This is a genomic window from Flavonifractor sp. An52 (genome assembly GCF_002159385.1).
Classification (GTDB): Bacteria; Bacillota; Clostridia; order Oscillospirales; family Oscillospiraceae; genus Flavonifractor; species Flavonifractor avicola.
Genome location: NZ_NFIB01000020.1, coordinates 1 through 56,589, shown reverse-complemented (window position 1 = coordinate 56,589; position 56,589 = coordinate 1). Strand labels below are relative to the sequence as shown.

General features: G+C 60.9%; 53 protein-coding genes and 1 other RNA gene (1 of these 54 only partly in view). 10 read left to right on the top strand and 44 right to left on the bottom strand.

Annotated elements, in window-relative coordinates:
- The 4 genes from B5G06_RS09185 to B5G06_RS09170 all read left to right on the top strand — a co-directional run.
- Positions 1–211, top strand: partial view of a replication initiator protein A gene (locus tag B5G06_RS09185; RefSeq protein ID WP_158094686.1) — the final stretch only. It extends 272 nt beyond the left edge of the window; only the last 211 of its 483 coding nucleotides appear in the window; its start codon lies beyond the left edge, outside the window; it ends in the stop codon at positions 209–211.
- Positions 211–882: an ATP-binding protein gene (locus B5G06_RS09180; protein WP_087188782.1), complete on the top strand. Its 672-nt coding sequence runs from the start codon at positions 211–213 to the stop codon at positions 880–882. Before B5G06_RS09185 ends, B5G06_RS09180 begins: the two co-directional genes overlap by 1 nt.
- 264 nt (positions 883–1,146) lie before the next feature.
- Positions 1,147–2,178: a tyrosine recombinase XerC gene (locus B5G06_RS09175; protein WP_087188781.1), complete on the top strand. Its 1,032-nt coding sequence runs from the start codon at positions 1,147–1,149 to the stop codon at positions 2,176–2,178.
- A 10-nt stretch (positions 2,179–2,188) separates the two neighbouring features.
- A complete protein-coding gene (locus B5G06_RS09170) occupies positions 2,189–2,839 on the top strand; it encodes a restriction endonuclease (protein ID WP_158094685.1) in 651 nt (216 codons plus the stop codon).
- A gap of 52 nt (positions 2,840–2,891) precedes the next feature.
- Here B5G06_RS09170 and B5G06_RS09165 read toward each other — a convergent pair whose 3' ends face one another.
- The 5 genes from B5G06_RS09165 to B5G06_RS09145 form a co-directional block, all read right to left on the bottom strand.
- Positions 2,892–3,629, bottom strand: coding sequence for a hypothetical protein (locus B5G06_RS09165; protein ID WP_087188779.1), 738 nt, complete (start codon positions 3,627–3,629; stop codon positions 2,892–2,894).
- A 12-nt stretch (positions 3,630–3,641) separates the two neighbouring features.
- Positions 3,642–4,970, bottom strand: a complete 1,329-nt coding sequence (locus tag B5G06_RS09160; RefSeq protein WP_087188778.1) for a Mur ligase family protein — start codon at positions 4,968–4,970, stop codon at positions 3,642–3,644.
- Positions 4,971–5,143: 173 nt separating this feature from the next.
- Positions 5,144–6,334: a pyridoxal phosphate-dependent aminotransferase gene (locus B5G06_RS09155; protein ID WP_087188777.1), complete on the bottom strand. Its 1,191-nt coding sequence runs from the start codon at positions 6,332–6,334 to the stop codon at positions 5,144–5,146.
- A gap of 191 nt (positions 6,335–6,525) precedes the next feature.
- Positions 6,526–7,110 carry an ECF transporter S component gene (locus B5G06_RS09150; protein WP_087188776.1) on the bottom strand — a complete coding sequence of 195 codons (585 nt, stop codon included), beginning with the start codon at positions 7,108–7,110 and terminating at the stop codon, positions 6,526–6,528.
- Positions 7,111–7,193: 83 nt separating this feature from the next.
- Positions 7,194–7,982: a type III pantothenate kinase gene (locus tag B5G06_RS09145; protein ID WP_087188775.1), complete on the bottom strand. Its 789-nt coding sequence runs from the start codon at positions 7,980–7,982 to the stop codon at positions 7,194–7,196.
- 265 nt (positions 7,983–8,247) lie between these two features.
- Here B5G06_RS09145 and B5G06_RS09140 point away from each other — a divergent pair, with 265 nt between their 5' ends.
- Positions 8,248–9,147, top strand: coding sequence for a zinc ribbon domain-containing protein (locus tag B5G06_RS09140; RefSeq protein ID WP_087188774.1), 900 nt, complete (start codon positions 8,248–8,250; stop codon positions 9,145–9,147).
- A 71-nt stretch (positions 9,148–9,218) separates the two neighbouring features.
- Here B5G06_RS09140 and ligA read toward each other — a convergent pair whose 3' ends face one another.
- The 8 genes from ligA to murD form a co-directional block, all read right to left on the bottom strand.
- A complete protein-coding gene (gene ligA, locus B5G06_RS09135; protein WP_087188773.1) occupies positions 9,219–11,201 on the bottom strand; it encodes an NAD-dependent DNA ligase LigA in 1,983 nt (660 codons plus the stop codon).
- Positions 11,143–11,835 carry a VanZ family protein gene (locus B5G06_RS09130; protein WP_087188772.1) on the bottom strand — a complete coding sequence of 231 codons (693 nt, stop codon included), beginning with the start codon at positions 11,833–11,835 and terminating at the stop codon, positions 11,143–11,145. Before B5G06_RS09130 ends, ligA begins: the two co-directional genes overlap by 59 nt.
- Before the next feature lie 66 nt (positions 11,836–11,901).
- Positions 11,902–12,579 carry a sporulation protein YunB gene (yunB, locus tag B5G06_RS09125; RefSeq protein WP_087188771.1) on the bottom strand — a complete coding sequence of 226 codons (678 nt, stop codon included), beginning with the start codon at positions 12,577–12,579 and terminating at the stop codon, positions 11,902–11,904.
- 50 nt (positions 12,580–12,629) lie between these two features.
- Complete coding sequence (locus B5G06_RS09120; RefSeq protein ID WP_087188770.1) at positions 12,630–13,877, bottom strand: aminotransferase class I/II-fold pyridoxal phosphate-dependent enzyme; 1,248 nt, start codon at positions 13,875–13,877, stop codon at positions 12,630–12,632.
- A gap of 79 nt (positions 13,878–13,956) precedes the next feature.
- Positions 13,957–14,955: a M42 family metallopeptidase gene (locus B5G06_RS09115; protein WP_087188769.1), complete on the bottom strand. Its 999-nt coding sequence runs from the start codon at positions 14,953–14,955 to the stop codon at positions 13,957–13,959.
- A gap of 4 nt (positions 14,956–14,959) precedes the next feature.
- On the bottom strand, positions 14,960–15,985 hold the full coding sequence (locus B5G06_RS09110) for a M42 family metallopeptidase (protein ID WP_087188768.1): 1,026 nt from the start codon (positions 15,983–15,985) through the stop codon (positions 14,960–14,962).
- Positions 15,982–16,995 carry a M42 family peptidase gene (locus tag B5G06_RS09105; protein WP_087188785.1) on the bottom strand — a complete coding sequence of 338 codons (1,014 nt, stop codon included), beginning with the start codon at positions 16,993–16,995 and terminating at the stop codon, positions 15,982–15,984. Before B5G06_RS09105 ends, B5G06_RS09110 begins: the two co-directional genes overlap by 4 nt.
- A 31-nt stretch (positions 16,996–17,026) precedes the next feature.
- The gene (murD, locus tag B5G06_RS09100; RefSeq protein ID WP_087188767.1) at positions 17,027–18,418 is read right to left on the bottom strand and encodes a UDP-N-acetylmuramoyl-L-alanine--D-glutamate ligase; all 1,392 of its coding nucleotides are present in this window, start codon (positions 18,416–18,418) and stop codon (positions 17,027–17,029) included.
- 117 nt (positions 18,419–18,535) lie between these two features.
- On the opposite strand from murD, the gene rnpB reads away from it, so the two are divergent.
- An RNA gene (rnpB, locus tag B5G06_RS09095) (RNase P RNA component class A) lies at positions 18,536–18,986 on the top strand.
- Between the two features lie 107 nt (positions 18,987–19,093).
- A complete protein-coding gene (locus tag B5G06_RS09090) occupies positions 19,094–19,732 on the top strand; it encodes a MerR family transcriptional regulator (RefSeq protein ID WP_087188766.1) in 639 nt (212 codons plus the stop codon).
- Between the two features lie 45 nt (positions 19,733–19,777).
- On the opposite strand, the gene B5G06_RS09085 is transcribed toward B5G06_RS09090, so the two are convergent.
- From B5G06_RS09085 to B5G06_RS09060, 6 genes are all read right to left on the bottom strand, one after another.
- Positions 19,778–20,506: a YebC/PmpR family DNA-binding transcriptional regulator gene (locus B5G06_RS09085; protein ID WP_087188765.1), complete on the bottom strand. Its 729-nt coding sequence runs from the start codon at positions 20,504–20,506 to the stop codon at positions 19,778–19,780.
- Between the two features lie 71 nt (positions 20,507–20,577).
- A complete protein-coding gene (locus B5G06_RS09080) occupies positions 20,578–21,375 on the bottom strand; it encodes a Nif3-like dinuclear metal center hexameric protein (RefSeq protein WP_087188764.1) in 798 nt (265 codons plus the stop codon).
- The gene (locus B5G06_RS09075) at positions 21,363–22,076 is read right to left on the bottom strand and encodes a tRNA (adenine(22)-N(1))-methyltransferase (protein WP_087188763.1); all 714 of its coding nucleotides are present in this window, start codon (positions 22,074–22,076) and stop codon (positions 21,363–21,365) included. The genes B5G06_RS09080 and B5G06_RS09075 overlap by 13 nt, the downstream gene beginning before the upstream one ends.
- Positions 22,077–22,344: 268 nt before the next feature.
- Positions 22,345–22,551, bottom strand: coding sequence for a DUF1858 domain-containing protein (locus B5G06_RS09070; protein WP_087188762.1), 207 nt, complete (start codon positions 22,549–22,551; stop codon positions 22,345–22,347).
- 177 nt (positions 22,552–22,728) lie between these two features.
- A complete protein-coding gene (gene radA, locus B5G06_RS09065; RefSeq protein ID WP_087188761.1) occupies positions 22,729–24,093 on the bottom strand; it encodes a DNA repair protein RadA in 1,365 nt (454 codons plus the stop codon).
- A 52-nt stretch (positions 24,094–24,145) separates the two neighbouring features.
- On the bottom strand, positions 24,146–24,853 hold the full coding sequence (locus tag B5G06_RS09060) for an N-acetylmuramoyl-L-alanine amidase (RefSeq protein ID WP_087188760.1): 708 nt from the start codon (positions 24,851–24,853) through the stop codon (positions 24,146–24,148).
- Positions 24,854–25,175: 322 nt separating this feature from the next.
- Here B5G06_RS09060 and B5G06_RS09055 point away from each other — a divergent pair, with 322 nt between their 5' ends.
- Both B5G06_RS09055 and B5G06_RS09050 read left to right on the top strand, forming a co-directional pair.
- Entirely contained in the window at positions 25,176–25,628 is a 453-nt protein-coding gene (locus B5G06_RS09055) for a YhcH/YjgK/YiaL family protein (RefSeq protein WP_242955426.1), read from the top strand.
- A 188-nt stretch (positions 25,629–25,816) separates the two neighbouring features.
- Positions 25,817–28,291: a C69 family dipeptidase gene (locus B5G06_RS09050; protein WP_158094684.1), complete on the top strand. Its 2,475-nt coding sequence runs from the start codon at positions 25,817–25,819 to the stop codon at positions 28,289–28,291.
- 49 nt (positions 28,292–28,340) lie between these two features.
- On the opposite strand, the gene B5G06_RS09045 is transcribed toward B5G06_RS09050, so the two are convergent.
- The 20 genes from B5G06_RS09045 to trxA all read right to left on the bottom strand — a co-directional run bounded on the left by B5G06_RS09045 (position 28,341) and on the right by trxA (position 43,822).
- The gene (locus tag B5G06_RS09045) at positions 28,341–28,946 is read right to left on the bottom strand and encodes a manganese catalase family protein (RefSeq protein WP_087188757.1); all 606 of its coding nucleotides are present in this window, start codon (positions 28,944–28,946) and stop codon (positions 28,341–28,343) included.
- On the bottom strand, positions 28,946–29,416 hold the full coding sequence (locus tag B5G06_RS09040; RefSeq protein ID WP_087188756.1) for a spore coat protein CotJB: 471 nt from the start codon (positions 29,414–29,416) through the stop codon (positions 28,946–28,948). The genes B5G06_RS09045 and B5G06_RS09040 overlap by 1 nt, the downstream gene beginning before the upstream one ends.
- 137 nt (positions 29,417–29,553) lie before the next feature.
- Positions 29,554–29,835, bottom strand: coding sequence for a zinc-ribbon domain containing protein (locus B5G06_RS09035; RefSeq protein WP_087188755.1), 282 nt, complete (start codon positions 29,833–29,835; stop codon positions 29,554–29,556).
- Positions 29,836–29,906: 71 nt separating this feature from the next.
- Entirely contained in the window at positions 29,907–30,542 is a 636-nt protein-coding gene (locus tag B5G06_RS09030; protein ID WP_087188754.1) for a sigma-70 family RNA polymerase sigma factor, read from the bottom strand.
- Positions 30,543–30,613: 71 nt separating this feature from the next.
- Positions 30,614–31,969, bottom strand: coding sequence for a phosphoglucosamine mutase (gene glmM / locus B5G06_RS09025; RefSeq protein ID WP_087188753.1), 1,356 nt, complete (start codon positions 31,967–31,969; stop codon positions 30,614–30,616).
- Between the two features lie 154 nt (positions 31,970–32,123).
- Positions 32,124–33,179, bottom strand: coding sequence for a Holliday junction branch migration DNA helicase RuvB (gene ruvB, locus B5G06_RS09020; RefSeq protein ID WP_087188752.1), 1,056 nt, complete (start codon positions 33,177–33,179; stop codon positions 32,124–32,126).
- A gap of 12 nt (positions 33,180–33,191) precedes the next feature.
- Positions 33,192–33,530, bottom strand: a complete 339-nt coding sequence (locus tag B5G06_RS09015; protein ID WP_087188751.1) for a DUF6054 family protein — start codon at positions 33,528–33,530, stop codon at positions 33,192–33,194.
- Positions 33,531–33,552: 22 nt separating this feature from the next.
- A complete protein-coding gene (ruvA, locus tag B5G06_RS09010; RefSeq protein WP_087188750.1) occupies positions 33,553–34,158 on the bottom strand; it encodes a Holliday junction branch migration protein RuvA in 606 nt (201 codons plus the stop codon).
- A gap of 12 nt (positions 34,159–34,170) precedes the next feature.
- Positions 34,171–34,701, bottom strand: a complete 531-nt coding sequence (gene ruvC, locus B5G06_RS09005; protein WP_087188749.1) for a crossover junction endodeoxyribonuclease RuvC — start codon at positions 34,699–34,701, stop codon at positions 34,171–34,173.
- 286 nt (positions 34,702–34,987) lie between these two features.
- Entirely contained in the window at positions 34,988–35,866 is an 879-nt protein-coding gene (xerD, locus tag B5G06_RS09000) for a site-specific tyrosine recombinase XerD (RefSeq protein WP_087188748.1), read from the bottom strand.
- A gap of 25 nt (positions 35,867–35,891) precedes the next feature.
- Positions 35,892–36,533, bottom strand: a complete 642-nt coding sequence (locus B5G06_RS08995) for a stage II sporulation protein M (RefSeq protein WP_242955425.1) — start codon at positions 36,531–36,533, stop codon at positions 35,892–35,894.
- A gap of 445 nt (positions 36,534–36,978) precedes the next feature.
- Positions 36,979–38,358: a thioether cross-link-forming SCIFF peptide maturase gene (gene scfB, locus B5G06_RS08990; RefSeq protein ID WP_087188746.1), complete on the bottom strand. Its 1,380-nt coding sequence runs from the start codon at positions 38,356–38,358 to the stop codon at positions 36,979–36,981.
- A 69-nt stretch (positions 38,359–38,427) separates the two neighbouring features.
- Positions 38,428–38,568, bottom strand: coding sequence for a six-cysteine ranthipeptide SCIFF (gene scfA, locus B5G06_RS08985; RefSeq protein ID WP_087188745.1), 141 nt, complete (start codon positions 38,566–38,568; stop codon positions 38,428–38,430).
- Positions 38,569–38,626: 58 nt separating this feature from the next.
- Positions 38,627–39,052 (bottom strand): TIGR04086 family membrane protein, encoded by a 426-nt coding sequence (locus tag B5G06_RS08980; protein ID WP_242955424.1) that lies wholly within the window; start codon positions 39,050–39,052, stop codon positions 38,627–38,629.
- A gap of 60 nt (positions 39,053–39,112) precedes the next feature.
- Positions 39,113–39,484 (bottom strand): preprotein translocase subunit YajC, encoded by a 372-nt coding sequence (gene yajC / locus B5G06_RS08975; protein ID WP_242955423.1) that lies wholly within the window; start codon positions 39,482–39,484, stop codon positions 39,113–39,115.
- Between the two features lie 107 nt (positions 39,485–39,591).
- Entirely contained in the window at positions 39,592–40,722 is a 1,131-nt protein-coding gene (tgt, locus tag B5G06_RS08970) for a tRNA guanosine(34) transglycosylase Tgt (RefSeq protein ID WP_087188743.1), read from the bottom strand.
- Positions 40,723–40,828: 106 nt separating this feature from the next.
- Positions 40,829–42,127: a cytochrome c biogenesis protein CcdA gene (locus tag B5G06_RS08965; protein ID WP_087188742.1), complete on the bottom strand. Its 1,299-nt coding sequence runs from the start codon at positions 42,125–42,127 to the stop codon at positions 40,829–40,831.
- Entirely contained in the window at positions 42,124–42,558 is a 435-nt protein-coding gene (locus B5G06_RS08960) for an RrF2 family transcriptional regulator (RefSeq protein ID WP_087188741.1), read from the bottom strand. The genes B5G06_RS08965 and B5G06_RS08960 overlap by 4 nt, the downstream gene beginning before the upstream one ends.
- 16 nt (positions 42,559–42,574) lie before the next feature.
- On the bottom strand, positions 42,575–43,492 hold the full coding sequence (gene trxB, locus B5G06_RS08955; RefSeq protein ID WP_087188740.1) for a thioredoxin-disulfide reductase: 918 nt from the start codon (positions 43,490–43,492) through the stop codon (positions 42,575–42,577).
- 15 nt (positions 43,493–43,507) lie between these two features.
- Entirely contained in the window at positions 43,508–43,822 is a 315-nt protein-coding gene (gene trxA, locus B5G06_RS08950) for a thioredoxin (RefSeq protein WP_087188739.1), read from the bottom strand.
- A gap of 262 nt (positions 43,823–44,084) precedes the next feature.
- Here trxA and B5G06_RS14180 point away from each other — a divergent pair, with 262 nt between their 5' ends.
- On the top strand, positions 44,085–44,309 hold the full coding sequence (locus tag B5G06_RS14180) for a hypothetical protein (RefSeq protein WP_204220785.1): 225 nt from the start codon (positions 44,085–44,087) through the stop codon (positions 44,307–44,309).
- A 15-nt stretch (positions 44,310–44,324) separates the two neighbouring features.
- Here the strand turns inward: B5G06_RS14180 and B5G06_RS08940 are convergent, their stop codons facing one another.
- The 5 genes from B5G06_RS08940 to B5G06_RS08915 form a co-directional block, all read right to left on the bottom strand.
- A complete protein-coding gene (locus B5G06_RS08940) occupies positions 44,325–46,007 on the bottom strand; it encodes a recombinase family protein (RefSeq protein ID WP_087188737.1) in 1,683 nt (560 codons plus the stop codon).
- A 106-nt stretch (positions 46,008–46,113) separates the two neighbouring features.
- The gene (locus B5G06_RS08935; protein WP_087188736.1) at positions 46,114–46,377 is read right to left on the bottom strand and encodes a DUF6870 family protein; all 264 of its coding nucleotides are present in this window, start codon (positions 46,375–46,377) and stop codon (positions 46,114–46,116) included.
- Positions 46,378–46,498: 121 nt separating this feature from the next.
- Entirely contained in the window at positions 46,499–46,699 is a 201-nt protein-coding gene (locus B5G06_RS08930; RefSeq protein WP_087188735.1) for a hypothetical protein, read from the bottom strand.
- 198 nt (positions 46,700–46,897) lie between these two features.
- The gene (locus B5G06_RS08925; RefSeq protein ID WP_087188734.1) at positions 46,898–47,308 is read right to left on the bottom strand and encodes a sigma factor-like helix-turn-helix DNA-binding protein; all 411 of its coding nucleotides are present in this window, start codon (positions 47,306–47,308) and stop codon (positions 46,898–46,900) included.
- 980 nt (positions 47,309–48,288) lie between these two features.
- Positions 48,289–56,466 carry an S-layer homology domain-containing protein gene (locus B5G06_RS08915; RefSeq protein WP_087188732.1) on the bottom strand — a complete coding sequence of 2,726 codons (8,178 nt, stop codon included), beginning with the start codon at positions 56,464–56,466 and terminating at the stop codon, positions 48,289–48,291.
- Positions 56,467–56,589: the final 123 nt, after the last annotated feature.

Here is a 56,589-nt window from a genome sequence, read left to right as displayed (position 1 = left end):
GCGGGTGACGCCAAGGAGGGGGGAGGCCAGCCAAATTTTTTTGTCCCTGCCCGAGGACACTTTTTTGACCGGGAGCGGGCCGAAAAACCGACCGGGTCCCGGTCGGAAACCGGACCATGACCAGGGCGGAAAAGCGTCCCCTAACAACCTGAGGGAACAACAGAACTTAAATAACCATTCTTATCAATATAGAGAGGGGGAGAGTTTATAATGGATCGGGAAGAACGGCTGCGGGAGGCTATGGAACGGGAAAAGGCCAACCGCATCCAGCAAAAGCGCAAGCGGGTGTTCGGTTCGGCCCAGGGGCTGATGGACTGTACCTTCGACAGGGACAACGGGGCGGTGCCTCAGCTGGCCTGGGCCAGGCAGTATGTGGAGCACTGGCCGGAGATGCGGCGGGAGAACATGGGCCTGCTGTTCTGGGGCCCGGCGGGCACGGGCAAAACCTTTGCCGCCGCCTGCATCGCCAACGCTTTAGTGGATCTGGAGGTGGGCGTGCGGATGATCACCCTGGGGGAGGCTCTGCTCAATCTGTTCGGCATGAGCGGTGAGGAGCGCATCCAGTATCTGGAGGTGCTGACCACCTGCGGACTGCTCATCCTGGACGACTTCGGCGTGGAGCGCCGGACGCCCTACGCCCGGGAACAGGTGTACGAGATCGTCAACCGCCGGTATCTGTCCGGGCGGCCCATGGTGGTGACCACCAATCTGACTCTGAAGGAGCTGAAAAACGCCGACCGGGACGACAGCCGCATCCATGACCGGGTGCTGGAGCGGTGCGTGCCGGTTTGCTTTGACGGAACCAGTCTGCGGCAGGAAAAAACGGCGGAGCGGATCAAACGGATGCAGACGCTGCTGACCGGCGGCAGTCCGGCGGATTGACAAAGGTCCGCCGGGATGGTATCGTTGACTATATCGGCCGCAGGCGGCCCAAAGCCGGACGCCAGCCGAACCACCGCCGATACACCACTCAAAAGAAACAACACAAATACATACAACAGCATTTTTTATTTTGTTGCAGCAGCCGCCGGCGGAGCCGGGCCGTTTGGGGCCTGCCGGAGCCGGCTGGAGGGACCCCTCTGGACCTCAACTACGAACTCAACAAAATAAAAATTTTGTTGAGTTGAGAGGAGGGGGAAAGCCCCCATGGACCATAATGACTACAAATTGACCGCTCCTGAGCTGCTCCGCAACTTCCTGGTCTACCACGAGACCATTCAGGGCCACTCCAAAAAAACCGTGGACGAATACTATCTGGATCTGCGCAACTTCTTCCGCTACATCAAAATTGAAAAAGGCCGGGTGCCCCGTGACACGCCGCTGGATCAGATCGACATCGGCGACCTGGATCTGGATCTGGCCCGTTCGGTGAATCTCAGCGACGTTTACAGCTACATGAGCTACCTCAGCCGTGACCGGGTCAAGCACGCCAACAGCCCCACCTCCGGCTACGGCCTGGAACCCTCCGCCCGGGCCCGTAAGATCGCCGCCATCCGCTCCTTTTATAAGTATCTCTCCAGCAAGGCCAAGCTCATCGGCGAAAACCCCATGCAGGACCTGGATTCCCCCCGGCTGAAGAAATCCCTGCCCCGGTATTTGTCCCTGGACGAGTCCATCATGCTTCTGGAGGCCGTGGACGAGCCCAACCGGGCCAGAGATTACTGCATTTTGATCCTGTTTCTCAACTGCGGACTGCGCATTTCAGAGTTAGTCGGCCTTAACTTGACCGATGTCCGGCAGGAACAGCTCCGTGTGCTGGGCAAAGGCAACAAAGAACGGATGATTTTCCTCAACGAGGCCTGCCGGGAGGCGCTGGACGACTGGCTGGAGGAGCGGAACAACCAGGCGGCGGCGGACAAAAACGCCCTCTTCCTCACCCGCTCCCACACCCGCATGACCACGGCTGCCGTCCATTATATGGTAAAACAGCGGCTTTTGAAAGCGGGTCTGGACCCGTCTCTCTACTCCAGCCACAAGCTGCGCCACACCGCCGCCACCCTGATGCTGCAAAACGGCGTGGACGTGCGGACCTTGCAGGAGGTGCTGGGCCACGAGAACCTGAACACCACCCAGATCTATACCCACGTGGACAATGAGAACCTCCGTGCCGCCGCCAAGGCCAATCCCCTTGGAAAGGCGCGAAAAAAGAGCAAAAACGAGGATAGCAGTAAGGAATAAGGGATTTGTTATGTGGAATGACGCTGGAAATGACAACGAGTTAGAACGCAAGCGAAAGCTATGGCTGAATGGAGGTCAAAAGCGGTTAGATGAATGGCGGAATAGTCACCTCCGTAAACAACCGATTGCACTCGCAAATAAAGAGCATCATAAGGAACTAGAACGTAAGAAAAAATTGTGGGAAAATGGTGGTCATCAACGATTGATTGAATGGCGGCATGGGCGTGATCACACTGCCAATAGTATTTCTATAACGGAAGAAGCGGTCGTATTTACGAAGGCTCCGTATATACAGATTGGCGATATGAACGGTGCTGAATTTGAAATCTTTTGTGCGGAGTTGTTGCAAAAAAACGGTTTTAAGGAAGTAATTATTACAAAAACAACTGGTGATCAAGGCGTAGACATATTAGCAACTAAAGATGATGTCCGATTTGCAATTCAATGTAAACATTACGCATCAAATGTTGGAAATGATGCGGTCCAACAGGCCTACGCTGGAAGGAAGTATTATGGTTGTCATGTCGGCGTAGTAATGACAAATTCATCCTTTACTGAAAGTGCTGTTGAGTTGGCTGGTACTACTGGCATTCTATTGTGGGGGGGACAAAAGATCGAAAAAATGATGGAACAAGCAGCTAAACAGGACTTGCAAGATTAGGCATCATTACCCACAAAAAATGGCCGCCATTTGGCGGCCATTTTTCCTATCTTCACTTGTTCGCCAAGGCGGACAGCTCCTCCAGTGTCACCTGGTAGGCCTTTTCAGCGTGGATCAGCCAGTCCGGCTTGTCCAACCGTACCGGCAGGGCCTCCCCCCTGTTCTCCAGGATGCGCTCGGCGATCCAGGCCAGGAAGGCCGGATTCTTCACCAGCACCGGCCCGGTGATGTGAGTGCCCACCACGTTGCCGTGGCGGAAGCCCTCGGGGCCTCCCTCCTTCTCATTGCCCATGCCCATGGTCATGGCTTGGAAGAGCGGTTCCTCCACCCCGCTGGTGTGGGAGCACTTGTTCATAAAGCCCACCACCGGCTCCGGGAACAGGCCGGTCTTGGCGATGGCGTCGTGGGGCACCCGCTTGTCGGTCTCCACGGTGGCAAAGCCCCCAAAGTCCAGGCCCTCATACACCGTCCCCTTCTGGTCGGTGATGGAAGCCCCCAGCAGCTCCATGGCGTTGCCGGTGAAGAGCACCAGGGAACCCTCCGCCGCCTCTTTCAGGGCGTCTTTATAGGGCGTCAGCCAGCCCAGCGCAGCCTTCTGGGTGCGCTCGGTGCCCGCCCCCATGTAGATGAGGTCGGCCCCAGCAAAGTTGGGGGCGTCGTCGCAGCCCACGGTCTGGATCTCCACCTGGGCTCCCCGCCAGGTGAGATAGCGCCGCAGCAGGGTGAGATTGGCGTACTCCCCGTACAGGCTCATGGCCTCGGGGTAGAGATGCAGCAGTTTGATGTTCATATCCACCCCTCCTTACTCCGTCCGCTGGACCCGGCTGAGCAGTTTGTCCCGGTCGGAGAAGCAGGTGACCACATACAGGTCCTCTTCCCCGTCCTGCTCCAGCAGCTCCGCCGCCTGGGCCACGGTGTCCAGGCAGGTGATCTTGTCCTGAGGTACCGCCGAGCAGTCAAACCGCAGGGCCAAGTCGTTGACATACTTGCCGCACAGCACCACACGCTTCACGTGGGGAGCAGCCAGCTGATCGAAGTCGATGTCCCACAGCCAGCTGGTCTCGCCGGTGAAGTATTTGCGGCTGATGGCGTACACGATGACCAGCACGGAGCAGTCCTTGCCGGTGTCCTTGATGTAGCGCAGGTTGGTGTCGTAGGCCACCGAGTTCTCGTGCTTGCTGGTGAGCAGGGTGCCGTGGTGCCCCCCCAGAGTGAAGGTGACCATCCGGCCGTTCTTCAGGATGTAGCTGCCCAGCACACTGGCGATGGTGGCCTTGTCCACCCCGCACAGCCGGCACAGGGACCAGGCCGCCAGGATGTTGTACACGTTGTAGATGCTGCGGAAGCTGAGGGCAATCTCGGTGTCCCCGTCCAGCACCAGCTTGCCCTCCTTCAGGTCCAGGCCGGTGGCGGCAAAGTCGGGATCGTGGCGGTGGTAGCCGCAGGCGGTGCAGCGGTAGTGGCCAATATGGTTATAATGGTAAAGGGTGTACTCCATTTTTCCTTTACATACCGGGCACCGTTCCCCATCGTGATAGACGCCGTGGTGCTCTGCGGTAGCGCCCTCCCAGGCCTCCAGGCCGAACCATTTTACCTTGTCGTGGCCCTGGGCGAAGCAGGACACCAGGGGGTCGTCGGCGTTGAGCACCAGGGTGGTGTCGTCGTGGATGGCGGGCAGGATGGCGTCGTACACCCACTCGGGATGGCCGTTGCGGGTGAGCTGATCCCGGTACAGGTTGGTGATGACGAAATGGGTGGGATGGAACCACTTGAAGCTGTAGCGGGCGTAGCGCTCGTCGCTCTCCAGCAGCAGCACGTCCCCCTTCATCTTCCCGCCCAGGGTGCAGTGGGTGAGGATGAGGGTGGTGACCCCCTCGATCTGGTTGGAGCCCTCGGCGTTGTACACCACGTCCTTCCCCGCCGCTCTCAGCACGGCGGCGATCATCTCCACGGTGGAGGTTTTGCCGTTGGAGCCGGTGACGGCGATGACGTAGGAGGGCAGCTTCACCCGCCGCAGCACGTCAGGGCACAGTTTTAAGGCAAATTGGCCGGGCAGGCTGCTGCCCTTCCCTACCAGCTTGCCCACGAAGCGCAGGATCTTGCACAAAATGATGGCCAACGCCATTCTCATGGACAGTTCACTCCTTGTTAAATGCGTATTTTATATTATATCCACCCCTATGGCAGGAAGTCAACGGCCTGAGACGGATTGGCGGGGATTTTGTCATCCGGGATGCCCGCCGTCCATTGCCGGATCAGCAAAAAAGAGACCGCCACCGGCGGTCTCTTTTCCTATAGCGGGGCTTACTCCGTCAGGAACTTCTTCAGACGGGCCAGGCCCTCCCTGATGTTGTCCATGGAGGTGGCGTAGGACCAGCGGACGAAGTTGGGGGCGCCGAAACCGGAGCCGGGCACCACGGCCACCAGGCCGTACTTCAGGAAGGCGTCGGCAAACACATCGTCGTTGGTGATCTCCACGCCGTGGATGGTCTTGCCGATGAGCTCGTTCAGGTTCATCATCACATAGAAAGCGCCCTCGGGCATGATGCAGCTGACGCCGGGGATGGCGTTCATCTCCTTGACGATGAAGTTGCGGCGCTCCTCAAAGGCCTTCTTCATGGTGAGCACCTCATCCTGGGGACCGCTGAGGGCGGCGGCAGAGGCCTTCTGGGAGATGGCCACCGGGGAGCCGGTGGAGTGGCTGACGTAGTTGGCCATGATCTTGGCGATCTTGGCGTTGGCGCAGGCGTAGCCGATGCGCCAGCCGGTCATGGCGTAGGCCTTGGACACGCCGTTGATGAGGATGGTGCGCTCCTTGGCGTCCTCGCTGAGGGAGGCGAAGCTGGTAAACTCCCGGCCGTCGTACACCAGGCAGGCGTAGATCTCGTCGGAGATGACGTACAGGTCGGCCTTGGCGCACACCGCCTCCAGAGCCTCCAGCTCCTCCCTGCTGTACATCATGCCGGTGGGGTTGGAGGGGTTGTTGAGGATGATGGCCTTGGTCTTGTCGGTGATGGCCCCCTCCAGCTTGTCGGCGGTGAGCTTGAAGTGCTCGGCCTCGGTGGCGGTGACCACCACGGGCACGCCGCCCACCATCTTGATGAGTTCAATGTAGCTGACCCAGTAGGGCGCGGGCAGGATGACCTCGTCGCCGGGGTTGACGATGGCCCGCAGAGCCAGGTACACCAGGTGCTTGGCGCCGCTGCTCACCACCACCTGGGCGGGCTTGTAGTCCAGGCCGTAGTCGGCCTTCATGCGGTCGCACACCGCCTGACGCAGCTCCACGGTACCGGCTGCGGGGGTGTAGCGGGTCACATTGTTCCGGATGGCGGCAATGCCCGCCTCCTTGATGGCGTCGGGGGTATCAAAGTCGGGCTCACCGGCGCCGAACCCGATGACGTCGATGCCGTCGGCCTTCATCTGCTTGAACATGGCGTCAATGGCCATGGTGGTGGACGCCTGGACGGCCTCCGCGATCCTGGACAGCTCTTTCAATGGAATCTCTCCCTTGTATACGTTTTCTTGACATATTATATGCGTCGACTTGCAGAATTGCAAGTCCTTATTTGAAAAACTTCCGGGTTTTTGAATGAGCACAAACCTCAAAATGCAAAATGGACTGCCGGTCAGCAAAAAAGCGGGCGGCCCGAAGGCCGCCCGCTGGCGTACAGTCTTGATTTTGGCGGTCAGGACCGCTTTCTGGTCCCCACCACCCGGACGATCACCGTGCTGAGGACCAGGTTGATGGCCAGCTCCAGCAGGAAGTTGACGCCGGTCATGATAAAGATGATGTAGTAGATCAAGTCAGTACCACCGGCCCAGGCCACCAGGATGTCGTAGAAGAACAGGGTCAGGCCCACGATGAAAATGCCGGTGTTGACCACCGGGCAGACGATACCGGCGGTGATGGCGGCTCCCATGGAGGAGCGGCGGGACAGGCCCCGGAACACCAGGCCGGACACAAAGCCGGCGGCAGCGCCCTTGACAATACACAGGGCGGCGGTGAGCAGCGGGTTGGCGGTAAAGAGGACGTTTCCGCCGTAGTCCCAGCCTGCAATACAGGCGATGAGCACCACCACACCGAACACAGCGCCCAGCCAGGCGCCTGCGCCCGCGCCGTACAGGGCCGCGCCGATGATGATGGGGGCCAGGGCCAGAGTGATGGAGAAGGGGCCGAACTTGACAAAGCTGGCGACTACCTGCAGGACCACGATGATGGCCGTCATTAAGGCCAGTCCGGTCAGGCGTCTGGTTTTTTCGTTTGCTCTCATGGTACTTACCTCCTGCTGCCGCTCCTCTTTGAGGATGCAGCGCACTTATATTTACCCACGGCAGTGTGCCGTTGAGTACCAGGTCAAGCCCTCCTGGGCTTCCGGCTGTTTTTCTGGTGAAGCAGGTAGAGCCCCCGCATCACCAGGTCGGCGTCGTAATGGACAGGGCGCTTGCAGTAGCGCAGGATGCGGGGCGCGCTGCCGCCGGTGGCCACCACGGTAACGGGGCTGCCCGCCGCCGCCTCCATCCGGTCGATGACGCCGTCCAGCATGGCGGCGTGGCCGTAGAGAGCGCCGGAGCGCATGGCCTCCTCGGTGGTGCGGCCCAGCAGCTCCACCGGGGCGGTGGTCTCCAGAGAAATGGGAGGCAGGGCGTCCGCCCGGTCCCACATGGCCTCCAGCGCCAGGGTGAGGCCCGGCATGATGACGCATCCCTCGTACACGCTGCCCACGATCAGGGAGGCCGAGGTGGCGGTACCCAGGTCCACCATGACAATGGGGCTGGGATAGGCGGCAATGGCCGCCACCGCCGAGGCCACGATGTCGCTGCCCAGCTGATTGTGGATCTCGGCTTTGATGTTAAGCCCGGTCTTGATGCCGGGCCACACCACCATGGGCGTCTTGCCGGTGAGCCGGGTGAGGGCATCGGTAAAGACGGCGGTGAGCGGAGGCACCACGCTGGACAGGATGGTCCCATCCACCGCCTTCACGTCGGCGCCGTAGAGTCCGAACACGCCCAGCAGGTCAATGGCACACTGGTCCCGGGTCTTGTTCCGGGAGGTCTCCAGGGTGGCCCGGAAGAGCAGCTTGCCCTCCCCGTTAAACAGACCTACCGTGGTGGTGGAATTACCTACGTCTACCGCCAGCACCATGCCGCCCGCTCCCTTCTATTCCTTGGTGATCAGGATCCAAAATATTGTAGCAGTTTTGGGCCGGAGCGTCAAGGGCAGCGGTTGGCGAATAAAACCGCCGCCGGAGCACCCACGGGTCAATATGCGTAGCGAAACAGGAAGGAATTCAGCAATATACTTGATTCATTCGCACTTTAAGAGTATCCTATATAAGGGTAATTGTGTAAGTTTGTGGATATTAAAAGGTGCCCATTCAATCGATATGAGAGATGGAGGAAATAAAGAGATGCGAGAACAAACAGGGGGGTTTTGCCCACAGTGCGGTGCTCCCGCCGGATTAGATGCAGTATTTTGCGGAAAATGTGGGAAGCAGTTACCAGCCAAAGGGAGAAATTCGTGGGCGCTCCCTATCACACTACTGCTGTTTTTTGCAGTCAGTAATATCACGGGAGCACTCGTCTCCTGGGCATTTGCTGGTCTGGGATTGGCTGTGGTTTTCGTTTTATGGATCACAAAGTGCATCAAGCCAGAGAGAATAGAGCTTAGTGCATTATGTATTCCCATAGCAGTTTTGCTATTGGAAGGGCTGAGAAATCTGGGATTTGGGGTTGTTTTCATTTTCGCAGAACGATTTATGGGACAATATGGTGCCATATCGTCTTTCTATGCTTCGTCTGCCTTTCCTTTTATCGAAAACACCTATGGAGCAAACGCATTGTGGCTTTGGGGACTGTTGATATGGTTTCTGCTTCTTCGCAGCAATACGGTAAGACAAAAAGGAATCCATTACTTGATTGTTGGGATTGGACTTGTCATTTGGTCTTTGGTGCTTGCGCACATGGTGCCGGGGCATATGCTTGCTATGGAACAAGGAATGCCCCCAGAAATCCTCCATTATTTCAACACTGCATATGAACAATACTTTACCTGGATGTTTTTGCGTCGGTTTCTCGTTTATTGCCTGTTCTGTTATGCCGGAACCAGACGTCTGGGACCTGTTGGCACGCTTATCTTCCCGGCAGTTGTTATTGTTGGAAGCATGATTCTTATGGTTTTTTGTTTTTACCAATTGAGTCTCGGAATGGTATCGATCGGTGCGTTGTCCTTCGGATACTTGTTTGGTGTCATAATTCTGCTGGCTGCGCTGATCAGAGAAAAGAAGAAGCAGAACCGAACAAGCTCCTAAACTGGCGTTACGAGGCCTGAAAAAAGGTTCCGCCTGTACTAAATTTAGCACAGGCGGAACCCTTTTCTGTCTTATTCCTGTCCCAGCAGAGCCAGCAGCTCCTCCTCGGTGAGCACCGGGATGCCCAGGTCGTTGGCCTTTTGCAGCTTGGACCCGGCGGCCTCCCCCGCCACCACATAGCTGGTCTTTTTGGACACCGAGCCGCTCACCTTGCCCCCCTGGGCTTCGATGAGGGCGGCGGCCTCCTTCCGGTCCATGGTGGGCAGGGTGCCGGTGAGTACGAAGGTCTTGCCCGCCAGCTTGTCCCCCACCGGGGCCTCGGTGCTGTCGAAGGACACCCCCGCCTGCCGCAGGGCCTCGATGAGGTGGCGGCTCTGGTCGTTGGCAAACCAGTCCAGCAGGCTTTGGGCCGTGATACCGCCGATATCGGGCACGGCGGTGAGCTCCTCTTCACCGGCGTTCATGAGGGCGTCCAGAGTGCCAAACCGGGCGGCCAGCACCTTGCCCGCCTTCTGCCCCACCTGCCGGATGCCGAAGGCAAAGAGCAGCCGTCCCAGCCCGGCGGACTTGGACTTCTCAATGGCCGCCATCAGGTTTTCCGCGCTCTTCTTGCCCATCCGCTCCAGAGGCTCCACCTGGTCGGCGGTGAGGCTGTACAGGTCGCCGGGACCCTTCACCAGTCCCGCACCCACCAGGCTCTCCACCACGGCGGGGCCCAGGCCCTCGATGTCCATGGCGTCCCGGCTGGCGAAGTGGACGATGTGCCGCAGCCGCTGGGCGGGGCACTCGGCGCCGGTGCAGCGGATGTGGGCCCCGTCCTCATCCCGGGCCACGGGAGCCCCGCACACCGGGCAGTGGTCGGGCAGATGATAGGGCACCGTGCCCTCAGGGCGCTTGTCCTTGATGACCGACACGATCTCGGGGATGATCTCCCCCGCCTTCTGAACCAGCACCGTGTCCCCAATGCGGATATCCTTCTCGGTGATGAAGTCCTGGTTGTGGAGGGTGGCGTTGGTGACGGTTGTACCTGCAAGGCGCACCGCCTTTACAACCGCCTTGGGCGTAAGGACGCCGGTCCGTCCCACCTGCACCACAATGTCCTCCACCACGCTCTCCTTCTGCTCGGGGGGATACTTGTAGGCGGCGGCCCACCGGGGGAATTTGGCGGTGGAACCCAGGGTGGTTCGGTCTGCAAGGTTATTGACCTTTACAACAGCGCCGTCGATGTCAAAGGGGAACTCCTCCCGGCCGTCCCCCAGGGCGGCAATGCGCTCCGCCGCCTCCTGGATGGAATGACAGGTGTAATGGGGAATTACTTTAAAGCGCTGTTCCTGCAAGTATTCCAGGGTTTCGGTGTGGGTAGTGAAGGTCTTGCCTTCGGCCCACTGGACGTTGAACACCCGGATGTCCAGCTTGCGGGAGGCGGCAATCTTGGGGTCCAGCTGCCGCAGAGAACCGGCGGCGGCGTTGCGGGGGTTGGCAAAGAGGACCTCGCCCTTCAGCTCCCGGTCGGCATTGAGCTGCTCAAAGCTCTTCTTGGGCATAAACACCTCGCCCCGGACGATGAGGGAGGGCAGGGCCTCGGGCAGGCGCAGGGGGATGGAGGGGATGGTCTTGAGGTTTTCGGTCACGTCCTCCCCCACCTGGCCGTCACCCCGGGTGGCGCCCCGGACAAAGAGGCCGTTCTCGTACTCCAGCGCCACCGACAGCCCGTCCACCTTGGGCTCCACGTCGTACTCCACCCCGCCTGTCAGGGCGTCCTGGACCCGCTGGCCGAAGTCGGCCAGCTCCTCAAAGGAGAACACGTCCTGGAGGCTCTCCAGGGGGACCCGGTGGTGGACCTCGGCGAAGCCGTCGGCTACCTTGCCCCCCACCCGCTGGGTGGGCGAATCAGGGGTGATCAGCTCGGGGTACTTGGCCTCCAGCTCCTCCAGGCGGCGCAGCTTGTGATCGAAGTCGTAGTCGCTCATGCTGGGGTTGTCCAGCACGTAATATTCATAGTTGGCCTGCTCCAGCTCCCGGCGCAGGCTTTGGATCTCCTGTTTCTCGTCCATGGCGGACCTCCACTTGAAATGTTCGGGTGAGTTTGGGGGCCAGCTTGCCCAGCAGCAGGGCGATGAGCCCGCCCAGGAAAGCCCCCGTGGTGTTGAGGATCAGGTCGTCCACATCGGTGGAGCGGTTGACGAACAGCTGTAAAAACTCGATGGTAAGGGACACGCAGAAGCCCACCGCCAGCCCCTTCCACCACCGGGGTTTCCGCCACAGCAGGTTGGCAAAGAAGCCTATGGGCACAAAGATCAGGGCGTTGGCCGCCGCCATATAGAAGGTCCAGCTGCCAATGGTCTGGAAACTATCCAGAAAATAGGGTGTCCATCCAATATACTGCACCGATTCGCTCAGGGGCGTGATGGGAAAAAAGGGCCGCAGCCCCTGAAAGGCCTCCTGCCAGTGGGATACCGTCCAGAAGTTGGACGGAAACACCGTCAGGGCCGCCAGTCCGGCGCAGAAGAGCACGAACACCAAGAGACCGATCTCCCGCACCACGCCGCTTTGCAGCCCCCGGCGGTACAATCCCCGCCTTCTGTGGTGCAGCAGGGCCAGAAAACAGCCCGCGGCTATGGCTATACAGGGCAGCATCTGCTTCAAATAGTCCAGGGTGATCTCAAAATACCACAGCAGGTCGTCCATACAATCGCCTCCTTTTTTCTGAAAATATGATATCACAGAAAAAAGAGGACGTGTCTTACGCTTTTCTTACGAACCAGTGGCGGACAGCCCCAGATAGGTGTCGGGCACCTCCCCCACCAGCAGGGTCTCGGCCACGCACACCTGAGCGGTGACGCTGGTCTCTGCCCGCCCGCCGGGGATGAGAAGGGTGACATCCACCGTGATGTCCAGCATGATCTGGTGCAGGGTCTGGTTGATGCCCTGAGCGGTAAACTGGTTGGAGAATTCCGCTTTAGGCACCGCCGCCGTCAGTACCCCCACCGGCAGCATGGGCCCCCAGTCGGAGGCGGTGGAGAAGCCGGTGAGGCTGCCCAGCGGCACCCCAAGCTCCTGAGCGTCCAATCCCTCCACCTGTTCCAGAACCTCTTGCAGGATCTGCATACGCAAGGTATTCAGCTTGACAGAGTCCACCGCCAGCAGGGACACCTTGCCGCTCTCGTCCCGCTCCACCGTCACCAGGTCGGCATAGGCCACCCCCTGGTCGGCCAGGGTTGCAGTCACCGCGTCGTTGACAATACCGGTGATCTTGTTCTGGGCCTGAACGGTGGCCAGGGTGGTGACAGCGGGCCGCAGGGCGGCATCCAGCAGCCAGATCACCAGCAGCGCCAGACCGATCCCCACCGCAGCCGCCAGCAGCAGGCCTCTTCCCCGCCGCCGGACATGGATTCTGCGGCGGGGGGACCACATCCGCAAGGACCGCCTCATGGCCTCACCCCCTCAGGGCAGGCTATGCGGGGGCCGGTTCGTCCTATGCCTTAATCCTTGAGCAGTTCCTCTACCGCCAGCATAACGCCGGCCTTGCCGCTCTCATAGGTGAGGCCGCCCTGGAAGTAGGCGGTGTAGGGCTCCCGCATGGGGGCGTCGCAGGACAGCTCGATGGAAGCGCCCTGGATGAAGGCGCCGGCAGCCATGATGACCGGGCAGTCGTAGCCCGGCATATCCCAGGGCTCGGGGGTGACGTAGGAGTCCACGGGAGCGCCGAACTGGATGCCCTTGCAGAACTTCTTCAGGGGCTCGGGAGAGCCGAAATGGACCATCTGGATGATGTCGTGGCGCACCGCGTCAGAGGCGGGCTCCACCTGGTAGCCCAGCAGCTCCATGATCCGGGCGGCAAAGACGGCGGTCCTGACGGCCTGGGCGGTGGTGTGGGGGGCAAGGAAAAGTCCTTGATAGAGGCTGCGGTTGGCCCCAAAGGTGGAACCGCACTCCTTGCCGATGCCGGGGGTGGTGAGCCGCATGGCGGCACCCTCAATGAGGTCATGGCGTCCGGCGATGTAGCCGCCGGTGGGGGCCAGACCGCCGCCCGGGTTTTTGATGAGGGAGCCCACCACCAGATCGGCACCCACCTGGGTGGGCTCGATGGTCTCCACGAACTCGCCGTAGCAATTGTCTACCAGCACGGCAGCGTTGGGGTTGTTGTCCTTGACCACCTTGGCCAGCGCGCCGATCTCGGCCACCGACAGAGAGGCACGGGTGGCGTAGCCACGGGAGCGCTGGATAAGCACCGCCTTCACCCGGGGGTCGCGTACGGCCTCCGCCAGCCCCACCGGGTCGGGGGCGTTGTCAACCAGATCTACTTGCCTGTATTCGATGCCGTAGCTTTTCAGGGAACCGGGGCCCTTGTCCACCACGCCGATGACACCCAGCATGGTATCGTAGGGGGCGCCCACGGCGGACACCAGAATATCGCCGGGCTTGAGGGCGCCAAAGAGGGCGCAGGAGATGGCGTGGGTGCCGTTGACAAACTGCACCCGCACCAGAGCGTCCTCGGTGTGGAAGAGGTCGGCGAAGATCAGGTCCAGGGTATCCCGGCCCAGATCGTCGTAGCCGTAGCCGGTGGTACCGGCGAAGTGGGCCTCAGCTACCCGGTGCTTCTGGAAGGCGGCCAGCACCTTCTGGGTGTTCTCCTCGGCGATGGCGTCGATGCGGGCAAACTGCTCCGCCAGGTCGGCCTGGGCCTGCGCCGCCAGGGCTTTTACTTTGTCGCTGATCTGTAAAGACATTTTCCTTGATCCATCCTGTTCTATCTATGGTTTGTGGGTTTGGCGGGACGTCGGAGACGTCCCGCCATTTTCAGAGAAATTACGCCTCCAGCTTGGCCTGAGCGAAGGCGGCGGTCAGGGCCACGCAGGCCTCGATGTCGTCCAGGTCGGCCACCTCCATGGGGGTGTGGACGTACCGGGTGGCCACCGAGATACCGCCGGTGTACACGCCGGAGCGGCTCTGATGGATGGCGCCGGCGTCGGTACCGCCGAAGCGGAGGATGTCCCGCTGGTAAGGAATATTCCTTGCCTGTGCCAGATCCTCCAGGGTTTTCACTACCGCCGGATGGCAGATCACAGAGCTGTCCATCACTTTGATGGCGGCGCCCTTCCCCGCCGCGCTGGAGCACTCGTGGGGAGCGTCGGGGATGTCGTCGGAGTCGGTCACGTCCACGGCGATGCCGTAGTCAGGGGCGATGCCGTAGGCGGCGGTGCGGGCGCCCCGCAGGCCCACCTCCTCCTGAACGGTAAAGACAAAGTACAGGTCGTTGCCGGCGTGCTTGATGCGCTCCATGGCAGAGAGCAGAATGGCGCAGGCGATGCGATCGTCCAGGTAGGGGGAGAAAATCTTGCGGCCGCTGACAAAGGGAGTGGTGTCAAATACGGCGGTATCCCCCACCTGCACCATGGTCTTGGCCTCGGCCTGATCCTTGGCACCGATATCAATGTAAAGGTGATCCAGTTTCCAGTCCTTGGGCTCCACCTTTCCCTGGACCGCCACCACACCCCGGGTGCCGTTGCGGAAGCGGACAGGGGTGCCGGGCAGGTCGTGGGCGGACAGGCCGCCCACCTGGCCGAAGCGCAGGTAGCCATGCTCGTCGATGTGGGTGATGATGAAGCCGATGGAGTCCATGTGGGCGGCAAACATCACCCGGGGGCCGGTGCCCTGCTTGTGGCAGATCAGGTTGCCCAAAGCGTCGGTGGTGATCTCGTCCACATAGGGGGCGGCCAGGGTCCGGATGGCAGCAGCCACCTGGCCCTCGTTGCCGGAGGGGCCGTGGCAGGCGTTGAGGGCCTGCATGATCTCTAAAATATCCATATGGTCAGTCCTCCTTGGACAGATGGTTGATGAATGCCCGGGTCAGCTGGAGCATGGCCTCGATATCCTCGGCGCTGGCCAGGGTGGCAGGGGTGTGGGGGTAGCGCACGGGGGCGGCAATCACCGCTGTACGCACGCCGGAAGCGGCCCGCTGGACCGCCATGGCGTCGCCGGAGCCGGTGGTGGCCTCCCGGAGCTGCCAGGGAATGTTCTGTTCCTCCGCCAGCTTCCGCAGGGTCTCAAAGAGCTTCCGGTCCACGATAACGCCCTTGTCCATAATGGGGAGCACCGCGCCCTTGCCCAGGGCGCAGGCCTTTTTGTGGGCGGGCACCCCGGCCAGATCGGCGGCGGGAGCCCCCTCCAGCACCAGAGCGATCTCCGGCTGCACCGAGAAGGCGGCGCCGAAGGCACCTCTTGCCCCCACCTCCTGCTGGGCGGTGAACACGAAGGTGCAGTCCATGGGCAGCTCCTCCCGCATAAGCCACAGCAGCACGGCGCAGCCGATGCGGCTGTCCAGAGCCCGGCCCTTCAGCAGCCCGCTCCCAAAGATCTCAGGGGTGCTGTCAAAGGCGGCCACGTCCCCCAGACGGACCAGCTTTTCCGCCTCTTCCTTACTCTTGGCTCCAATGTCCAGGTAGAATTCGTCCAGCTTGGGGACGTTCTTCTCCTCGTCCCGGCTCACCAGATGGTAGGCCTTCAGACCCACCACGGCGGGCAGCAGCCTGGGCCCAACCAGCACCCGCTTGCCCAGCAGCACCCGGCGGTCAATGCGGCCCACCGTGTCGAATTTCAGGTAGCCCTCGTCGGTGATGGCGCGCACCATCAGGCCCACCTCGTCCATGTGGGCGGTGAGCAGCAGCTTGTTGCCGGTGGCCTTGGCGCCCTCCTTGAAGGCGATCACGTTGCCCATAGCGTCCACACGCAGCTCGGTGGCGTACTGACCGGCCACCTCCATCACGCAGTCCCGCACCTGGTCCTCCCAGCTGGACACGCCGGGCAGGGTACACAGTTTTCTCAGCAGTTCCTTCACAGCTGCCCCTCCTTTCCCAGATCCTCCACAAAGGCGGCCAGCAGAGCCGCGGTGTGCTCCAGATCGGTGAGAGACAGCACCTCAATGGGGCTGTGCATATATTTCAGAGGCAGAGACAGCACCGCCGTGGCAACGCCCTCCCGGCTGATCTGCATCTCCCAGCCGTTGGTGCCGGTGTGTCCGCTCATGACCTCCTGCTGGAAAGGAATTTCCCTTTCCTGTGCCTTATCCAGCAGCCTTTGAGTCATCCAGCGGGTCATGTTGGGGCCCACACCGATGGCGGGTCCCCCTCCCAGCACGAAGGTCTTGTCAGCGGGGCCATCGGGGGTGCGGCCGTGGGTCACGTCTACGGCGATGCAGCAGTCGGGCTGTACCGCCCAGGTACCCACGGTGGCGCCCACCCCGGAGACCTCCTCCCGGGTGGAGCCCATGACGTACACATCCATGTCCAGTTCCTTGTCCTTCAGCAGCTCCATGCAGCGCAGCAGAATGGCGAAGCAGGATCGGTCGTCCATGGCCTTGCCGCACATCTGGTCCTCCCCCAGAGGGAAGCAGGAGCCCCGGTACACCATGGGGGTGCCCACCAGCTGTTCCGCCTGCTCCTGGGTCAGACCGGCGTCTATCACCAGTTCAGCGATGGGCACGGATTTGCTCTCGTCATCCTGCTCGGGGCCGGGGCTGGCCACCATGCCTACCATGGGGGGCTGAGTCAGAATGGTCACCTCCCGGCCGGGCAGCATCCGGGGGTCCACCCCGCCGATGGTGCGGAACCGGAGGCAACCCTCCTCCGCCCCGGTGACGATGAGGCCGATCTCATCCAGATGGGCGTCCAGCAGAACCTTCCCGGCGTCCGGTTTGCCGCAGCGGCGCACACCGATCAGGTTGCCCATGCGGTCGATGCTGGTTTCGTCCACCAGGGGGGCCAGCAGGGCCTGGGCGGCCTGCGCCGCCGGGGTCTCAAAGCCGGAGGGCGCCGTGCAGCCGCACAGGGTCTCCAGCACAATTTTCATATCCAAATGTAACTCCTCCTTATGAGGCTATTTATGACAATCCATAAATGATCTTCTTAAAGGCGGCGCCACGCTCCATAAAGTTCTTGAACTTGTCAAAGGAGGCGCAGGCGGGAGACAGGATCACCACGTCACCCGGCTTGGCGGCCTTGTGGGCGGCCAGTACCGCCTCCTCAAAGCCGTCGATGACGGTGATGGGCAGGGCGGCGGGGAGATAATCCGGGCAGTTCTCCACGGCGGCCTTGATCTTCTCCGCGGTATCGCCTGTGAGGAACAATTCCTTTACATGGCCGATGATCTCAGGGCCAAGCACGTCGAAGGGGATGTGCTTGTCGTAGCCGCCGGCGATGAGGATCACCTTCTGGTGGAAGGAGCGCAGGCCGGCAATGGTACGGGAGGGGCTGGAGGCGATGGAGTCGTTGTAGTACTTCACACCGTTCAGGGTGCGCACCAGCTCAATGCGGTGCTCCACTCCGGCAAACTTCTGGGCGAAGTCCCGCACCACCGGATCGGGCACCAGGCCGTCCAGGGCGGTAATAGCCGCCATATAGTTCTCCACGTTGTGGGTGCCGGGCAGCAGGATGTCGGCTACCGGCAGCACCGGGCGCTCGTGCATCTCGTTGCGGACCCAGATCACCCCATCCCGCAGGAAGGCGCCCCGGGCGGGCTCAGACAGGCGGCTGAACATGGCCACCCGGCCCTGAGCCTCCCCGGCAAAGCCGTGGGTAATCTCGTTGTCGGCGTTGACCACCAGCAGATCCTGTTCGCTCTGATGGAGGAAGATGTTCTCCTTGGCCTCAATGTACTCCTCCATGGACTTGTGGACGTCCAGGTGGTTGGGGGCCAGGTTGGTGACCACGGCGATGTTGGGGCTCCGGTCCATGGTCATCAGCTGGAAGGAGGACAGCTCCAGCACGGCGATATCCCCCGGCTCCATGCCGTCCACGTCGGGCAGCAGGGGCTTGCCGATGTTGCCGCCCACATAGACGGTCTCCCCCGCCGCCTTGAGCAGCTCGGCGATGATGGTGGTGGTGGTGGTTTTTCCGTCGCTGCCGGTGACGGCGATGGTGCGGCAGGGGCAGACCTGGAAAAAGACCTCCATCTCAGAGGTGAGGATGGCCCCCTTCTGCTGGGCGGCCACCAGCTGGGGCAGGTCGGGCCGCATACCGGGTGTGCGGAAGATGACCTCAAAGTCCATGTCCTCCAGGTAGTCCTCCCCCAACTTCAGGGTGGCGCCCAGGCTCTCCAGCTCCTCGGCCAGACCGGCGAAGGCACTCATGGGCTTTTTGTCGCAGGCGGTGACCTTCACGCCCGCCCGCAGCAGCATTTTGATCAGGGGAGTGTTGGACACGCCGATGCCGATGACGGCCACCCGCTTGCCCTTCAGACCCGCCAGATATTCCTGTATGGTGGAACGCTTCATGACAGTTCCTCCCTTTTCATAGTTTAACCAATTTATTATATCCCACCTGAAGAGAAAATGCAAACGCTGAGCGCTTTTGATTTGACAATCCGGGCAAGATAGCGTAAAATAGTCGGGCAAGCAAGCTGGACAGCCGCGCCTGCGGGGCGAAAGGCCCGTGGGTGAGGAAAGTCCGGGCTCCATAGGGCAAGGATAACGGGTAACACCCGCCGGGGGCGACCCTAGGAAAAGTGCAACAGAAATAGACCGCTGGCCGGTTGCCTCCATGTGGAGGCGGATGCATCACGGCGGCCGCAGGCCGACGTGATACACCCATTTTCCGAAACTAGGAACAGGACCGCCTTCAGATGGAGGCGACCGGCCAGTAAGGGTGGAAAGGCGAGGTAAGAGCTCACCCGATGGCGTGTCAAGCGTCCATCGCTGTAAACTCTATCCGGAGCAACGCCGTGGAGGGACAACAGGCCGGCCCGGCCGTCCCGGGGAGGCGGCTTGAGCGTACCGGCAACGGTGCGTCGAGATAGATGGCTGTCTTAAAGGACAGAACCCGGCTTATAGGCTTACTTGCAGATATGATGGCCCGGAGCGTGCAGCTCCGGGCCATCTTTTTTTGCAAAATCCCTTGACTCTTCCCTTACGTCAGATGGTACACTGTCCTTACCCAAGGAGGGATGGCCCATGAAAATGAAGGAAGTATGCGCCCAGACCGGGCTGACAGAGCGTGCGGTGCGGTTCTACGTTCAGGAAAAACTGGTGGTTCCCCTGGCCCAGCGCCGGGGCGGACGGACCTGGCTGGACTTCTCCCCTAACCACGTGGACCGGCTGAAAGCCATCTCCACCCTGCGGAAGGCGGGCTTCACCCTGGAGGAGATCCGCGCCATGATCGAGGATTTTCAGAAGAACGCCTCCGGTGCGGCCTTTTCCCTCCGGCAGCGGCTCCAGACGGCCATAGACGCCTACGACAAGCTGCGCTTCACCGACACCGCCCAGGCCAGCGGCCTGGAGGATTACGCCGCCCTGCTGGAGCGGGAGGTCAAGGGCTGTCCCATCCCGGAGTCCGACCGGGTCCATGGAAATCCGGACGGCTGGGTTACCGGCGTGGAGGCGGTCTGTATGCTGGAGGCGGCCTATCTTATGCTGCGGCTCTACGTCTTTTTGCTGGAACACCTCTCCGACTACTCCGCCCTGCTGCAAGCCGCTGCCTGGAATCCGCTGGTCTTTGTCCTGCTCTTTGTTGTGATCCCCCTGCCCATCGCCCTGGTGCTGGGCAGCAAGGCGGGTAAGTGGTTCTACCGGCATTTGGAATATATTCCATGAGAAAAGGAGCCTGCCGCAAATGCGGCAGGCTCCTTTTTTATAAACTCAGCCCTGATCCCAGTTGTGCCAGACGTTCTGAACGTCGTCGTTGTCCTCCAGCAGGTCAATGAGCTTCTCCATGTTCTTGATGTCGTCCTCATTTTCCAGCTTGACGTAGTTCTGGGGCACCATCTCCACGGCGGCCTGAACGAAGGTGTAGCCCTTCTCTTCCATGGCGGCCAGCACGGCGCCGAAGGAATCGGGGTCGGTGTACACCTCAAAGACCTCGTCCTCCACCTGCATATCGTCGGCGCCGCAGTCCAGGGCGTCCATCATGACGGTGTCCTCGTCCAGGTCCTCTTTCTCGATAATGATGACGCCCTTGCGGTCGAAGGACCAGGACACGCAGCCGGTGGCGCCCAGGCCCTTGCCGTACTTGTCCAGCAGGTGACGGACCTCGGGGGCGGTGCGGTTGCGGTTGTCGGTGAGGGCGTCCACGATGACGGCCACGCCGGAGGGGCCGTAGCCCTCATACACCACGTTCTCGTAGCTGTCGGTGTTGCCGGAGCCCAGAGCCTTATCGATGGTGCGCTTGATGTTGTCGTTGGGCATATTGGCCGCCTTGGCCTTGGCGATGACGGTGGCCAGGCGGGAGTTGTTGTTGGGGTCGCCGCTGCCGCCGGTCTTGACGGCCACGATCATCTCGCGGGCGATCTTGGTGAAGATCTGGGAGCGCTTGGCGTCGGCCGCGCCCTTGGTCTTCTGAATATTATGCCACTTGGAATGTCCTGACATTGGTACTCGTTCCCTTCTCGTCGAAAATCAGCGCAACTAGTTTATCACTTTTTCTGTGGCTTGACAAGCCCTCACAGGTAGGAAAACACCTCTTTATGGGTCTGGGTGGTGAGCACCTTCACCTTGGGGAAGCCGTCGGTCAGCCACTTGGCCAGCACAGGCACCACCACCTGCTCGGTGGGATAGTGACCGGCGTCGATGAGGTTGACCCCCAGAGCCTTGGCGTCCAGGAAGCCGTTGTACTTCACATCGGCGGTGACAAAGGTGTCGCAGCCCAGGGCCAGAGCGTCCTTGAGCATATCGGCGCAGGCGCCGCCTCCCACGGCCACCCGGCGCACCGGGCGGCGGGCATCCACAAAGCGCACCCCGTTTGCCCCCAGCGTCTCCTTCACGAAGGCGGCGAAGGCGGGGGCGTACATGGGCACTCCGGCGGTGTTGCCCACCCGGCCGATGCCGTAGGGGCGGCCGGAGGAATCCACCCCGTCCTGCTTGAGCTGCTCAATGTTGGTAAGACCCAGCTTGCGGGCCAGAGCGTCGTTGACGCCCCCACACACCGCGTCCAGGTTGGTGTGGGCGCACACGGCGGCGATGTTGTGCTCCACCAGAGAGAGCAGGATACGCCCGTCAGGGGTGGCGTCGGTCACCGACTTAGCGGGGAAAAAGATCACCGGATGGTGGGACACAATGAGCTGACACCCCAGCTGGGCGGCCTCAGCCACCACCTCTTCGGTGATGTCCAGGCTCACCAGCACCTTGTCCACGGTCCGGTCCCCCCGGCCCACCAGAAAGCCCGCGTTGTCAAAGTCCATCTGGAGGGAAAAGGGGGCCAGCCCATCCAGATACTGATAGATCTCTCTTACGGTTGCCATGACAGCCACTCCTCTCGCAGTTCCAGCAGGCCCCGGTGGGCCCGCTCCATTTCGTCCAGACGCCCGGCGTCGGCGCTCCGGGTGGAGCGGCGCAGCCCCTCCACCGCCCGGCCGGTCTGGTCAATGAGCCGGTTTAAGTATTCGCTCCGCAGAGGGTCGGCCTCCCCCCTGCTCTGCCGGCCTGCCCACAGCTCACCGGCGGTGAGCTCCGGCATGGGTCCGGCCTTTACCTGGAAGGTCGTATAAATGGTATCCCCTTCCCGGGTCAGGATTTCCCGGGCAATGGTGTAGCCGTGCTCCTGGAGCCACAGCCGCAGCTGTGGCTGGGCGCTCATGGGCTGGAGGAGCAGCAGACAGTCCTCCCGCCACGTCCAGGGCGCGGCGGACAGGATGGCGGCGATGGTCTCGCCCCCCATGCCGGCGATGGCGATGGTGTCGGCCTCGCCGGGGCGCACCCCCGCCAGGCCGTCGCACAGCCGGAAGTCCATCTGCTCGGTCAGGCCGTATTTCTCCGCCGTGGCCCGGGCACGGTCCAGAGGCCCCTGCCGCAGGTCGCAGGCCAGAGCCTTTGTGATGATCCCCCGCTGAAGGAGCCACACCGGCAGATAGGCGTGGTCGGTGCCGATGTCGGCAAATTTGGCCCCCTGGGGCACCAGCTGGGCCACCGAGCGCAGCCGGGGAGTCAGTTCCATGGGACGCATCCCTTCACCTCCTACGAAAAAAGGAGCGGTTTGACCGCTCCTTTTTTCAGTTTATCAAAAGAGCCTCGCAGAGTTCGCGCCCGCAGGCGCGAAAAAAGTCCAAATCTGTTTTCGGCCGCGACAAGTGCGTGGACGAAAACACTGCTCAGCCCGCAAGTGTGGACTCTGTCCGCGCGCGGCGGGCTGCAGCCTTCTCGAAAAAGCGGCTTTGCCGGTTTTTCGAAGCTTTCAAAAAAGGAGCGGTCTGACCGCTCCTTTTTTACGGTTGTTACTGAGCAGCGCCCACGCTGGCGTTGATCTTGGCCAGCAGCTCGTCCACGTCCACGCCGTGGACCATGCAGGCCTCCTCCACGGTCTCGCCGCGGGAAGAGGGGCAGCCCAGGCAGTGCATACCGATGGACAGGAAGATGGGAGCGGTCTCGGGAGCGATGTCCAGGATATCGCCGATGATGGTATCTTTGGTAATCTGAGCCATAAAGGGAATACCTCCAAATTTCTAGGATATTGGTAGTATATCCGATTTTCTCCCTTTTTGCAAGAGAGACTTGCTTTTTATCCAAAAATTCTGAGAGATGGTTCGATACTCACCAGGCCTTCCCCTCATCCGTCATTTGCTCCGCAAATGCCACCTTCCCCCAGGGGAAGGCTTCCTTTATAAAAAGGCCAGGGCCTCCCGGATGTTGCGGACCTTGATGAGCTGGAGCCCGTCGGGCACCTCCAGCTTGGCCCCGGTGCGCTGGGGCACCAGGCATTTGGTGAAGCCCAGCCGGTGGACCTCGCTGAGCCGCTGACCCAGGGCGTTTACCGACCGCAGCTCGCCGGTGAGGCCCACCTCCCCGATGGCGGCCAGGTCGCCGGGCACCGGCCGGTCCCGGAAGGAGGAGGCCAGAGCCACCACCATAGCCAGGTCCGCGGCGGGCTCGTCCAGGTTGAGGCCGCCGATGACGTTGATGTAGGCGTCGCAGGAGCTGACCATCAGCCCGCCCCGCTTCTCCAGCACCGCCAGCAGCAGGTTGGCCCGGTTGAAGTCGAAGCCGTTGCAGGTGCGCCGGGGCACGTTGAAGCTGGTGGGGGCCAGCAGGGCCTGGACCTCCGCCAGCACCGGCCGCACCCCCTCCATGACGCAGGTGACGCAGGTGCCGGGGGTGTCCTGGGGCCGCCCGGCCAGCAGCATCTCCGAGGGGTTGGGTACCTCGGTGAGACCGGCGTCCCCCATTTCGAAGACCCCGATCTCGTTGGTGGCACCGAAGCGGTTCTTGGCCGCCCGCAGGATGCGGTAGGAGTTCTGCTGCTCCCCCTCGAAGTAGAGCACGCAGTCCACCATGTGCTCCAGCACCTTGGGTCCGGCAATGGAGCCCTCCTTATTGACGTGGCCGATGACAAACACCGTCACCCCCCGGCCCTTGGCCAGGTTCATCAGGGCCATGGTGCAGTCCTTCACCTGGCCGATGCTGCCGGGGGCGGCGGACAGCTCTCCGTTGTACATGGTCTGGATGGAGTCCACGATGAGCACGTCGGGCTGGAGGGCGGTCACCGCCTCCACCACGTCGTCCAGGTTGGTTTCCGCCAGCAGATAGAGCTCCTGCCCCCGCACCCCCAGCCGCTCGGCACGCAGCTTGATCTGCCGCTCGGACTCCTCGCCGGAGACATAGAGCACCTTGGCAAACTTACATAGGTTCTGGCAGATCTGGAGCATGAGGGTGGATTTGCCGATGCCCGGGGCGCCGCCCACCAGCACCAGGGAGCCCTGGACGGCGCCGCCGCCCAGCACCCGGTCCAGCTCGTTCATGCCGGTCTGGAACCGCAGCTCCCGGGTGGTCTCCACCTCGTCCATGAGCCGGGGTTTGATGCTGCCCCGCCGCTCCCCCACCGTGGCCACGGCCGCGGAGCTCTTCCGCTTGGTCTCGGCGGGCTGCTCCACAATGGTGTTCCACGCCTTGCAGGCGGGGCACTGGCCCGCCCACTTGGGCAGCTCATTGCCGCATTCGGTACAGTAAAACATGGTCTTTGCTTTCATGGGTGGATGATCCTCCCTTTATTCTTTGGTGTAGCCGCCCTGTATGGCGGCGTTACGATGTAAAATTGCCCTCATATTGCAGCCACGCCCCGGTGAGAGCGGCGGCCAGCTGGAGCTGATAACCCTCCGAGCGCAGCTTGCCCTCCTCCTCCGGGTTGGACAGAAAGCCGCACTCCACCAGAATGGCAGGGCGTGTAATGTGGTTCATGAGGTAGACCGTGTCCGGGATGGGCTTGGCCTGGCGTTCATTGGTTTGGTCCACCGTCTGCCGCAGCACCTCCTGGGTGTGGACGGCAAACTCCTGACTCCCCTGGGTGGGGGCGTAAAACACCTGTGCCCCGTGGTACTTGGCGTTGGTGAACATATTCTGATGGATGCTCAGCAGCACCCCGTTTTCCGTCCCCTCCACCATTGCCACCCGGTTTTTCAGGTCAGAGACCTTCTTCTCTCTTAATGTATCCGCCGACGGGTCGTGGAGGGACACGTCCTCCTGCCGCAGCACCACCGGCGATTGGCCGCACAGCCCCAGCAGCAGATCCAGCTTCTGGACGATGGCCAGATTGATCTGGCTCTCCGGTACGCCGGTGAGAGATACCGCGCCCCCGTCCTCCCCGCCGTGGCCTGCGTCCAGCACCAGAACGGGTCGTCCGCTGTCCATAGGCCCCACGGTCTGGATGGCCCCGCTCGGCCAGAACACCAGATAACCGGCGGTGGCCAGAGCCAGCACCCACAGCAGGGCCCACTGTCCGATCCGCTTCATACCGCTCCCCCCCTTTTCAAGGAAGAATATGCGGCGGCGGGGCGGGATAGAAGAAACCGTCCCTGCTATTCCACCATGACAACAAGCGGCAGAACCGCTTGTCCGCCGGAACCTCGGCGGAAGCCGGCTTTGCCGGCTTGGTCATGGTGTAACAAGCGCAAGCTGCCCTTTGCGTTCAAAGGGCAGGCGCATGGAATGCGCAGCCGCATATCTGCGGCACCTGTGCTTATTCTACCATGAAGCGCCCCGCTTGTCCAAATTTCTGTTGCCTTTTTGCTGCCCAGGGGCTAAGATGGAAGCAACAACCATGGAGGTGAGCCCAATGGTCATTGATAAAATGAAAAACGCGCCCCTGTATTACGGTCTGGGCCAGCGGTTCCAGCAGGCCCTGGAGTGGCTGGCCAAGGTGGACCCGGATACCCTGACCCCCGGCCAGAGAGTTGACATTGACGGCGACAACGTGTACGCCACCCGGTTTGACGTGGACACCAAGCTCCCCGCCGACTGCAAGCTGGAGTGCCACCGGGATTACGCCGATATTCAGTATGTGGTATCCGGCACCGAGGGCATGGGCTACTCCCTGCCCGACGCCCCCCTGAAGCAGCTCAGCGAGTACACCCCCGATATCCAGTTCTTCACCACCGACTGGGACACCCTCACCGTCCGGCCCGGCACCTTCTACATCGTCTGGCCCCAGGATCTCCACGCCCCCCGTGTGGCGCTGGAGTCCCCCGTGCCTGTGAAGGTCATTGTGGCCAAGGTAAAGCTCTCCTGACCGGCAAAAAAGACCGCCCTCATCACCTGGGCGGCCTTTTTTTATGCCTCAGCTGATAAACGCCCTGGATGGGTTGTGAAATTTTATGCAATATTCAATGAAATAATATTTGATTTATGCAGCGGGTGGTGCTATACTCAGAGACGCGTCCAAGAGACGACGGCAAATCTGTAAAAGGGATGAAGCAAATGAAACAGAAACGGTTGAAACAGCTTGGAGCGGCACTGCTGGCCGGTTCCCTGGTGGTAAGCAGCGGCGTCAGCGCCAGTGCCTGCTGTGGTCTGTATGTAGGCAGCCAGCAGTCAGAAAACGGCTCTACCTATGTGGGCCGCTCGGAAGACATCGGCAAGCTGTACGACAAAGTGTTTGAGGTGCGCCCGGCGGCCGATCACGCCGAGGGCGAGATGTATGAAGATACATACGGCTTCTCTATGCCCTATCCCTCCCATACCTATCGCTATACCGTGCTGCGGGACTCCATCGAGCAGGGCGAGTCTGTGGTGGATGAGGACGGAAACCTGGTGCGCGAGGCCTACGGCGAGGTGGGCATGAACGAAAAGGGCGTCTCCGTCAGCGCCACCGTGTCCACTTCCTATAACGCCAATGCCAAAGCCGCCGATCCCCTGGTGGATACCGGCATCTGCGAGATCTCCCTCACCTCCGTGATCCTGATGTCGGCCGACTCCGCCCGGGACGGCGTGGAGAAGCTGGCCGCCATCATCGATACCTACGGCTCCGGCGAGTGCAACTCCTTCACCATCAGCGATGCCAACGAGGTGTGGGACTTTGAGACCCTGTCCGGCCACCAGTATGTGGCCATGAAGATGCCCGACGACAAGGTGTCCGTCAACCCCAACATGGTGGTGATGAACGAGATCGACGTCTCCGACACCGAGAACGTGGTGGCCTCCGCCGACCTGATCTCCCTGCCTCTGGAGAACGGCTTCCTGGTGTCCTCTCAGCAGGGCAAGGTGGCCGATGACCAGATCACCAAGATCGACATCCAGAAGACCTACGGCTCCGAGGACTTCGGCAACGGCCAGTACTTCCGTTACTGGCAGGGCGTCAACTACCTGAACGAAGAGCTGTCCCAGTCCGTTTCCGTGGAGCGGGACGGTGAGGCTGCCCCCGAGGGCCCCTTCAATATGCTCTTTGAGGCCGATCATCAGCTGACCACCTACGAGGTGCTGCGGCTGCTGGCCTGCCGCGGCGAGGGTACTGAGTATGCCGCCGACAATAACCCGGAGAAGAATCCCAACGGCACCGCCATCGGCAACGAGCGCCAGGCCGAGTGCCATGTGTTCGAGATCCGCAGCGATATGCCCGAGGCTCTGGCCACCATCCAGTGGCAGACCATGTCCCGGGCTGAGTTCTCCGTCTACCTGCCCTACTACAGCAACCTGCTGACCGACACCTCCGACATCTTCCAGACCGAGTACAGCCCCAGCATCAAGGACATCGAGGAAGTGCTGGATGATGAGGACTTCCCTGCTGAGACTTCCGCCTACTGGGTATTTACCGCCATCAACGACCTGTGCGACAATGACCGGGAGCGCTATGGCGCCAACGTGAAGCTCTACTGGGAGAACTACCAGAAGGCCCTCATCGAGCAGCAGGAGGCGGTGGATGAGGATATGGAGCGCATCTACGCCTACAGCCCTGAGCTGGCCGAGGAAAAGGCCACCGCTCTGGCCAAGGCTGTCTCTGAGGAGGCCTTTGAGAACGCCAAGATCATCCTCACCGAGCTGCGTGCCTTCATCGCCGCCGACCAGGCCGGTGAGCTGACCGAGGAGGACGTGTTCACCCCCTCTGTTCTGACCGAGAACAAGATGCCCACCTACTCCATTGACATGGATGGCGTGGACGGTACCGGCATTCCTGTCAGCACCCCCAGATATAGACTGACCTTTGAGACCAACGGCGGCACCGCTGTGAATCAGGTGTCCATGAAATCCGGCAGCGTCATCGATCTGTCCAAGTACGAGACCACCCGGGAGGGTTACATTTTCGACGGCTGGTATGCCGACAGCGACCTGACTGAAAAAGTGACCTCCGTTACCCTGAAGCACAACCAGACGGTCTACGCCAAGTGGATCGAAGAGAACGTTCCCGACGAAATTGTTTTTGACGATGTGGACTCCTCCGCCTGGTACGCCGACGCGGTGTCCTATGTGGCAGAAAACGGCATCATGAACGGCGCCGGCAACGGCACCTTCGCTCCCGACACCGTGATGTCCCGGGCCATGCTGGTACAGGTACTGTACAACCTGGAGGGCAAGCCTGAGGCTGCCGACTGCGCCTTCACCGACGTTGCGGCGGATGCCTGGTATGCCGATGCTGTGGCCTGGGCTGCCGACGCCGGTATCGTCACCGGTGTGTCCGACACCACCTTTGCCCCCGATCAGATGATGACCCGGGAGCAGATCGCCACCATCCTCTATCGCTATGCCGCCTACAAGAACTATGATGTGACGGCGTCCAACGATCTGAGCAGCTACACCGACGCCGGCCAGATCGGCTCCTATGCCGTTGAGGCCATGCAGTGGGCCAACGGCGCGGGCCTGATCACCGGCAGCACCGCTACCACCCTCAATCCCCTGGGCAGCGCCACCCGGGCGGAAGTGGCTACCATTCTCATGCGCTTCCTGGAGAGCGTGGGCTAATCACCCTTCCTATGACAAGAGGCCGACCCTGATGGGTCGGCCTCTTGTGTTATTTCTTGGCGGTATCGAAGGCGGGGTTGGTGAAGTAGACGTTCTTCTGGTCCATCTTCTCCTTGGCCAGGCGCACCGCCTCGCCGAAGCGCTGGAAGTGGACGATCTCCCGCTCCCGCAGGAAGCGGATCACGTCGCTGACGTCGGGATCGTCGCTGAGGCGCAGGATGTTGTCATAGGTGACCCGCGCTTTTTGTTCAGCGGCCATGTCCTCGGTGAGGTCGCAGATCACATCCCCCTTGACGCCGATGCTGGCGGCGTTCCAGGGAGCGCCGGAGGCGGCGGTGGGATAGATGCCGGTGGTATGGTCCACAAAATAGGGAGCGAAGCCGCCCTCTCTCAGCTGCTCCTGGGTCAGTCCCCGGGTAAGCTGATGGACGATGGCACCGATCATTTCCAGGTGGCCCAGTTCTTCGGTACCGATGTCGGTGAGCAGGCCCTTCAGTTCGGGATAGGGCATGGCGTACCGCTGGGACAGATAGCGCAGAGAGGCACCCAGCTCGCCGTCAGGTCCGCCGTACTGGCTGATGACCCAGGCGGCCAGCTTGGGGTTGGGGGTCTTGATGCGCACGGGGTATTGCAGCTTCTTCTCGTACTGGAACATTACTTGGCCCCTCCTTCCGCGGTGTAGTTCCAGGGCCAGTCGCCCTCCAGCCAGGCGGCCCAACTGTCGGCGCTGGCGGCGGCATTCTGGGTCAGGGGGCCGTGGGCGGCCTCATACTTTTTGCGGGCCTCGGCCTCCAGGGCGGCGTACTTCCGGAAGAGCTGGAAGGCCTCGGCGTCGTCCTGGTGGGTGTCCAGGTAGAGACCCAGCTCCTGGAGCATGAACTCCAGGGCCTGGAGCTCCGCCAGCTGGGTGCCCAGCACCTTCACCGCCTCCGCCTTGATGCGGAAGGGCAGGTTCAGGCCGGGAAACAGGGTGCCGTTGGCCAGGGCCTCCTGCTGGGAGTAGCGCTTGGGGTTATTGGGCTGAAACGGCACATAGGGGACGGCCAGGGGGGCGCACTCAGGGAGCGTGCCGCAGCTGTCGTCACAGATGCCGGGATTGTTCTGAGGGTTGTTCTCAGGATACAAGGGGTGTCCCTCCTCCTATGGATTGGGACGGGACGGGAGCCCCGTCCAGAACATCCTATGCGGAGGTTGGAAAAAAGGCACCATTCAGTCAATAGAAAAAGGCCGTCCCGAACGGGACGGCCTTTGGGGTATGCAGATTAGTGCTGCTCGCCGCGCATACGGGCGAAGCAATCGCTGCAGTAAACAGGACGGTCGGACTTGGGCTCGAAGGGCACCTTGGCCTCGCCGCCGCAGGAAGCGCAGGTAGCGGTGAAGTACTCGCGGGGGCCGCGGGAGGCAGCCTTGCGGGCGTCACGGCAGGCCTTGCAGCGCTGGGGCTCGTTCTGGAAGCCGCGCTCGGCGTAGAACTCCTGCTCACCGGCGGTGAACACGAACTCCTGGCCACATTCCTTACATACCAGAGTCTTGTCTTCGTACATGATGTTACCCTCTCTTTGCTTCTTTGCCCAGGTCCGGATGATCCATGTGCTGGGTCAGTGTAATATTGCGATCAGCCTTTGCTGATGTCGCCGGAAGAAGTTTGCTGCGCCAGCTTGCGCCGGATACGCTGCACCGCGTTGTCCACCGATTTGGGGGACTTGTTTACCTCGGCTGCAATCTCGGAGTAGGACAGACCGTTCAGATACAACCGAAGTACGCTTGCCTCGAAGCCGGACAGCTGACCGATCAGCGCCTCCAGACGTTCCCGGAAGGATTCCCGGCTGAGGAAGATCTCCTCCGGGTCTGTTCCCTGTCCGTCAGGTGCGCTGAACGCCAATGGATCGCCGTTCCCACTAAAAAGAGGGGTTCCGAACGAGACGGAGTTGTTCAGCGGTATGTGCTTATCTCTTGCTGCTGCTTTGATAACGGAGAACAAACGGTTTTTGATGCACACCTCCGCATAGGTGCGGAAGGAGGCGGCCTTTTCCGGGTCATATTCCCGGATAGCGGCCAGCAGCCCCACCATTCCCTCCTGGATCAGGTCCTCGCTGTCTCCGCCGGCCAGAAAATAGGGCCGGGCGCAGATGCGGACCAGTCGGTTATAGCGCACCACCAGGTCCTCTTCGGCCTGACGGTCGCCGGAAGCGGCCAGGGCACACAGGGCCTCATCACTGGGCTCCTGCGGTTGGAAATGGTCCTCTTTCATGCCGTTTCTCCTTGCACATTATAAGCGTTGATACCTGAATTTGTCAAGTGTTTGCTAGAAATATTTCAGTTTCAGCCCCGATTTTTTATGACATTTGCCAAGAGCTCTGCAACTTTCTCTGCATCCTCCTGGCTCTGGGCCTCCACCATCACCCGTACCAGGGCCTCGGTGCCCGAAGGACGGACCAGGACCCGGCCGGTACCCGCCAGCAGCTTCTCCTGCTGGTCCACGGCGTCCATAATGGAGGGGTCGTTCATGATGGCCTGCTTGGCGGCGTTATCGGCCACCGGCACATTGATGAGAGTCTGGGGATAGCGCTTGCAGCCCTCCACCAGCTGGGAGGCCTTCTTGCCGGAGCGGCGCAGCAGAGCCAGGAACTGCAGGGCGGTAAGCTGGCCGTCGCCGGTGGTGGCGTATTTGCGGAAGATGGTGTGGCCGGACTGCTCGCCGCCCAGGACCCAGCCTTCCTCCTCCATCTTCTCCAGCACGTTCCGGTCGCCCACAGCGGTGCAGAACAGCTCCATGTTGTGCTCCCGGCAGAAGACGTGCAGGCCCAGGTTGCTCATGACGGTACCCACGATGGCGTTGCCGGGCAGCTTGCCCTGCTCCAGCAGCTCCAGGCCGCAGGCAGCGATGACCTGATCGCCGTCGATCTCCTCGCCGGTCTCGTCTACCATAAGGCAGCGGTCGGCGTCGCCGTCAAAGGCGATGCCCAGGTCGTACTTGCCGGCGGTGACCATGGCCTTCAGGCCGTCCAGATGGGTGGAACCACAGCCGTTGTTGATGTTCACGCCATCGGGGTCGGCGTTGATGATGTCGGTGTGCAGGTCAGGGAAGGAATCGAAGAGCCGGCCGGCGGTGGCGGAGGAAGCGCCGTTGGCGCAGTCCACCAGGATCTTCAGGCCGGACAGGTCGGAATCGATGGTGGACACCAGGTGGTCGATATAGTCCTGGCGCTCCTTCTGGTCGGCGTAGGTCACCCGGCCGATGTCGCCGCCGGTCTTGCGGGGCACGGGGACCTTGTTGAGGATAATGTCCTCGATCCTGCCCTCCAGCTCGTCGGGCAGCTTGAAGCCCTGGCTGTTGAAGATCTTGATGCCGTTGTGCTCAAAGGGGTTGTGGGAGGCGGAGATGACGATACCGGCGTCACAGCCGCTGTCCACCGTCACCCAGGCCACGCCGGGAGTGGGGATCACGCCCAGGTGGAGCACGTCGGCGCCGGCGGAGCACAGACCGGCCACCAGCGCGCCCTCCAGCAGATCGGAGGAGATGCGGGTGTCCTTGCCGATGGCGAACCGGGGACGCCCCTCCCCTTTCGCCTGGGCCAGCACATAGGCTGCCGCCACGCCCACATCATAGGCCAGTTCTGCGTCCAGACCGGCGTTGACCACGCCGCGAATCCCATCGGTTCCAAACAGTTTACCCATGCTAGATTACCTCTTTCTACCGAAATCATCCAAACGATATTGGAAAGTTCCTATTTGCCTTGTAGGGGCCGATACCCTCATCGGCCCGCGCCCGCACACCGGGCAGTCGTGGGTTGTCTACAAACTTATATCATCACTTTTTATATCATAGACACTAAAAGCTCAGCTGCTCCATTCCCACCCCGCCGGGGACGGCCAGGCCCAGGTGCTCATAGGCCCGCCGGGTGACGCACCGGCCTCTGGGCGTGCGGGTGAGGAAGCCCATCTGCATCAGATAAGGCTCGTATACGTCCTCCAGGGTGACAGCTTCCTCGTTGATGGTGGCCGCCAGGGTCTCCAGACCCACTGGGCCGCCGCCGTAGTGCTCAATAATGGAGCGGAGCATCCGCCTGTCGATGGCGTCCAGCCCCAGGTGATCCACCTCCAGGGCGGACAGGGCCACATCGGCCACCTCCCGGGTGATGACGCCCCCGGCCTTCACCTGGGCGAAGTCACGCACCCGGCGCAGCATCCGGTTGGCGATCCGGGGGGTACCCCGGCTCCGCTTGGCGATCTCCATAGCGCCGTCAGGCTCGATGGGCACATCCAGGATGCCCGCAGACCGGGTGACAATGAGGGCCAGCTCCTCCGGGGTGTACAGCTCCAGCCGCAGGGTCACACCAAACCGGTCCCGCAGAGGGGCGGACAGCTGGCCCGCCCGGGTGGTGGCTCCGATGAGGGTGAATTTGGGCAGGTCCAACCGGATAGAGTTGGCAGACGGTCCCTTGCCGATGATGATATCGATGGCAAAGTCCTCCATGGCAGGATACAGGATCTCCTCCACCGACCGGTTGAGCCGGTGGATCTCATCCACGAACAGGATGTCGTTTTCCGCCAGATTGGTGAGCAGGGCCGCCAGATCGCCGGGCTTTTCGATGGCCGGGCCGGAGGTGATGCGGATGTTGACCCCCATCTCGTTGGCAATGATGTTGGAGAGGGTGGTCTTGCCCAGGCCGGGCGGGCCGTGGAGCAGCACGTGGTCCAATGGCTCGTTCCGCATTTTGGCAGCCTGGATAAAGACCTCCAGGTTGCCCTTGGCCTTGGCCTGGCCGATGTATTCGTTTAAGGTTTTGGGCCGCAGGGAGCCCTCGTTCTCGTCATCCCGGGTGAGGGATGTGGTCAACAGAGGCTCCTCGGTCTCAAAGCCGTCTTCAGAAAATGCAATGCTCAAAGTCTCACTTCCTTATCCACGCCACCCGTCCAGCAGCTCCTCCACTTTGTCCAGGAAGGCGCCCTCCCCCAGGGTGTTGATCTTGAACAGCATGGCCTGACTGCCGCCGGAGGTAATGGCGGACAGGAACAGATGGGGGCCGTTGCCCACCAGAGTCAGGTTGAGGCTCACCCGGTTGCCTCCCATGAAGCTGTACCGCTCATACACCCGGACGGCCACCCGGAAGGAGCCGTTGTGGTAGTCGCTGCTGTCCTCCCAGCTGGCGGAGGAGCTGCCGTTCAAAATCCCGTCGTGCAGATAGTCCAGCAGTCCGTCAAAGCTGCCGGTGAGGTTTCGTTCCAGTTTGGCCATGGTGGTTCCTCCTTCCGGGGGATTACCCCTTCATCATTTTCTTGAGGGCCTGCTTGATGATGTCCTCCAGGCTGAGGGTGTCCACGTCGATGCCCTTGAGAGCCATGCCGATCTCGGTCTGGGAGTAGCCCAGCACCGCCAGAGCGGCAGCCGCCTCGGAGGACTTGTTCTCCGGGATCACCGTGACCCCGGTGCCGCCGTAGCTCTCACCAACCGGGCTGATCTGACCCTTGGCCAGCTTATCCTTCAGCTCCAGGATGATGCGCTGGGCGATCTTCTTGCCGATGCCCTGGGCCACGGTGAGGGCCTTCTCGTCCCCGGTAATGATGCTCATGGCCAGGGACTCGGGGGTGGCGGAGGACAGGATGGACAGGGCCGCCTTGGGTCCCACGCCGGATACCGAGATCAGCAGCTGAAAGCAGTTGAGCTCATTCTCGGTGGCAAAGCCGTACAGCTCCATGGCGTCCTCCCGCACGTTCAGGTGGGTGAACAGCTTGGCGCTCTCCCCTTTTTTCAGCCGGGCCAGGGTATTGTTGGTGGTGCGGCAGGCGTAGCCCACCCCGCCGCAGTCAATGACCGCCAGATAGGGGGCGGTATGGGCTACGGTTCCTTTCACATAGTAAAACATAATCGTAAACTCCTAACGGCGTGTCTCATACCGGCCGCTGCCCGGCCGGTTGGCGTCGGGGCTCTGGAGCCGGGAGGTGTACGAGCGGGCGTGGCACAGAGCGATAGCCACCGCATCGGCGGCGTCGTCCGGCTTGGGGACAGCTTTCAGGTTCAAAAGCCGCTTTGTCATGTCCATAACCTGCCGTTTTTCCGCCTTGCCGTAGCCCACCACCGCCTGCTTCACCTGGCTGGGGGTATATTCGTAAATGGGCACCTGGTGCCGCTCCGCCGCCAGCAGCAGCACCCCCCGGGCCTGGGCCACGCCGATACCGGTGGTGATGTTGTTGTTGAAGAAAAGCTCCTCGATAGCCATGGCCTCCGGCTTGAATTGCTCCAGCAGCAGGTCCATATCATTGGAGATCTGGAGGAGCCGGGCGGGCAGGGCCTCACCCGCCGGGGTGGTAATAGCCCCGCACTGGACCAGCCGGTCCCTCCCCCCCGCCGCCTCCACCAGGCCGAAGCCCACGATGGCGAAGCCGGGGTCGATGCCTAAAATCAGCATAGCGTCGGTTTCCTCCCTGTTTTCCATACAGAGAATATTGTATCACGGCCTTGAAACGGGCGCAAGGAGGAATTAGGCCCGCCCCGGGGCGCAAAAGGGCCTGCTGCAAAATAGCTGTTTTGCACAAACCTGTCATTGCGAGCCAGTGCGCACACTGGCGTGGCAATCCGTTTCCCCGGCAAAAGGGACGGATTCCCACGAAAAACGGCCGCCCGGTGGGCGGCCGTTTTTCTCGGAATGACGGGTCTTTGTACGAGCTGCACATTTTGCAACAGGCCCTGGCTGTTTACGCTCTGGGATGGGCTTTGTTGTACACGTCCTTCAGCTTCTGGCTTACCACCTGGGTGTAGATCTGGGTGGAGGAGATATCGGCGTGGCCCAGCATCTCCTGGATGGAGTGGAGGTCGGCGCCGTTTTCCAGCAGATGGGCGGCAAAGGAGTGGCGGAGGGTATGGGGGGTGATGTCCTTCTGAATGCCCGCCTTCTCCTGATAGTGCTTGATGATCTTCCAGAACCCCTGGCGGCTCATCCGCTCCCCGCTCATGTTGACGAAGAGGGCCTTCTCGTCGGGGTGCTCCACCATCTGGGGCCGGACCCGGTCCAGATAGTTCTGCAGGGCCCGCACCGCCGCCTGGTACAGGGGGATGATCCGCTCTTTCCCCCGGTTGGCGCACCGGATAAACCCGGCGGACAGGTTGATGTTGTCCAGATTCAGGCCGATGAGCTCGCTGACCCGGATGCCGGTGGCGTAGAGCAGCTCCAGCATGGCCTTGTCCCGGCAGCCCTTGGCGTCGGATGGGTCCGGCTGCTCCAGAAAGAGCTCTACTTCCCGGGAGGTAAGGATGTGGGGCAGCTTGCGCTCTACCTTGGTCTGGGACAGACCCCGGGCGGGGTTTTCGCCGATCTGGCCGATCTCCATCATCCAGGAATAGAAGGACTTGAGGGAGGCCTGGCTCCGGGTCACGGTGGCAGCAGACTTGCCCCGTGCAGTCATGCTGCGGGTATAGGCCTCCACATCGGCGTGGACTGCCTGAGTGGGAGAGATTCCCTCCTCCCCCAGCCAGTCCAGGTATTGGCGCACATCACGCAGATAGGAACTCAGCGTATTGGGGGACGCCTTTTTTTCTTCGGTCAGAAATCGTTCGTATCCACTGAGATATTCCATCCATCCAACACCTTCCCGTTTCTCTCTATCGGTTCAAAAGAGCGCCTGCCGCGCCGGAAAGCAGAGCGGGCACCACAGTCCGCTCCAGCAGAATACACACACAAACAGCGCCGAGACACAGCGCACATCGGACCAGACAGTCCCGGCCCCACAGAACCCTGCCCTTTCCCTCTCCCCGGACCCGGGCGGCCAGGGCGCGGGCGGACAGGATACTCTGTACCCCCAGCACGAAGAGAGCAGGCAGAGACAGCACCCCGCCGACGCCAAACACCAGGCTGGCCAGCAGCCAGCCGGCGCCGCCGAAGGCCCGCACAAAGGAGGCGATGGAAAAGGCCAGCAAAAATCCCCGCAGGGCGAAGAGCACCGGCAGGCCCAGCACACCCAGCGCAGTGAATCCCAGCAGCAGGGCAAAGAGGGGCCAGCGCAGCGTGTCCCAAATCTGAGCCCACAGCGCGGGAACATCTACGGCACCCTCCTGTGCGGCCAGCAGAAAGGCCTCCAGATACTGATTCAGGCTGGCTTCACCAGCGCCGCCCACCTGGGCGGCCAACAGACAGCCTGTCAGCCCACCGGCCAAAAAACAGGCCGACAGGATGATCAGTGCCGGGACGATCCCGTCCCTGGGCACATTCCAAGCGGCCACAATGGTCCTGCGCAAAGGCTTCACCTCCTAACAGAAGCCTATGCGCCAGACTGGTAAATCAGACCTGCCTGTTTATTTCTTGGTATAATCATAGCTTAACACGGAGCATCGTGCAAGGTGCGGCAAGAAAAAAAGTCATTTTTGTCGATTATGCCGAATACTTATGTAAATCATATTATGTCTACCAGCGTACCAACCAGTACGGCGAAGCCCGACAGCGGTCCCCTCTCCCCCTGATTTTTCTAGGAAAATGAGCCTTTTTTACGACAAGGAAAATTCCTTGTCACCCCGTTTTGCCAGCCCCTCCCCTGTCCGGAACAATCGATCGGCCAGGGGTTGCTCTCGATTGGCACTCATCCCGGTAAAACAGAGAAAAGCCCTGCCGCTCAAGGGTTTCCGCCTTGAACAGCAGGGCTTTCTGCGCTGATTACACCGATTACAGATAGTATAATTACGTTTTGTATACCCCTTAATCGGCCATACCGGCATCGATGGCCTTGAGGGCGATGGCGCACTCCAGACGCTTGCGCTCCAGCTCACAGCCCACCTTGTGGGGGTGCTTTATGTCGCCGCCGACAAGCAGGTTGGAGGCGGAGCAGCCGCCGGAGCAATAGAACCGGGCCCAGCAGTGGGCGCACTCCTCCCGGGTGTAGACGTTAAGACCGGCAAACCGGCTGGACAGGCTGTTGTCAAAAGTGCCGTCCTTCACGCTGCCCAGCTTGTACTCCTCGTTGCCCACGAACTGATGACAGGGGTAGATGTCGCCGTCAGGGGTGATGGCCACATACTCGCAGCCGGCGCCGCAGCCCCGCAGCCGCTTGATGACGCAGGGGCCCTGCTGAAGGTCCACGTTGAAGTGGAAGAAGTTGGTCTCCCGGTGGTCCTTCAGATACTCAGCCAGCTTCTCATACTCCGCCTTCAGCTCAGGCAGATCGGACTCCTGAATGGCGTAGGGGTCGGTCTCCTTCCCTACCACCGGCTCCACGGACACGTTCTTGCCGATGGCGGCCAGTTCCTTCACGTCCTCGGCGAAGTCCTTGTGGAAGCGGGTGAAGGTGCCCCGCAGATAGTAGTCCTTGGTGCCCCGTCCGGCGATGAGCTTCTTGAACTTGGGCACGATGACATCATAGGAGCCCTTGCCGTTGATGGTGGGCCGCAGATCGTCGTTGACCTCCTTGCGGCCGTCCAGGGACAGCACCGCGTTGGACATCTCACGGTTGATGTACTCGATGTTCTCGTCGTTCAGCAGTACGCCATTGGTTGTAATGGTAAAGCGGAAGCACTTGCCATGCTCCCGCTCGATGGAGCGGGCATATTCCACGGTGGCCTTGACAGTATCCATGGCCATGAGGGGCTCGCCGCCGAAGAAGTCCACCTCAATGTTGCGGCGGTTGCCCGACTTGGCAATGACGAAATCGATGGCCTTTTTGGCGGTTTCGATGTCCATGGTCATGCGCTTGCCGGTTCCGAAGTCGCCGGTGGAGGCGAAGCAGTACTTGCACCGCAGGTTGCAGTCGTGGGAGACGTGGAGGCACAGGGCCTTCACCAGGGCCTGCTGCTGCATGGAGGCGGCCTTGTCCCGATCGATGTAGTCGTCGGCCTCGAAGAGCAGGCCCTCCTTTTTCAGCTCCCGCAGCTCCTCCCAGGCCTCGGCCAGGGCGGCGGGATCATACTGAGGCAGGGCAGCGGCCAGAGCCTCGGGCAGGGCCCCATCCAGGCTCTCCCCGTTCTCCTCCCGCTCCGCCAGAGCGGTGAGCAGGTCGTGGGTCAGCTCGTCCAGCACATGGACGGCGCCGCTGTTCACGTCAACGGCGATGCGTACGCCGAGACACTGAAAGGTATGTACCATAAATTTTTGTTCCTTCCTCAGGGCATGGAAAAGGGTGGGCCTACACGCCCACCCTTGCCCTGTTGTTTGTTACCGGTTCTCGCACTTCTGGTTGGCCACGGTGCAAGAGGTCTTACAGGCGGACTGGCAGGAGGTCTGGCACTCGCCGCAGCCGCCGTGGGCGGCGCTCTTCTTCAGAGTAGCGCCGTTGAGCGTCTTGATATGCTTCATTCTGATTTCCCTCCCAAATAGAGACTTTAGGTCATTATACCATAGGGTCTTTCCAATTTCAACGCTTTCTGCGTTTTTTCCGCTTGCTCCCCCGATTGCCGCTCCCCAGCAGACCAGCAGCGGCCCCGCCGCACAGGGACCCGCACAGCAGGCCGATGCCCCCAGATTCCAGGGATACATCCCGGAAGCACAGGGCTCCCAGGGTGAGCACCAGCAGAAAGAGCACCCCTCCGGTGAGCAGTCCGGCGGCCAATCCCCCGCCGCAGCGGCTCACCGCCAGCAGGGCGCCGCAGAAACCGCCCAGCACACACCCCACGATGGTGATCTGATACGTCAGGTCCATGTCCAGCAGACCGCCGGAGATGGCCACCGACGCTCCCAGCAGGAACAGCATACACACGCCCAGGGCCAGCAGCCCGCCCAGCAGGATACCCAGCGCGCAGCGCAGCAGCTTGGCGCCCTGGTCCTCCTCCTTTTTACCCATAAAAACACCCTCCCTTACCACAGGTTCCTGATGAAACCTATGCCGGGAGGGCGTTTCTTATTACTTCTTGTCCTTGGCGTCCTTGGTCTCGCCGGGGCCTTCCTCAGTAGTCTGAGTGCCGCGGGTGGACACAGCCCACTTGGTGAACTCCATGCGCACGCGATCAGAGCTGGTCTCGATCACGATGGTGTTCTCCTTCACCGCGCAGATGGTACCTACGATGCCGCCGATGGTGGTGATCTGGTCACCCACGGACAGCTCGGAACGCATCTTGGCAGCAGCCTTCTTCTTCTTGTTCTCAGGACGGATCAGCAGGAAATAAAACACCGCGATGAGCAGTACCAGCGGGATAATCATGCTCAACATACTACCTGCCCCACCAGCATCAGTGCCGGTGCTGGACAACATCGCGTTGGTGATCTGTGCTGTCAATACAATCCCCTCCGATTTCAACTTTGACGCCATGCGTCATCAGTGGAACATTATAAAACGATTTGCAAGTTTTGACAAGTGTTTTTCGCCATGATTCACAATTTGTTTTAGATTCGTCCGGCCAACTTCTCGGAATATTCCGCCCGGAAGGCCGTGAATTGACCGGCATCCAGAGCATCCCGGATGCGCTGAGCCAGTTTATTATAGAAATACAGGTTATGCATAACGGCCAGGCGCATAGCCAGCATCTCGTCCGCCACGAAGAGGTGGCGCAGATAGGCCCGGGAGAAATTCCGGCACACCGGACAGTCGCAGTCGGGATCGATGGGCCGCTCATCGGTCTTGTACTTCTCGTTGCGGATGTTCATGGCTCCCGACCAGGTGAACAGCTTGGCGTGGCGGGCGTTGCGGGCGGGCATGACGCAGTCGAAGAAGTCCACGCCCCGGGCCACACCCTCAATGATGTTGGAGGGGGTGCCCACGCCCATGAGATATCGGGGCTTGTCCGCCGGCATATGGGGCTCCACCGCGTCGATGATGTCGTACATCACCTGGGTGGGCTCCCCCACCGCCAGGCCACCGATGGCATAACCCTCGCAGTCGATCTTGGCGGTCTCTTTCATGTGCCACACCCGCAGATCGGGGAAGGTGGCGCCCTGGTTGATGCCGAAGAGCATCTGATGGGGATTCACCGTGTCGGGGAGAGCATTGAGCCGGTCATGTTCTACCTTGCACCGCTGGAGCCAGCGCAGGGTGCGCTCACAGGAGGCCTTGGCGTACTCGTAGGTGGCCGGATTCTCTACGCACTCGTCAAAGGCCATGGCGATGTCGCTGCCCAGGTTGGACTGGATCTGCATGGACTCCTCAGGGCCCATGAAAATGCGGCGGCCGTCGATGTGGGAGGCAAAGGTGACCCCCTCCTCCTTGATCTTCCGCAGGCCGGACAGGGAGAACACCTGGAACCCGCCGGAATCAGTGAGGATGGGCCCGTCCCAGCGCATGAACTTGTGGAGGCCTCCCATCTGGCGCACCACCTGGTCGCCGGGACGCAGGTGGAGGTGATAGGTGTTGGACAGCTCCACCTGGCAGCCGATGTCCTTCAGGTCAAAGGCAGACAGAGCCCCCTTGATGGCGCCCTGGGTGCCTACATTCATAAAAACCGGCGTCTGTACCGTGCCGTGGGCGCAGGTAAAGACGCCCCGGCGGGCCTTTCCCTCGGTTTTGATCACTTCAAACACAATAAAACCCCTTTATTTTGCAAGTGTTACTATCATACCAGAAAGCGGAGGAAATGACAACGCCTCAAAACCAGAAAGAGCGGCGCATAGCGCCGCTCTTCCCTGTTTACTTCACGCTGTCCATGGTCTGCTGCACCACCGACTCCATGATGGACGCCGTCATGGCTCCCGGCACATAGCCGTACACGTTGCCGTTGGCGTCAATCATAAAGGTGGTGGGAAAGGCGGAAATACCGTAATAGGCCAGAGTCATGCCGGTGTCGTCCATAAGCACCGGGAAGGTGTAGCCGTTGTCCTCCAGGAATTGCTCGATCTCCTCCTGAGACACGTCCTGTCCGCCGGGATTGGCCACCGCCAGCACCACCAGATCCTCGCTGTTTTCTCCATAACTCTCATACAGCTTCTGGATGTCTGGCATCTCGCTCTTGCAGGGTCCGCACCAGGTGGCCCAGAAGTTGAGAAACACCGTCTTGCCCTGGTAGTCGGACAGAGTGTGGGTGTTGCCGTACTGATCGGTGAGGGTAAAGTCGGGGGCAGCAATCTCAGGCTTGGGCGTGGGCTCAGCCGACGGCTCAGGAGTGGCGCTCTCTGCAGGCTCCGGGGTCTGGGTGGCCTCCGGCGTGGGAGAGACGCTTTCGCTCTGGGTAGGCGTCTCGGTTACGCCGGTCCCTCCCCCAATGCCGGACAGATAGCCGGTGATGCCGTTCATAAAGCCGGTGAAGGTCATGATGCCCATAAGGACCAGCAGGGCCGCCCCCACCTTGCCGGTATACTTGACCACTTTCTGATGGGTCTTGAAGAAGTTGAGCACCGTGCCGGTGAAAATGCCCACCGCCAGGAACGGGATCACAAAGCCGGCAGTATAAACGGCGATGAGCAAAAAGCCCTTGCCGGCGCTTGCGGCGGAAGAGGCCATCAGCAGCACGCTGCCCAGAGTGGGGCCCACGCAGGGAGTCCAGGCAAAGCTGAAGGTGAAGCCCAGCACCAGGGCCACCAGGGGGTTCATTGCCCACTTGTCCAGTCGGAAGGGCAGCCGGTGCTCGGTCTCCAGCGCGGCGGCCTTGCCGAAGAAGCCGAACTGATAGACACCAAAGAGGATCATAATGATGCCACTGATGCGGGCAAACAGGGTCTGATTGCCGCTGAAGAAGCGGCCTGCGGCGGTAAAGCCCAGCCCCAGCACAAAGAAGGCGAAGCTGACACCCACCACAAAGAACAGGGTGTTGATCAACACCTTGCCCCGGGGATAGCGGATATTGCCCTTCTCATCCACCGTCCGGGCTCCTCCCGCCAAATAACCCACATACAGAGGCACCAGCGGGAGCACACAGGGCGAAAAGAAGCTGAGCAGGCCCTGGATAAAGACGGTGAGTACCGGTACGCCGGTCTCAAGCTGCAAATTCATAGGGGTTCTCCTTTTTGTATGGATTCCAGCTGCCCCTCCAGGTCGGAGAGGCGGAGCTGGGCCAGCCGCGCCTTACAGCGCCGGTCCAGATCGTCAAACAGGTGGTCCATCACCCCGGCCATGCCGGAGGCCACCATACAGCCGCAGTCCACGCCTCCGCCGCTGTGCCAGGCAGGTTCCACGAACCGCACCTCCAGAGCGTCGGCCACCGTGTCCAGGGTCACTTTCTCCGGATCAGCCACCATCTGATAGCCGCCGTCGGTGCCGGTGCGGGTGGTCACCAGCCCCGCCTTTTTCAGCTTGGCCATCACCTTGCGGACCCGGGCCGGGTTGGTGCAGATGTTGGCCGCCAGCTCCTCGCTGGAGAGCAAACATCCCCGCTTATCCAGATAGATCAGGGCGTGGACCGCCACACAGAACAGGCCATTCATGGAATGGGATTCTCCTTTACACGCGTTTCAGCAGATAGTCCTCCGCCCAGTGGGCGGCGTTGGCGCCATCGGCAGCGGCGGTGATGACCTGCCGCAGAGCCTTGGTACGCACGTCTCCGGCGGCAAACACACCGGGCACGCTGGTGCGGCAACTCTCGTCTGCCACCAGATAACCCGCCTGATCGGTCTCCACCTGTCCGGCAAAGAGGGCGGTATCGGGCACCCGGCCCACCGCCACAAAGAGGCCGTCGCAGGCCAGCTCACTTTTCTCGCCAGTGACCACATTTTCCAGCTCGATACCTGTCAGGCGTTTTTCCTTGCGCAGGTCTGTCACCCGGGTGTTCCAGAGGATCTCCACCCCTGCCTCCTCCAGGGCCTTATGGTATACCGCCGAGGCCCGCAGGCTGTCCCGCCGGTGGATGAGATAAACCTTCTTGCACAGCTTGGACAAGTAGAGGGCGTCCTCCACAGCGGTGTTGCCGCCGCCGTTTACCGCCACCACCTTGCCCCGGTACATCATGCCGTCGCAGGCGGCGCAGTAGGCAATCCCTCTCCCCCTCATCTCGCTCTCGCCGGGGAGGCCCAGCTCCCGGGGATAGGCTCCGGTGGCCAGGATCACCGCGTCGCCAGTCAGGTCCCCCTCGCTGGTGTGGAGCACCTTGGGAACAGCGGTTAAGTCGGCCCCGGTGACCTCGGCATAGACGGTTTCCGCCCCATACTTCCGGGCCTGCCGCTCCATCTTCTCCCCCAGCTCGAAGCCGTCCACCCCATCGGGGAAGCCGGGGTAGTTGTCGATCACAGAGGTGGTGGCCATCTGGCCGCCGGGAGACAGCTTCTCCACCACCGCCGTCTTACGGCCGCTGCGGGCGGCATACAGGGCCGCCGTGTAACCGGCGGGGCCGCCCCCTACGATGAGAATTTCATACTGCGCCATGCCGTCCGCCTCCTTTTACAGTCCCATCCAGTCGATGATCTGAGCCTTGGAACCGGGGTTCACAATGGGCTCCCCCGTCTCCCCGTTCTTGAAGAGGAACAGGGTGGGAATGACCTCCACCTCAAACTGCTCCTCCAGCTCCGGCTCCTCGTCAATGTTGATCTTGCCTACCACCAGCTGACCATCAAACTGCTGGGCAATCTGGTCCAGCACCGGGCTGATCCGGCGGCAGTAGCCGCACCAGGGGGCCCAGAAGTCCACCAGCACCGGCTTGTCGGAATGAAGCACTACTTCTTCAAAATTGGCTTTGGTAATGGTAATGGGAGTCATATCCATCGTCCTTTCTGTTCCGAATAGCAGGCAATCGCCTGGCTGTATCATATGCTCCTAACTGTAACTTTATTTGTTTCATTTCTATACTGTAACTATACCAGTTACAGTTAGTCTTGTCAACCCCTTTTCCTACTTTTTTGCTGGGCGTTCCAGCGGCGCACCTCCCGTCAGGCAAACGCATAGGCTGTCATGTGGCACAGCCACAAGCCAAGCGGATAAAGGAGTACAATATGAACCACTATCTTCCCTCTGATCGGGAGTGGAAACGGAAACAGGAAGGTGGGGCCTGCTGCTGTCCGCCAGGCTGCTGCCCGCCGCCCTGTCCCCCTCCCTGCCCCGTGCCTGGTCCCACCGGACCTACCGGGGCTACCGGTCCCACTGGTGCTACCGGGCCTACCGGGCCTGCCGGTTCCGGCGCAACCGGTGCTACCGGCCCTACTGGACCCACCGGAGCGGTTTATTAAGGAAAGTCAACTATCTGTAAAAATGCGGTTTCTTGTCAAACCGCCTCGCTATGGGTATTGAGCTCGATAAACTCTCTAATCCGGCGCAACTCGTCGGCAAACCGGAATACAATGCTGATACTGCCTCCCTCATAGACCTTGATATGGTCCACCAGCTCGATCAAAACATCCCGCGTCAACTTTTCGATATTTTGATACTGCCGGAAGGTCGCCAGGAAGGGATTTTCCGTATCAATGCCGTTTTCCAGCTCCCTTTGTTCTTCTCTGAGCCGTTCCAGGACTTGGTTCAATGCCTCGGCCTGTTGTTCGTAGTCCTCTTTCATGTGCCGGTAATCAGAGTGTGTGAGCTCGCCGTCTTTCCAGTCCTGATAGATTGCCTGCTTATATCGGACGATCTTGGCAAGCTCCCGTTCCTTCTGCTCGATGGCATCATGCAGCTTTTTTAACTGGCTCTTGACCAGGGGAGCTTTATTGATCTGCTCAATGGTCTTAGAGAAGTCTACGGCCAAATAGACCTGCTGCTGGATCGCATAGAGGACGGCAGCCTCCAACTGGATATGTTTGATCGTGTGCTTGGTACAGGCACTCTTGGATTGATCCTTATAAGTACGGCAGTAATAATACACCGCATTGCCCACTTTACTGCGGGTCATTGCTTTTCCGCAATCGGCGCATTTCAGAAAGCCGCTGAACGGGTATAATTTTTTCTGCTGGGGGCCTGTGCGGGTGTCCCGCATGAGGAGCCGCTGCGCCTTGTCAAAGGTTTCCCGGTCAATGATGGCCTCATGGGTATTCTCCACAATGTACCATTCATCCTGCGGAACGATCTCCTGCACATGGACTTTGTAGCTTTTCATGCGGTAGCGGCCCTGCACCATGTCACCACAGTACATCCGGTTTTTCAGGATGCCGCCCACCGTCACGGCACACCACAAAGGGTGCTTGCCGGGGTCCAAACTTGGATTTTGATATTTCAACCCAAGGCGTTCCCGCTTGTAAGCGGCGGGACAAAGGACGCCGTGATCGTTCAGATGGCGCACAATGGCGTTTTTGCTCATACCGTCCAGGAACATCTGGAAGATGTCACGGACGACACCAGCGGCCTCCTCGTCCACCACAAGGGCATTTTTATCATTAGGGTCTTTGAGGTAGCCATAGGCGGCAAAGGAACCGATGTGTTCTCCGTTACGGCGTTTCATATCAAATACTTCCCGCACCTTGTCGGAGGTTTCCGCACAGTGGTTTTCATTGAGAACGCCCTGGATCGGTACGGCGATGCTCCGCATATTTTGGGGCTCTTTGTAGCTGTCCAGCGGTTGATGGAACAGGGAGATAAAGCGGACATTATACCGGGGGAACCAGTCATCGAGATAGTAGCCCTGATCGCTGTAATTGCGGAAGGAACGGGCCAGGTCTTTCACGATGACGCAGTTGACGCGCCCCCGCTTAATATCCGAGAGCATCCGCTGGAAGTCGTCGCGCTCGTCATCCGTTGTGCCGGAAATGCCGTCGTCCACATATTCATCCACAATGATGTACTCGTCGCCATCGTTGAACCCGGCGATATGATCCTCGATGATCGCCCGCTGGTTGGTGACACTCTCGGACTCGTCCAGGCAACGGGCGTCCTCTTTGGAAAGACGGATGTAAATTGCAATTCTCCAAACTCTGAATTTTGCTTTGACAGTTTCAACCACAGCCCGGCTTTTCCGTGCCATGTTAGCCTCCTTCCCTATCACATTACACCTATATTATACCGCTTTCCGGGGGTATCATCAAGGATGCCTCCGTAGGGACAAAGTGTCCCAAAGGTGAGCGATAGGGTCAAAGACCGCTCTTTTTCCGCTGGAGGAAGTCAAGAATTGTATCTTGCAGAGACGGCGCATTGTCCGCAAACTCCAGCTTGACACCGAGCTCGCCCACGCGGAAACAATAGGGATTTCCGATGGCGTTAAGAAGATAGGCCGCCCGCAATTCCTGGGGGACCTGGGGATCAAAACACAAACCGCTGGCATCGACCAGTTCTTCCTTGCTGACCTTTTGAATATCCACGCTTGCCAGTTCCGTGAGATCGACCTGTTTTTGCATAGACCATGCGCCTCCTTTCTGCAAGATATATGCGCTGGATAGTTTGTCCTATGCGAGAACGCGCAAGGCCACCACCCCTTTTCGGGTGGTGGCCTTGCGCCTTATCAAAGGACAGAGAAAACTAATACGGACTTTGCTCGTAGTATGCCTGAGCCTCCTGTGGGCTGGTAAAGTCGAGCAGTTCGTGGAGTTCAGACATGACCCGCTGGATTACCGCAGTTTTATATCCACACCGCTCCAAAGCAAGGATCGTGTACCCTCGGCAAACACTCTCATTCCACGGCTCGGAGAGCAGGGCAGCCAGTTCGGTGTCATAGCTCATGGTTGTGCCTCCTTGATTTTTTAGGTTTGGGAGCGCCGTGCGATAGGTTCGGCCTGTCATCAGACAGCAGTTGTCGTCACAGCGCTCCCGCGCATATGGCCTGGTTCCCATCCCAATACCGCACAGAGGGAGAAAAGATTTCCCTCTACTTACCCAGGTCACTTTGAACGCAAATACGAAACAGTCTGCGGATAATTTTTAGAAAAATTTTCGCATCGCACGCAGGCCACGGTCAATGGAGATTTGCACCGCCCGGCAGCTCACATCTTCGGCCAAAGCGATCTCCCGGATCGACCAGCCCAACAGGTAGTGCGCGTCGATCCGCTGCCCCTGAACCGGGGGCAAATGGTTGAGCGCACAGCACAGCCGCCGGTACTGCTCCATCAGGTCCAGGGCAACCTCCGGGGAAGGCTGAAACTCACAGGCGGCGTATTCAATGCCATCATCCACGTCCAAAGAGTAGTTGGCCTTGTTCCTTTTCATACGCCGGTGGTGGGTGACTTCATACCGCTTGTCAGCTCGCAGTTCCTCGGCCACCTCGTCCGTCACCTCTATGTATTCATCGGTCTTGTACCAATAAAAAAACTCTTTCAAGTTGATGGTCGTCATTTGTAATTCCTCCGTTCAGATGGTGGGTTGAAGCAATCTGAACAAAGGAACGGCGGTGATCTGCACCGTGGGAAAATGGGGGCCACTTTGGGACAAAGTGGCCCAAACCTATTATTACATGGCAAAAAACACAAAAAACGACAAAGAGAAGTCCCGCAGAGGCTTGGACCTCTGCGGGACTTCTTTTCAGCGTTATTCGGTTTTCTGCTATCAGGACGCGCTCATATTATGCTCCTTTATTGCCTTGTTGTAGGAAAAGAATATTAGGTTCTTTATAAGATGGTATCCTTGGCGTAGGTGCTCCCCCGCATATGAGGGGGAGCGGCTTGTAGCCTCTGCGCCCTCATGAGGAGAGAAAATCTTCTCTCATATACCGCAAAAAAGCGGGCTAATAGAGCACAGAAACGAAAAATTTTCTTAGGTTCTCCAAGTCGCAGCGAATGGACTCCCAGATGGCTTTCTTATCTATGTATTCTCCCGGGCGATCTGCCGGAAGTCTTAGCTGGGATCAAATCGGCGACCACTCGGCGAATCTGGGCCTCCGGCAGGGAGCTGAGGGCGTCCAGAGCCGCATGAATAGCTCCGCATAATCCCGCAACTCCTGGCCATGGACTCATGGAAGCAGGCCATATATTTGATCCCATCACGCAGTCCATGGGTGAAACGCTTTTTCAGATCGAAGGATATCATTTGTATCACTCCATTCAGATTAAGTCTAAAGATGACATTCTGAACAGAGAACTGGATGGGAGTGACAGCGGGGCGGCTCCCGCCGGACCTTGGGACGCTGTGTCCCAAAGCTGTGGAACTGCGGCAGAATCTACTAATTAAGCGACAAAGGAAAGCCCCGCAGGGGCTGAAAGTCTCTGCGGGGCTCAACTTTGCCAGTATCCAGCTGTTTAGAATCAGGATAAGCTCCTTTATTCGCAGAATCGGAATCCTGGATTAGTTCGGATACCAGGGACGGATTATTCCAAACCCTACTTCACCACATTCTCACAGAAGCGCATGAGGATGGTGGCGATCTCGGCGCGGCTGGCGGAGCCCTGGGGGCTGAGGGTGGTGTCGCTGGTGCCGGTGATAAGGCCGGCGCTCACGGCCCACTGCATGGCCTGCTGGGCCCAGGAGGCCACCTGGCCGTAGTCGCTGTACTCCTGCGCGGCCATGCCGCCCTGGCTCACGTCATAGCCCTTGTACTGGGCGTAGCGGTAGAGCATGACGGCCATCTGCTCCCGGGTGATGGTGTCGTTGGGGGCAAAGGCGCTGCCATCTCCCACGCCGTTGACGATGCCCTCAGACGCCGCCCAGGCCACCGCGTCGGTGTACCACTGGCCGGCAGCCACGTCCTGGAAGGACACGGCGCCGGAAACAGCGGGTTCCTTTTCCAGGCGGTAGAGCAGAGTGGCCAGCATGGCCCGGTTGGTGGTCATGCCGGGGGCGAAGCTGGAGGCGCCGGTGCCGTCCATGAGCCCATTGGCATAGGCGTAGGCCACCGCGTCATAGTACCAGGCGCTCTCCGCCACGTCGGTGAAGGGCAGCTCCACCGGGGTGGGCTCCTCCTCGACGGGCTTGAAGCCGGCCTCCACAGTCACCTTGCTGCCGGGCATGGTGAAGGAATAGCGGCCATTTCCAAGATCGGTGGTGGCCACCGCTTTCCCGCTGGCGTCCGTGACCGTGAGGATATCCAGCTCGTACCCGTTGGCGGGCTTGACGGTGATGGTCACGGTCTCGCCCTTGGCCGCGGCATCGGCACTGAGGGAGATCGTGCCGTGAGTAGTGCCGGCTGCTGTGACGGAGTGATCGGTGGAGACTGCGCCACCGCCGCCACCGCCGTGGTCGTCGTCCGGGTCGTCGGGCTCCACCGGTTTTTCATTTTCGGTGAAGCTGGCAGTCGCAACAAGGGTCTCTCCGCTCTTCAGCGCATCCAAGAAGTACTCGTTGACCTCGGTGTACGTGTCCCCGCCGATGGTCCAGCCGTTGAAGGTATACCCCTCCTGCGCCAGCTTGGGCAGCTCTGTGCCCAAGTCGGCGGGGGTGAATACCCGGGTCTGGTCCCCATCGTCCAGAGGGAAGGTGACCGAGCCGGTCCGGTTGTCGGAGACCACCTCGAACTCGGAGAAGCTGCTGGTCCAGAAGGTGAGGACATGGTCCTTGATGGTGGTGGGCCTGATGTACTCCCACCGACCATCGGAACGGTGGTGTCGGACAAAGGTGGTGCCCTCTGTCAGGGTAATGTCGCTGGGCACCTGGATGGAGACCTCCACCGGCGCGGTGATCTGGTCGTTGGACAGGGTGCCGGAAGCGATGGGCCCGGCAGAAGGACCGGGCTCCCCGCCTGCCTCTTCCCCGTCCTTCGCGTCGGGGACGATCTGATAGACGGGGGTGATGTCCACCTTGTAGGACTCTCCGGGCGTGTACTCCTTCACTTCCAGCCGCTGGGAGACCTCCATTTTGACGCTGGAGACCTCTCCTTCTACCTTATCCAGAGCGTCCTCGACGATCTCCTCCACGGCGGAGGCGATGGCGGCCAGAATGTTGGTGAACTTGTTGTCCACGGAGTTGGCTGCCGTGTTCATTTCTTCTTTCTGCGCGTCCTCCAAATCGGCGGTCACCCCTTCGGCGGGGGGCACCACGTCGGTCTTGCCGTTCGTCAGTGTCACATCGGTGGGCTTGACCGCAAGGCCGCCGGCGTCCACGCCGTAGGTCACGCCGCTCAGGGTCACGGTGCCCGTTTCCCCAGAGGAGACCGTGGCAGAGCCGCTCTGACCGCCGCCAGACACGGTGACGGTGATAGTTTCCTCCGGACTGCCGACCAGGCCGCTGAGCATGATGCTGGTGCCGTCCATGTGGGCGGTGACGCTGCCGTCGGTCTTGCTCAGGGTGATGGTGGGCAGGACGATGGTGAACTGATGGGGCGTCACATCGGCCGCCACCACATAGTTGGGGTTCTGGCTCACGGCGGTGACCTGATAGGTGCCCGGCTCGGTGGCCTCGGGTACGGAGAAGGTCACCTCGTCTCCCTCCACCAGCCCCTCCTTTGCCGTGGCAGTGGGCGCGATGGGCTGGCCGGTGTAGGTGAGTTCCTCACTGCTCCACTCCAGGGCGGTGATCGTGGCCGGGGTGATGACGTACTCTGCCGTGCAGTCCTCGGGCAGGGCGTAGTTGCCGCTGCTCAGGTCGGAGGCCGCCGCCGTGTGCGTGCCGGCGTTCTTCTGACCGCCGCCCGTCACGGTGACGGTGACGGCATCGTCCTCCATCAGGCCGCCCGCCTGGGCGGTGACGCTGGAGGGCTGGCCGTCATAGACCCGCTCCTCCGTGCCGGTCCAGGTGAGGGTGACCTCCTTGGGCTGGACGGTGAGCCGATACTGGCCGGAGAGCTCCCCAGCCGTGGCGGTGATGACGGTGCTGCCCGCACCCACGATGGTCACCGTGCCGGCTGCGTCCACAGTGGCCACGTTGGTGTCGGCGCTGGTGTAAGTAAAGCTGGCGGAGGCGCCCTCGGCGCTGGCGGGGTTGGCAAAGGCCGCGTCGCCGTAGGTGCGGGTGAGAACGCCGTTTTCGCCGCTGTCCTGAAAGGTGACGCCGCCGCCCGCGATGGTCACAGTGACGATGTCGGAGTTGCGGCTGGAGTAGTAGTCCTGTCCGTCCACGGTGGCGAAGGGGCGGACGCGGAACTGGTGCTCCCCGGCGCTCAGGCCGGTAAAGGTGAACTCCGGCTCGTCCACGATGCCCCTGCGGGTCCAGGTGCCGCCCACGTTCTGGTAGACGATGTACTGCTGGGCGCCAGGCGCGCTCTCCCAGGTCAGACGCACGCTGTTGGAGGTGGCGGTGTACGTGAAGTCCTCCGCGGTCAGATCCTGCGGGACCACCTGGTAATTTACCGATACCTCGCCATAATAAGGGCCATCGGAATAGCCTACGATCCGCACGGTGGCTGTACCCACATTTACGTTGTTTTCCCAATAGGGCATGTAATCACCGTAAGTGGACTGGCCGAACAGCTCATAGCCGGTCTCAGGGTCGGTGACAGTGACGGCGGGGCGGCGCGGTTCGCCTGTGTAGTAGCCGTACTGATAGGCCAGCTCGATGTCCAGGGTGGAGATGTCCTTGCCATGGAGCCCGCAGGTTTCATATTCCCAAGTTTCCATGTTGAATACCTGGCGGGTACAAACATGATCCTCATTATAGAGATGGCCCTGACGCCGAGTTTCAGAGAATGTGCGGTATTTATTGCAGTCATGGCACCAGCAGATCAGGTTTCCATTCTCCCAGCACTGAGCGGTGTTGATCGACTCAGCATCATGGAGCAGACCGTCGTCTCCCGCATGATGAAGAGTATCCTCGCCTACGGCAAACCAGCCAGTCATGAGCTTGCCCGCGTTGAGATAAACCTGGCCGCTCTTGCCGGAGGCATTGGTGTAGGCCGCGTAGCCGGTATAGGACGCGGCGGGGATCGTGTAGCCGCAGGAGCAGGTCAGCTGGTCGCTGCCGTTCCAGGTGTAGCTGTGGGTGTGGCTGCCGCTGCCCTTGGTCTTGGTGAAGCTGTCCATCAGCTCGGGGCTGCCGTTGTTGTAGTCGTAGACCTGAATGGTCAGCTCGCTGTCGGTGGTGTCCAGGGTGAGGTAGAGGGCCTGATAGTCGTTGGTGGCCTTGGCGAAATGGAACTCCGGGGTGTCGGTGACGCCGTAGCTTTTCTCCCCCAGGCTGCCGCAGATGAAATAGGTGATGCCGGTCTCCGGGCTCACCACCTGGCCGTCCAGCATGGGCTGGGTGCGGGCGTAGGCGTGGTCGTGGCCGGAGAGGACCACATCGATCCCGGCCTCCTGGACCGCCTCCACGATGGCCTGCTGGGCGCTGCTGCCCATACCGGCCGTCACGTTGGTGTAGTAGGGGGGCTGGTGGGTGACCAGCAGCTTCCAGGTGGCGCCGGAGGCCTGGGCGTCCGCCACCAGCTGATCCAGTGCCGCATCGGAGAAGCTGTTGTAGGCGATGGTGGCCACGAATACGTTGCCTACCTTCATGGAGTAGTAGCTGGAGTTATCCTGGTTATAGATGACGGTATGGGGGTCGATCCCACCCTCCTGCTCGTGGTTGCCCACGGCAAAGAGCCGATCCATGGTCAGGCTCTCCAGCATCCCCATGGTGTTGTTCCAGTAGGAGTAGGAGGAGCCGTTGTCCACCAGATCGCCGGTCTGAATCGCTAAGTCCAGGCCGTCCACACCCGCCTGCTCCAGAATGCCGGAGAGGTTTGCGTTATCGTTTTCCTGCAGATCGCCCATCACCAGGGCGCTGATGCCGGTGTTTTCATAGACGGTGGTGAAGCTGCTGGCCTCGGACCAGTGCTCGCCGTCGCCCACCCGGTAGTAGTAGGTCCTGCCGGGGGTCAGGCCGGTGACCTCCGCGCCGCACACATAGGCGGCGGCGTTGCCGCCGGAGAAGGTGACCAGGTCGCAGTCCGCGCTCTGGGGCTCGGCAGTCTCCAGGGCCTCTTCGCTCTCCGCGATCTGGATGCAGGCGGAGCTCCCGGCATAGAGCGGGTTGGCCAGCCAGCTCACGTTCAGGGTGTCGGCGGCGTCGGCGGCGTTGCGCCACACCCGGGTGGGGGTGCCGTCGGTATTTCCCTGGGGCCAGTAGACCGGGGCCACATACTCGGCGGAGACGCCGCCCTCGGTGTCCTGGGCGGTGACCGTCAGGGAGGTGGTGCCTTCCTTAGGCTCGCAGCTCACTCGGCCGTCAGCGCCGGAGGTGCCCAATTCGGCGCTGCCCGCGTACAGGGTGACGCCGCTGGCCGGCTCACCGCTGGCGGTGTGGCTGATTTGGAACCAGCAGGTGTCCGCCAGGCCCGCCACCATCTGCCCGGAGGTGACGGTATAGGGGGCGGTCACGGTCCAGGAGGGGGTGGCGTTGAAGGTGGAGCCGCCGGCCTGGCCGTTCACCGGGATGGTCAGCGTCGTACCGGTGGCCGCGCCGGCGGGCACGTTCAGGGTCAGGGTGGCCATGGAGCCGGAGTTCACCGAACCGGTGACTGTGAAGGTGAGCTCCTCCGCGGTGCTGTTGTAGCTCATACTGCTGACCTCGCAGGACGCAGCGGGGGTGATTTGATAACCGTCGGCGTAGGCGCGGGGCACGTCCAGGGTCACGGTCATGGAGTCCACGGAGTTATCCCGGGGGGTGAAGTCCAGGTGGATCTGCCCGCCTAGCACGGCAGTGGTCTCCTGAGCGGTGACCTCCACCGGGGCGCCGTCCCCCTCCGGGTCGGCCACGGTGACGGTAAAGGTACGGGTGGCCTCGTTACCGTAGTTGTCCACCACCGAGATGCGGATGGTGTGGCTGCCGTTGGCCAGGCGGATGCCCGCCCGCAGGGTGTCCGCGCCCACGATGACGCCGTCGCCCTCCACCAGGCGGTTGTCCACGTACAGGGAAGCGGAGGCCACGCCGGTGTTGTTGCGGTCGGTCTCGGTACTGTCGTTGAAGAAAGCCTCGATGTCCAGCGCCCCGGAGGCCAGGGTCATGCCGCTGGTCAGGTTTACGGCGTCTCCGCCGCCGGCCTTCACAGTAATGGATTCAATGTCCGGGGCGGAGGTATCCTCAGGGGTGCTGCCGTAGATGAAGGTGATGTTGTCGAAATAGAGCGTACCGCTCAAATTTCCTTTGCTCAGGTTGTTGCCGCTGGAATCAAAGGTAGCCAGGTATTCGGGAATGGGGACCTGGTCGATGGTCACCGTTTCACCGGTGGTACCCAGGGTCACCGTGTCGGGGACCACGGCACCGATGTCGAGCGGGGTGGTGGTGTATCCGCCCGTAAAGCTGGCCACACGCGGGTCATCCTTGTCCACCAGGATGATATTGCCGTTCTCATCGGTCTGGCACTTGACCCAGCCCACGGGGGAAGCCCAGAGCTTGGCCGCGCCAATGCTTTGCTTGGGATTTGCCATCATGACGCGGACGGTCTGACCAGCCGGGATGGTCACCGGGGTTTGAAGCTTGCTGATGTCAGCCTCGAAGTAATGCCAGTTGTCGTCCGCGTTTCGGGCCACATTGTTGGGCCGGTAAATGTCGTTTTCCGTAAAGTCCAGCTGGGAGGCATTTCCGCTGCCGTCCCGGTACTGGAGCCGCAGCCAAAGGTTGGGCGTGTTCTTGGGGATGTATACCCAGATGCCGATCCGGGTGGGATTGCCCAGGTTGGCAAGCTCGATGTCCTCCACGGCACCGAAGCACGCGCCGTCTGTTTTTCCGGCGTTGGTGCTGAAGTCATAATCGACGCGCATGGAGTGTTCGCCAAATCGCACGGGATACCCGTCCGCCTTGCTTACGATTTCAGCCTTGCCCACCTGCCGGCCATCGGTGGTGCGCCCGGCATAGGAGACGCAGGTATAGCCGTAGCCCTCCGCCGCGATCTCTTCCTGTGTTTTGGCTGTTTCAAAGGCGGTGTAAGTTCCGTTTTCATCAAACTGGCCGGCATAGGTTTCAAAGCTGTGGAAAACAGTTGTGTTCTCACTTTCAAAATCCATGGCCACAATGGGGTCTTTACAGGCGTCCACTGTGACGGTGCCGAAAATGCTGTTGTCTGCCTTGCTGGTCACCGTCACTCTGGCGGTGATCGCGGAGGCGGTCTTTTCGGAATCAGTCAGAGTATGGTCGGGTTGCTTCAGGTTGGCCCCAGTATATACGGGATCGCAGGTGAGCCGGTTGTTATTTACCGTTCCCAACGTTAGATACTGCATTTGATCCGGACTGGACTCAACAGTCTCAACTACCGTTTCATAATCATTTTCGTCTGGACCCACCCACTGCCGCCGGGTATACTGCGTCGGCTCGATGGTCCAGGTGAAGTCCCCGTCCTTGTAGTGGACCTCCCGCTGCTGGTAGTACACCCGCAGGCCCAGGTCGGAGGTGTCCCCCTGGCCGATGCTGGCAGTCTCCTCCGCGAAGGTGATCTGGTCGGGGTGGGCGATGGTGATGGTGGTCTGGCCCACCACCTCGGCGCCGCTGTTCAGATAGACCGTCACGTCGCCTTCCGTTCCATTGGAAGTGAAGCGGCCGGTGCCGCTGTCGATGGTGCCGTAGCCGGAGGCCACCGACCAGTAGGTGCCGTCAGGCAGGGGGGCCGGGCCGCCGGACTTGTCCGCGCCCACGGCAGTGAACTGCACGGTGGAGCCGGGGGTGTACACCTCGTTGGCGGGGGAGAGGGCGGCGTGGTCAAACACCCCGTCGGCCTTCACCCGGGAGAGGATGAAGATCGAGGAGCTCACCTGCCGCTCCTGGCCGTCGGAGGGGTTGTTGCGGGTGGTGATCTGGCTGTCGCCCTCCCGGCGGGAGACGAAGGTGGAGGAGCCGCTACCGTCCAGCATCAGGGCGGTGACACAGCCCCGGGCCTTCATCATCTGGGCCACCTCGTACTGGGTGTAGCCGCAGGAGACGGGATAGCGCTGGCCGTAGCACACCATGGACACCACAGTGCCGTCGGCCTTGATACCGATGGCGGTGTAGGTCACGTTGCGCCCGCCGGGCTGGACGTTGACCGCTCCGTCCTTCACCAGCAGGGTGCCGCCGGCCACCGCGTGCCGCAGGGTGGCCAGGAACGCCTCGCTCGTGTCGTTGGAGATCAGGGCGTCCCCGTTCTGGTCGATGGCGAAGTAGTAGCTGCTGCTGGGCTGGTTGTAGATCACGCCGTCGATCATCAGAATGCCGCTGGGCTGGCCGGTGGCCATGTTATAGTAGTCGGCGTTCAGCGCCGCCACGATGGTGGCGTCGGCGTAGTCCTCCGAGCGGGCAAAGTAGCTCTGGGCGCTCTTTGCCTGGTCGGAGACCGTCTGCATCCGCCAGGTGATCTCCTGGTCGGTAAGGATGCCCTCCAGGTTGGCGTAGCCCGCCATGATCTCCGCCTGGTCCAGGTCGATCTCGCAGAAGAAGTCGATGTTCTGGTTCAGGCCGGAGCGTTCGTTAGTATAGGTCACGTATTCCGTGACGCCGGGGGCCAGGGGATAGGCCGTCTCCGACACAAAGAGCCGGGGCTCGTCGGCCTCTCCCTTGAACAGCTCGGTGCCGGAGGCCGTGCCCTCAAAGGAGGACACAGCCAGCACGGAGCCGGGGAGCAGCTGGACCGCCAGCAGCAGGGCTAGCAGCCCGCTGCCGGCCCGCTTGAGCCAGTGTCTCATTGGTACACCTCCTCGTATAATAAGATTCAAAGTTAATAATTTCAGGCATCAGCAGGCATTGAGATGCCCGTGATACAATAGCTGTAGGACAGCAGGGTCAAGCTCTCCACCTCCTTGTTGAGC

What these genes read in the sequence shown, in the direction of transcription:
- B5G06_RS09180 (WP_087188782.1), top strand. Translation starts at nt 211, where the DNA reads ATGGATCGGGAAGAACGGCTGCGGGAGGCTATGGAACGGGAAAAGGCC.
- B5G06_RS09175 (WP_087188781.1), top strand. Translation starts at nt 1,147, where the DNA reads ATGGACCATAATGACTACAAATTGACCGCTCCTGAGCTGCTCCGCAAC.
- B5G06_RS09170 (WP_158094685.1), top strand. Translation starts at nt 2,189, where the DNA reads ATGTGGAATGACGCTGGAAATGACAACGAGTTAGAACGCAAGCGAAAG.
- B5G06_RS09165 (WP_087188779.1), bottom strand. Translation starts at nt 3,629, where the DNA reads ATGAACATCAAACTGCTGCATCTCTACCCCGAGGCCATGAGCCTGTAC.
- B5G06_RS09160 (WP_087188778.1), bottom strand. Translation starts at nt 4,970, where the DNA reads ATGAGAATGGCGTTGGCCATCATTTTGTGCAAGATCCTGCGCTTCGTG.
- B5G06_RS09150 (WP_087188776.1), bottom strand. Translation starts at nt 7,110, where the DNA reads ATGAGAGCAAACGAAAAAACCAGACGCCTGACCGGACTGGCCTTAATG.
- B5G06_RS09145 (WP_087188775.1), bottom strand. Translation starts at nt 7,982, where the DNA reads ATGGTGCTGGCGGTAGACGTAGGTAATTCCACCACCACGGTAGGTCTG.
- B5G06_RS09140 (WP_087188774.1), top strand. Translation starts at nt 8,248, where the DNA reads ATGCGAGAACAAACAGGGGGGTTTTGCCCACAGTGCGGTGCTCCCGCC.
- ligA (WP_087188773.1), bottom strand. Translation starts at nt 11,201, where the DNA reads ATGGACGAGAAACAGGAGATCCAAAGCCTGCGCCGGGAGCTGGAGCAG.
- B5G06_RS09130 (WP_087188772.1), bottom strand. Translation starts at nt 11,835, where the DNA reads ATGGACGACCTGCTGTGGTATTTTGAGATCACCCTGGACTATTTGAAG.
- yunB (WP_087188771.1), bottom strand. Translation starts at nt 12,579, where the DNA reads ATGAGGCGGTCCTTGCGGATGTGGTCCCCCCGCCGCAGAATCCATGTC.
- B5G06_RS09120 (WP_087188770.1), bottom strand. Translation starts at nt 13,877, where the DNA reads ATGTCTTTACAGATCAGCGACAAAGTAAAAGCCCTGGCGGCGCAGGCC.
- B5G06_RS09115 (WP_087188769.1), bottom strand. Translation starts at nt 14,955, where the DNA reads ATGGATATTTTAGAGATCATGCAGGCCCTCAACGCCTGCCACGGCCCC.
- B5G06_RS09105 (WP_087188785.1), bottom strand. Translation starts at nt 16,995, where the DNA reads ATGAAAATTGTGCTGGAGACCCTGTGCGGCTGCACGGCGCCCTCCGGC.
- murD (WP_087188767.1), bottom strand. Translation starts at nt 18,418, where the DNA reads ATGAAGCGTTCCACCATACAGGAATATCTGGCGGGTCTGAAGGGCAAG.
- B5G06_RS09090 (WP_087188766.1), top strand. Translation starts at nt 19,094, where the DNA reads ATGAAAATGAAGGAAGTATGCGCCCAGACCGGGCTGACAGAGCGTGCG.
- B5G06_RS09085 (WP_087188765.1), bottom strand. Translation starts at nt 20,506, where the DNA reads ATGTCAGGACATTCCAAGTGGCATAATATTCAGAAGACCAAGGGCGCG.
- B5G06_RS09080 (WP_087188764.1), bottom strand. Translation starts at nt 21,375, where the DNA reads ATGGCAACCGTAAGAGAGATCTATCAGTATCTGGATGGGCTGGCCCCC.
- B5G06_RS09075 (WP_087188763.1), bottom strand. Translation starts at nt 22,076, where the DNA reads ATGCGTCCCATGGAACTGACTCCCCGGCTGCGCTCGGTGGCCCAGCTG.
- B5G06_RS09070 (WP_087188762.1), bottom strand. Translation starts at nt 22,551, where the DNA reads ATGGCTCAGATTACCAAAGATACCATCATCGGCGATATCCTGGACATC.
- radA (WP_087188761.1), bottom strand. Translation starts at nt 24,093, where the DNA reads ATGAAAGCAAAGACCATGTTTTACTGTACCGAATGCGGCAATGAGCTG.
- B5G06_RS09060 (WP_087188760.1), bottom strand. Translation starts at nt 24,853, where the DNA reads ATGAAGCGGATCGGACAGTGGGCCCTGCTGTGGGTGCTGGCTCTGGCC.
- B5G06_RS09055 (WP_242955426.1), top strand. Translation starts at nt 25,176, where the DNA reads ATGGTCATTGATAAAATGAAAAACGCGCCCCTGTATTACGGTCTGGGC.
- B5G06_RS09050 (WP_158094684.1), top strand. Translation starts at nt 25,817, where the DNA reads ATGAAACAGAAACGGTTGAAACAGCTTGGAGCGGCACTGCTGGCCGGT.
- B5G06_RS09045 (WP_087188757.1), bottom strand. Translation starts at nt 28,946, where the DNA reads ATGTTCCAGTACGAGAAGAAGCTGCAATACCCCGTGCGCATCAAGACC.
- B5G06_RS09035 (WP_087188755.1), bottom strand. Translation starts at nt 29,835, where the DNA reads ATGTACGAAGACAAGACTCTGGTATGTAAGGAATGTGGCCAGGAGTTC.
- B5G06_RS09030 (WP_087188754.1), bottom strand. Translation starts at nt 30,542, where the DNA reads ATGAAAGAGGACCATTTCCAACCGCAGGAGCCCAGTGATGAGGCCCTG.
- glmM (WP_087188753.1), bottom strand. Translation starts at nt 31,969, where the DNA reads ATGGGTAAACTGTTTGGAACCGATGGGATTCGCGGCGTGGTCAACGCC.
- B5G06_RS09015 (WP_087188751.1), bottom strand. Translation starts at nt 33,530, where the DNA reads ATGGCCAAACTGGAACGAAACCTCACCGGCAGCTTTGACGGACTGCTG.
- ruvA (WP_087188750.1), bottom strand. Translation starts at nt 34,158, where the DNA reads ATGTTTTACTATGTGAAAGGAACCGTAGCCCATACCGCCCCCTATCTG.
- ruvC (WP_087188749.1), bottom strand. Translation starts at nt 34,701, where the DNA reads ATGCTGATTTTAGGCATCGACCCCGGCTTCGCCATCGTGGGCTTCGGC.
- xerD (WP_087188748.1), bottom strand. Translation starts at nt 35,866, where the DNA reads ATGGAATATCTCAGTGGATACGAACGATTTCTGACCGAAGAAAAAAAG.
- scfB (WP_087188746.1), bottom strand. Translation starts at nt 38,358, where the DNA reads ATGGTACATACCTTTCAGTGTCTCGGCGTACGCATCGCCGTTGACGTG.
- scfA (WP_087188745.1), bottom strand. Translation starts at nt 38,568, where the DNA reads ATGAAGCATATCAAGACGCTCAACGGCGCTACTCTGAAGAAGAGCGCC.
- B5G06_RS08980 (WP_242955424.1), bottom strand. Translation starts at nt 39,052, where the DNA reads ATGGGTAAAAAGGAGGAGGACCAGGGCGCCAAGCTGCTGCGCTGCGCG.
- B5G06_RS08965 (WP_087188742.1), bottom strand. Translation starts at nt 42,127, where the DNA reads ATGAATTTGCAGCTTGAGACCGGCGTACCGGTACTCACCGTCTTTATC.
- B5G06_RS08960 (WP_087188741.1), bottom strand. Translation starts at nt 42,558, where the DNA reads ATGAATGGCCTGTTCTGTGTGGCGGTCCACGCCCTGATCTATCTGGAT.
- trxB (WP_087188740.1), bottom strand. Translation starts at nt 43,492, where the DNA reads ATGGCGCAGTATGAAATTCTCATCGTAGGGGGCGGCCCCGCCGGTTAC.
- trxA (WP_087188739.1), bottom strand. Translation starts at nt 43,822, where the DNA reads ATGACTCCCATTACCATTACCAAAGCCAATTTTGAAGAAGTAGTGCTT.
- B5G06_RS08940 (WP_087188737.1), bottom strand. Translation starts at nt 46,007, where the DNA reads ATGGCACGGAAAAGCCGGGCTGTGGTTGAAACTGTCAAAGCAAAATTC.
- B5G06_RS08935 (WP_087188736.1), bottom strand. Translation starts at nt 46,377, where the DNA reads ATGCAAAAACAGGTCGATCTCACGGAACTGGCAAGCGTGGATATTCAA.
- B5G06_RS08930 (WP_087188735.1), bottom strand. Translation starts at nt 46,699, where the DNA reads ATGAGCTATGACACCGAACTGGCTGCCCTGCTCTCCGAGCCGTGGAAT.
- B5G06_RS08925 (WP_087188734.1), bottom strand. Translation starts at nt 47,308, where the DNA reads ATGACGACCATCAACTTGAAAGAGTTTTTTTATTGGTACAAGACCGAT.
- B5G06_RS08915 (WP_087188732.1), bottom strand. Translation starts at nt 56,466, where the DNA reads ATGAGACACTGGCTCAAGCGGGCCGGCAGCGGGCTGCTAGCCCTGCTG.